Raw genomic sequence first — 53,145 nt, 5'->3', positions numbered from 1 at the left:
CAAAAGAAACAATGCGGGGATGAGGGCCGCAAGGTTGCGCATGTCACTGTCCTGTCTCAACTGTCCGTCCGATGTGCGTCAGGACCGTTTATCGTCATGATTCTGGCAGATATGTAGCACACGGACATTGCATGACCCATGCAAGCGCGGGAAATCTTGGCTCCGCTCAAGAAAAAGTTAAAGAAGTGCTGGATATCGCCGCGAACGGCATGTAACAGGGGGACCGGAAGAGACGGGTCACGCATTTGCCTCATTTAAACGACAGTTGAACGGGCAGAAGGATACCGCCATCGACGAACAGGACCTTGAGCGGTTCTGTTCTGGCAGACATTCAGGAGACGGAACTCTTATGATGCACAAGGCAAACACATTCACCCGGACGGCTCTGTCCGCTCTGGTCCTCTCTCTCGGCGCTGTGTCCGCTCCGGCCATCTCGCAGGCGCAGGATGCTGCTCCGGCTGCTCAGGGCGCTGGCGCTCCGCCGCTCGGCTGGTTCAAGACCTGCTCCAAGCAGGAAGACAACGATGTCTGCGTTGTGCAGAACGTGGTTCTCGCCCAGAACGGCCAGATGATCACGGCCGTTGGCCTCATTACCGTTGAAGGCAAGGTCAACCGCAAGCTGCTGCAGGTTTCCGTTCCGACCGCGCGTCTCATTCCTCCGGGTGTGATGATGCAGATCGATGGCGGTAAGGGTCAGAAGCTCGATTACGCCGTTTGCCTTCCCGACAAGTGCACGGCTGAAGTGCCGCTGACGGACGCCATGATCGCTTCGCTGAAGAAGGGTAGCGAGGTGGTCTTCACCTCCATCAACTTCCGCCGCGCACCGAACCCCATCAAGATCGCGCTTTCCGGTTTCACCGGCGCTTATGACGGCCCGGCAATCACCCAGTCGCAGCTGGCCGAAAGCCAGCGAAGCCTGCAGGAAGGCATGCAGAAGAAGGCGGAAGAAGCTCGCAAGAAGCTCGAAGCTGCTCAGGACGCTGCCAAGGGCGCGCCGAAGCCCTGATTGCCGCGCAAGCTCGAAAAAACAGAAAACCGGTCTGGCGACAGACCGGTTTTTTTATGCGCGTTCGATATCCCCGGGAGGAGGGAGATGCTTGGCGGGCGTCAGTGCGCCGTGGACATTTTCGGGCGCCATTCGCCGTTCGGCGCCTTGTCAAAGATGCGGCCGATATTGGGATTTCGGAGCGGCGTCTCGTTCTCGTCGTGGACGAGGTTCTGTTCGGAAACATAGGCGACATATTCCGTCTCCTCGTTTTCGGCGAGAAGATGATAGAAGGGCTGGTCGCGTTCCGGCCTGATTTCCGCGGGAATGGCGTTCCACCATTCCTCGGTATTGGCATATTCCGGGTCCACGTCGATTACCACACCGCGGAACGGAAACACCTTGTGGCGAACGATCTCGCCAAGCGTGAATTTTGCGTTTCTTTGTTTCATGGCATGTACTTCCTTTCCCAATACTAGTTGGTATCGGAACGCGAAATATCAAGACCTGGCGCTTTGACGCCGCTCTGCCATTCGTGTTCAGCGCCCTTTGCCGATCGGCGCGGTGGCGATGATGACGCCGCCGGTGACCAATACGATGCCGATGGCATGATAGGTCTCGAAGGATTCGCCGAGAAACACCGTCGCCATGAGGATCGAGACCGGTGGCATCATGTACAGCGTAATTCCCGCCGTGGCGGGACCGAAAACGCGCACCGTGTGGGTAAAGCAATAAAAGGCCAGAAGTGAGGCGAACAGGATGATGCCGCCGATCTTCGCCCATGCAACAGGCGTGGCCGGCAGCATGCCGCCCTGTGCCAGTTCCAGTGCTGCCGGCGGCAGAAGGACAAGCGCGCCGGAAAAAGCAATCAGTCCGAAGAGACTGAAGGACGCCATCTGCCGCGCCGCCGGATCGCGCAGCAGCAGGGAATAGATCGCAAAGGCAATGGCTGCGGTCAAAATTGCAAAGTCGCCGATGTTGAAATTCATGTGCCGGAGAGCGGAGATATCGCCCTTGAGCACGATGGCGGCGACGCCGGCGAAGGCGATAATCATGCCCGCCACTTCAAGCTTCCGGATCGGCCGGCCCTGAAAGATGTGCTGGAACAGGATGATGAACAGCGAGGAGGTGGTATAGATCAGCGTGCCGTTGGCGGCCGTGGTCATGGTGAGGCCCCAATAGACCACACCGCCGCAGATGCCCATGCCGAGAATGCCGAGGACGAGCCAGAGTAGCGTCTTGTGCCGCACGAAAGCAAGGCAGTTGCGCCAGTCGGCGATCATGAAGGGCGCGATGATGAGCGTCGAGCCCATCCAGCGGATGAAGGCGGCAATGAAAGGCGAGACCTCACCGACGACGCCGCGGCCGAAAATGACGTTGCTGGCGAAAAAGAAGGGAACGGCCAGAAAGATGAGCCAGTCCGTGAGGCGGGTTTGCTGCGTGGCTGGCGTGTTCGGCATTCTTCACGGTCAGGGTTGAACTTCAAAAGAAAACGGCGGCTTTCCGGGGAAAACCGCCGCGATGAATGGAGCGCCCCGGTGGAGCGCCCGCAGGGCCGATCAGGCCGAGTAGTACATGTCGAATTCGACCGGGTGAGGGGTCATTTCGAAACGCATGACTTCCTGCATCTTCAGTTCGATGAAGCTATCGATCTGGTCGTCGTCAAACACGCCGCCGGCGGTCAGGAACTTGCGGTCCTTGTCGAGGCTTTCCAGCGCTTCACGCAGCGAACCGCAGACGGTCGGGATCTTCTTCAGTTCCTTGGCAGGAAGGTCGTAAAGGTCCTTGTCCATCGGCTTGCCGGGATGGATCTTGTTCTTGATGCCGTCGAGGCCGGCCATCAGCATGGCCGCAAAACCGAGATAGGGGTTCTGGGTCGGGTCCGGGAAGCGGACTTCGACGCGCTTTGCCTTCGGGTTGGAGCCGAAGGGGATACGGCAGGAGGCGGAACGGTTGCGCGCGGAGTAGGCGAGCAGAACCGGCGCTTCATAACCCGGCACCAGACGCTTGTAGGAGTTGGTGGTAGGGTTGGTGAAGGCATTGATCGCCTTGGCGTGCTTGATGATGCCGCCGATGTAATAGAGGCAGGTCTCGGAAAGGCCTGCATATTCATCGCCTGCGAAGGTCGGCTTGCCGCCCTTCCAGATCGACTGGTGAACGTGCATGCCCGAGCCGTTGTCGCCGAAGATCGGCTTCGGCATGAAGGTTGCCGTTTTGCCATAGGCATTGGCGACCTGGTGCACAACGTACTTGTAGATCTGCATCTTGTCGGCGCTGGAGACCAGCGTGTCGAACTTCACGCCCAGCTCGTGCTGTGCGGCAGCCACTTCGTGGTGATGCTTTTCAACGACGACGCCCATTTCGGCGAGAACCGTCAGCATTTCGGAGCGCATGTCCTGCAGGCTGTCGATCGGCGGAACCGGGAAATAACCGCCCTTGACGCGCGGACGGTGGCCGAGGTTGCCGGTCTCGTAGTCGGTGTCGTCATTGGACGGCAGTTCGGACGAATCGAGCTTGAAGCCGGTGTTGTAGGGGTCTGCCTTGTATTTCACGTCGTCGAAGACGAAGAATTCAGGCTCGGGACCGACGAAAACCGTGTCGCCGATACCTGATGCCTTGAGGTAGGCTTCGGCCTTCTTGGCGGTGCCGCGCGGGTCGCGGTTATAGGCTTCGCCCGAGACCGGGTCGAGAATATCGCAAAGGACGACCAGGGTGGACTGGGCGAAGAACGGGTCGACATGGGCGGTGGCCGGATCTGGCATCAGCACCATGTCGGACTCGTTGATGGCCTTCCAGCCGGCGATCGAGGAGCCGTCGAACATGACGCCGTCGGCGAACATGTCTTCGTCGACGCATACCACGTCCATGGTGACGTGCTGCAGCTTGCCCTTGGGGTCGGTAAAGCGCAGGTCCACGAACTTGATGTCGTTATCCTTGATCTGCTTCAAGATATCGTTTGCGGTCGTCATTTAAACTTTTCCTTGAGTGTGATGATGACGAGGTGAAAACCCAAGCCTCCCCGGCTCGGGACTTTTTTAATTATATGGCGTCCACGCCTGTTTCACCGGTACGGATGCGGATGACTTCCTCGACATTGGAAACGAAAATCTTTCCGTCGCCGATGCGTCCGGTCTGCGCCGCATTGCGGATCGCCTCGATGACGGCTTCCGCATTCTCATCCGCCAATACGACTTCGACTTTCACTTTCGGCAAAAAGTCCACGACGTACTCTGCACCGCGGTAGAGTTCCGTGTGGCCTTTCTGACGACCAAAGCCTTTTGCTTCCGTGACCGTGATTCCCTGAAGTCCGACTTCCTGAAGGGCTTCCTTCACTTCGTCGAGCTTGAAAGGCTTAATGATCGCTTCGATCTTTTTCATGAGAAAATATCTCTCCGCTTCTCCCGTTAAAGCAGGTAACTCCCGCTCTGCCACAAGAATGCACGTATTGTGCCAGATCGGAAGCGGGCTTGAAGAAAAAACTTCGCCCCGCGGCCTTTCCCGCACAAAATGCATTCGCTTTTCGCGGTTCTACCGGCAATTCGTCACTAGAATCCGAAAAATCCATCAGCATTTCTGCGGTTTTCTTTAATATTAGAAATTTTTAAAATTCGATTATGCTGTGGTCGCGGGTTGAGCTATTGCACATATTATATGCATTTGAGTATTTTTTGGTCTCCGAATTTTGCTTATTTTTGTATCGATTGCCTTTCCTGCGTTTTGAAGGAATGATGTGGCATGACCTCCATTTCCGAGTTCCTCCTTCTCGACCCGGCTGTGATGGCGCGCATCGATGCGGCAGCCGGCCAATCCGGCATCCCGCTTTACGATTTGATGGAGCGTGCGGGGCAGGCGGTGGCTGCTTCGGCGCTTCGGCATTACCCGCAGGCGCTGCGCTTCGTCGTCCTGTGCGGCAGCGGGAATAACGGAGGTGACGGTTATGTTGCGGCGCGGGCGCTGGCGCAAAGCGGCGCTAAAGTCGTTGTCCATCACCTCGGCGATATCGGCCTTCTCAAGGGGATGCACGCGTGGCCTTGGAGCGGAGCGGCGTGACGCCGCTGCCGCTTGATGCCTATACACCTCTTTCCGGCGACGTGGTGATCGACGCCGTGTTCGGAGCCGGGCTGTCCCGCGATGTTCCGCCGGAGTTAGTCCGGCTGATCGAGGCGGTCATGCAGGCGAAGGTGCCGGTTCTTGCCGTGGATCTGCCCTCGGGGCTTTGCGGCCGGCGTGGCGTGGCGCTTGGCGCATCGTTCAGGGCGGAGCGCACGATCACCTTCATGGCGCGCAAGCCGGGTCATCTGCTGATGCCGGGGCGGGAGCTTTGCGGAGCGCTGGAGGTTTTCGATATCGGCATACCGTTGCGTATCCTCGATGCTCATAGGGGATCGGTGGCGGAAAATAATCCGTTTGTCTGGCGGGATGCCTTGCCGCGCGCCGGTATGGAGACCCATAAATTCCGCAGGGGGCACCTGACGGTCTTCTCGGGCCCCGCCCATACGACGGGTGCTAGCCGCATGACCGCGCTTTCAGCGCTGAAGGCGGGGGCGGGGATCGTTACTGTCGCAGCGCCGAAAGCGGCGCTCGACGTGCTGTCTGTCACATTGACGGCCGTGATGAACGTTCCGATGGACAATGCCGACGATCTGCGCGTGTGGCTTGACGATGAGCGTCACGGCGCCTTCGTTCTCGGCCCGGGCTTCGGCGATCTCGAAAAGGCGCGGCACTTCGTGTCGCTGCTTGGCGACAAGTCGGTGGTGCTGGATGCCGATGCGATCACGGCCTTCAGGGATGATACGGATGTCCTGTTCGAGCGTATCACGTCCGGTGCGGGGAAATTCGTGCTGACACCGCATGAGGGCGAGTTCGCCCGGCTGTTTGCCGATCTGGCGGCCGATGGGACGCTGAGCAAGATCGAGAAGGCGCAGGTCGCTGCGGCGCGCAGCGGCGCGGTTCTGGTCTATAAGGGTGCGGACACGGTGATCGCTTCGCCCGATGGCCGGGCGCTGGTCAATACGAACGCCCCGGCGAGCCTTGCGACGGCAGGATCGGGTGACGTTCTGGCCGGTATCATCGGCGCGCTATTGGCGCAGGGCACACCTGCCTTCGAAGCGGCTGCAGCCGGGGTCTGGCTGCATGGCGAGGCGGGCGACAGAGCGGGCGCCGGCATGACGGCGGAGGACCTCGCCCATGCGGTTCGGCCGTTTGGGTGAATTGGTCTGATTTGCTGGCTGCTCCCTGAACCTGCGATCTTACCACAGTTCCATCATCCGCGCTTCGTCACCCCGGACTGGATACGGGGGCCAGCGCGATCAGGTCCTTGATCGCGAAATACTCTTCTCACGGCGCAGACACGCCGTGAATGGATGCCGGATCTAGTCCGGCATGACGGAGGACAGGTTTTTGCTCTGAGACAAGTTCTGTCGCGCTCGGGACCTTCAACTCCGCCTTCAATGGGCGGCCTTGCCTGCCTGGCTCGCCATTGCCATGCGCGAAGCACTGATCAGCAGCTTGCGCTCGGCGCGCTCCTGCTGCGGGGTGCGATTGTAGATTTCGCGATAACACTTCGAGAAATGCGACGCTGACACGAACCCGCAGGCGACGGCGACTTCCACCACCGGCATGGCCGATTGCACCAGCAGGTGACGGGCGCGGTCAAGGCGGATTTCAAGGTAATAGCGGGCGGGCGAGCGGCCCATTTCCTGGCGGAAGAGGCGTTCCACCTGCCGGCGCGACAGATCGGCGGCGTCGGCGATATCGAGCAGCGACAGCGGCTCGGCAAGATTGCCTTCCATCAATTCGATGATCGACAGAACCTTGCTGTTCTGCACGCCAAGGCGGGCGCGCAGCGGCAGGCGCTGACGGTCGTTGGGGCTGCGCACGCGGTCGGTCAATTGCTGTTCGCAGACGCGGTTGACGAGGTTCTCGCCGAAATCCTGGCCGATCAGGCTCAGCATCATGTCGAGCGAGGCCGTGCCGCCGGCGCAGGTATAGATGTTGCTGTCGACTTCGAAGAGATCTGCGTAGACTTCCACCTGCGGGAAGGCTTCGGAAAAGCCGGGCAGGTTTTCCCAGTGGATCGCGCAACGTTTGCCGTTGAGGAGGCCAGCCTGCGCAAGGATATGGGCGGCGGTACAGAGGCTGCCGATGGCGATACCGCGATTATAGGCTTCGCGCAGCCAGGCGTTGACCGATTTGTTGATGTGTTGATCCACATCGATGCCCGAACAGATGATTGCCATTTCCGGGCGGTTTTCGCCGCTGACATAACGCCGCTCATCTGCAAGACAGGTATCGGCCTCAAGACAGATGCCGCTCGATGACATGACCTTCTGGCCATCGAGCGAGGCGATGCGCCATTCATAGGCCTGGTAGCCCAACATTCGGTTGGCGATGCGAAGCGTTTCAACCGCTGCGGCGAAGGGCAGCATGGTAAATTGCGGAATGAGAAAAAAGACGATTGAGCGCTTCTTCTGGGAGTTTCTGCTCATTTGCCCGTGCTCCGTTGCGAATACGCAATTCCTCCCTTGGAATTGGTCTTCTGGATGTCCTGTATGCGACATCTTTAACGAAAAATACGCCGTGGAATCGGGGCTGTCAAAAAATAGCTTTTGAAATATGCAAATTTTGCGACAAGCCTTTTTAAAGGGCGTCGCGTCGCATGTAAAACAGGCAGGCCAATTTACGCCCGGGGGCCGCCATTTACCCGCAGAGGGCGATGGCTCGCGGGCGTAAGAAAGGCTGGGAGCCATCGGCCGGCGGTCATTTGCGAATGACGCTTCTGCCGTAGTTGTCGGTTGTGGGCCATCCGATATCCTTCAATGTTTCAGGCGGGAGCGCTTCCAGCGCGCGGAGCATCCTCGCACGGCGCCATGACGCATAATGGGAGGCGATATTGCCTGACAGGCGCTGCAGCCAACCGGCGGATGACGGGCGATGCGGGGAGCGGTTCGCCGCGGGCAGGTAGTGTATCATGGTCATGTCTTCATCCTTTCCTGAACCACGATTGATGTGAGGATGGTGCGCCGTTGTTGACATTCAATCAAACGAAATGATATCCATCTATAAATCAAAATATTTGAAGGTGCGTGCCATGACCGTGACTTTCCGCCAACCGCTGCCGTTGCTGGATAACGACATATTGAGGACCTTCGTCGCCATTGCGGAAACGGGAAACTTCTCGACCGCCGCCGAAGTCGTGTTCAGAACACCATCGGCCGTTTCGATGCAGATCAAGAAGCTAGAAGAGCAGCTGAAAACGACGCTGTTCCTGCGCGATGCGCGTTCGGTGACATTGACGGCGCATGGGGAGACGCTTCTGACTTATGCGCGCCGCATGATTGCCTTGTCCAACGAGGCCGTGTCGCGTTTCGTGATGCCCGAATTGTCCGGTGTAGTGCGTCTCGGCGCACCGGAGGATATTGGCGAGCGCGGGCTGCTGCCGGGCATTCTCAAGCGTTTCGCCGAGGCTTTCCCCGGCATCATGATCGACGTCACAATCGATGCCAGCTCCAATCTCTATAAGCGGATGGACGAGCAGCGTCTTGATCTCGCCCTCGTCAACTGTGCTTCACATCCGCTGAGGGATACCGGCGAGGTGCTGATGCGCGAACGGCTCGTCTGGGCGGGTGCGAAATGCGGCACGGCCTATCTGCGCGATCCGCTGCCGATCTCGATATGGGAAGAGGGCTGCATCTGGCGTTCGGAGGCGATTCATTCGCTGGAAAAACGTGGGCGCAATTTCCGCGTGGCCTATCTCAGCGGCCACACGATGGCACAGCGTGCGGCGATTGCCGCAGATCTCGCCATCGCGCCGCTGCCACGATCCTATGTGCTGAACGACATGGTCATTCTGGGTGAGAAGGAAGGCCTGCCGGAACTCGGCTATTTCGATATCCGGCTGATTATGGGCGACAAGGCGTCGCGGCCGGTGCTCGCGGTGGCGGAAAGCATTCGCAATGCATTCGTCGAGGTCGCGAAGGCGGCATGAGGCGAAGGAACGCGTCACGGCCATCATGCGCCGTCGACGCGCCGCTTAGATCGCCACCGAACCCGTCGCTGCGGCGTGATCCGCGTTTTCGGTCCGCCAGCTGCCACGACTGACCAGCCAGTCTGACGACGCCTGCAGCCCGCCGAAGGGAAAGACATGGATCTGCCGGATCGGTCCTTGCGGATTGTCCCGCCAGTGCCGTTCGATCGGCCCGACGATGCTTTCCGGTGAATGGCCCCTGGCAAGCGTGGTCAGGGAAAGCGCGTTTTTCTTGAGATAGGCAATGGAATTGCCGACACCGCAGAGCGCGGCGTATTTCAGGAGCGTGGTGATCTTGGCCGGGCCGGAAACGCCGATATGCACCGGCAGATCGATACCGGATGCGGCAAGCCCTTCTGCCCAGGCGATGAAGCGGGCGGAATCAAAACCGAACTGGGTGACGATGCGCATGGCGGCGTCGGTTCTTTCGCCAAAATCGCGTTTCAGCCGCAACGCGGCCGTCGCCGTTTCGTCGTTGAAATCGGGGCTGCCTTCCGGATGACCGGCAATTGCGATATGCCTGATGCCGCAACGGTCGAAAATGCCCGTGGAAAGCATGTCGATGGTAGACGTGAACGGGCCCTCTGGCTTCTCGACGCCACCGCCGACCGCCAGCACGTCGGTCACGCCGGCGTCGCCGGCAAGCCGCTTCACCTGTTCCTCGAAATCGATGCGAGAGGCGATACGGCGCGCCGCAAGGTGCGGAACGGGCTCATAACCGAGATCACGCAGATGCTTTGCGGCATCGACCAGCTTCACCTGCGAGGCGGCTCCGGTATCTGTCAGATAAACGCGCACGCCCTGCGGAAAAAGACCGGCAAGACTTGCCGGGCCAAGCACCTGCGCGGGTGAGGCCTCGATGGAGGCGGGGATGACGGAAGTGGCGGAGATATCGGGCAATGTGTGCATGATCCTTTTGATTATCATGCACCGTTTTTGAGGCCAAGTCTGTGCCTGTTGCGGCAAGACAGCCCTGCATCTGCGACGAAGCTTGAGCCGAGCGCGGTGCCGGCGGCGCTACCAGATCCGTTTCGTCAGACCGTTCCAGAGCCACGTCCAGATCGTTGGTGGAAAGCGGAGCACCGACTTTCCGGGCGAGGGCGGCTGCGGCGCAAGGCTGCCGGACAAGGCGTCTTCGATGGCATTGATGGCGATATCGACCGAGGCTGCTGTCAAGAGAAGGGGATAGGTGGCGATGGTGTCGGACGGTAAGGGTTTCAGCCGTTTTTCGTAAAGTGTGGCGCCGGTATCCACACCCTTGTCAACGAGATGCACGGTTGCGCCGAAATTGCCCCGGTCCTTTTCCACCAGCGCCCAGTATCCACCCATCTGGCCGCGATAGGCCGGGTTGATGCCGGCGTGAAAATTGATGATGGGGCAGTGCAGGTCCCTGAGCGTCGCCGGCGTTAGCAGACGGCAGGAAATGGTGAAGATGACAGCCGGTTTCAGGAGATTGGCGGCCTTGCGACATTCTTCATCGTTCAGCGAGGCGAAATGCGTGACCGGAATGGTGCCGCCCAGATCAGGCAGGAGACCATGCTCCGCAATGATCTCTTTGCTTCTTCGTACCGTGAAGCGTTTGCCGAGCCGCGATGCGACCATCGTCGCCAGCTGGCCCACTGCGACAATCCAGCCGAGGCGTCTTGCCCGGCGCTTGAGGATGGCCGATTTGCTTTCGGGCTGTTCCATGAACACATGGATGTCGGGAAATCGCGCTGCCAGCGCATTGACCATGACGTTAGGGTTCACGCCGCCCGCCGTCATCACCAGAAGCCGATTATTGATGTCAGTCATGTCACCCATTGGATTTCTCAAGCCACGATCCACGCGCAGTTTCCCTCGCGAAGCTCAAAACCGTGTTAATTTTCATCGACAGGATTTTTTGAAACGCCGCTGGAACCGAATTTTGGGACTCACGTTATTGTGACGCATATCACATCGGCGCTTGCCTCGGACGGCAAGTCATAGGGGAGTAGTTTCAAATGATCACACGCATTCTTTCGACCGTTTTCGTGGCTCTGCTGACCGTCGTGACGCTCAGCTCTTGCGGCAACACCATTCGCGGCATGGGCCGGGATACGGCGAACGCCGTGGATGCAACCCAGGATGCCGGCCGCAGCGTCGACCGCGCCGCCCGTCGCTGACGACATCTCCCCTCCTGAAAGTCCGGCGTCTCCCTGAAGCCAGGGTGACGCCTTTTCTTTGACCGAATTTCCCTGCGAATGTTCCCCTGAAGAGAATCACGGGGTGGGCATGAACAGATCGATGAAAAGACTGGCGAAGCTGCTGTTGCCGTTGCTGCTGCCATTTGCGGCCGAAGCGGGCGGGCAGGTGGATCTCTGCAGAATCGTGGATCATGCGGGCGGCCGCTATACCGTCTGCAGTTTCGATCCGGCGAAAAGCACCATCCGGATTTACGACCGCGACCATGTCTCAGGACAGGGATATCGTTCTTTCGCCGATCTATCCTCCGCGCTCTGGCGTCAGCACATGTTCAGTGTCTTCGCCATGAATGGCGGCATGTATCATTCCGATTATTCCCCGGTCGGGCTGTTTATCGAAAACGGCGTGGAACGTTCGCCACTCAGCACCCGCGGTGGCTGGGGCAATTTCCATCTTCTTCCGAATGGCGTGTTTTACCTGAAGGATCACAGGGCGGTCGTGCTGGCGACCGAAGCCTATCTGGCGGCCGACCCGAAGCCCGATTTTGCCACCCAGTCCGGGCCGATGCTTGTTATCGACGGCGGACTGCATCCGCGTTTTCTGCCCGACAGCGACAGCTTGAAGCGCCGCAACGGCGTCGGAGTCTCTCGCGATGGCATGGTACATTTTGCCATTTCGGACAATACCGTGCGCTTTTACGATTTCGCCACGCTGTTCAGGGATGTGCTGGATTCACCGAATGCGCTCTATCTCGACGGCACCATTTCCAGCGTCGATATTCCCGCGATGAAGAGGCGAGATTCACTGTTCCCCATGGGGCCGATCATCGCCGTGGTCGACAGGGTGCCGGATTAGTCGAGCCTGTCAGATCGGCGCCTTGGGATAGGCTTTTTCAAGGCCGGCGGAAGCCGTCAGCCCCTTGCGGAAGGCGAGATAAGCAGGATGCTGGCTTGCCTTCGCAATTTCCGCGAAGCGGATTTGCAGACGGGCAGGGGCGTGGCCACCCAGCCATTCGCCAGTGGCTTCAAGCTTCAGGCTATTAAGAAAACGGGCGCCGGCCTGCTGGTCGAGATAAAGGTTAAGGCCTGCCAGCAGGTTCTCGTCCTGCAGCGCGTTCTCCATCAGCAACGACACCCAGGCCTTATCCTCACTCGCAAGCGAGGTCAGTTTCGAAGCAACAGTTTCACGGTCGGGGAAAGAGGATGTCTGCATGTGGGACTCGCATCGTTGCTGTTTGACCATGGTCGATAAAGCAGCGGTCGCAGCCATTCAAGATGGGTTTCAGCGGAAGAATTGCGACCGCAACGTGCCCGCGTCCGCCGTTTTCAACAGGTGTTTGTATGAAACCTTTAAAAAACGGTTACACTTTAGCCTAAATTGCGGCGAGGCCAGAAATGGCACTGGTTTCAGGGTCGCGCTAACGCTTTGTTTTTTAACATACCTATGCAAGGCGCGAATGGCAGCCCGTCGAAAACGCCTTCATTTAGCCGCTTTTTGCATTTGCCTTCCGCGCCGGATTTTAATAAATGCTTCCTCCACGGGCCGGGTCTTGAAGATCGCCCGGAGAGTGAATAGCTGGAGTAATCATGGAAGAAACCGCTCAGAAATCCTGCTGGGGCGTCACGTTGCGCGCACTCGCAGGCTTTGCCGCTTTTCTCGCATTGACGTACATTTTTGGCAGCCCATAAGCATCTCTCCTGATTGACGGGTTTTGAAACGGCGCGGTTTTCCTCTGGAAACCGTGCTGTTTTCGTTTCCGGGAGGCCCATGTCGCAGCTGCAAAAGCCGGTGCCGCTCTTTTGTGGCGATAAGTTCCAGCTTTGGATATGATGTGACGGAATCCATTACGCAGGAAAAACTCAATGTTTCTTTCGGTCTTTGACGTCTTCAAGATCGGTATCGGCCCTTCCAGTTCGCATACGATGGGACCGATGACGGCGGCCAACCGCTTTCTGGCGCTGATCCTCAGCGACGAGTGGCCGCGCCCCGCCGGTGCCGCCGTTGCGCGCCTGAAGGTCAGCCTGCACGGGTCTCTCGCCTTCACCGGCATTGGTCATGGCACCGGCCGGGCAGTCATTCTCGGCCTGACCGGCGAGCGGCCGGACCTTGTCGATCCCGACGCGATGGACGCCATCATAGAGGCGGTGGAGAAGGCCGGTACGGTTACGCCGCCCGGCCATCCGACCTACGAGTTCAGGACGGCCGAAGATCTCGTCTTCGACAAGAAGAACCCGCTGCCGGGCCATGCGAACGGCATGACCTTCTCCGCTTTCGATAACCAGGGCAGGCTGCTGGTCAAGCGCATCTATTATTCCGTCGGCGGTGGCTTTGTCGTCACCGACACGGAACTGGAGGCGATCAAGCAGCGCGGCAAGACCATCGATAACGGCCCGCGCGTGCCCTATCCTTTCGCCACGGCGAAGGAAATGCTGGAAATGGCCGCGCGGTCCGGCCGCACCATCGCCCAGATGAAACGGGCGAACGAGGAGACGGTTGTTTCGCGCGAAGAGCTGAATGAACGGCTGGACCAGATTTGGGACGCGATGAACGGATGTATCGAGCGCGGGCTGAAGGTGGACGGCATCATGCCCGGCGGCCTCAAGGTGCGTCGCCGTGCCCGTTCGATCTATGAAAAACTGAATGCGGAATGGCGTAGCAACCGGTTGAATCCCGTCATGGCGAATGACTGGTTGAGCGTCTATGCCATGGCCGTGAACGAAGAGAACGCGGCCGGCGGCCGTGTCGTCACCGCGCCCACCAATGGCGCTGCGGGCGTGGTGCCGGCGACGGTGCGGTATTTCCGGCATTTCCATGAGGATGCCACCGTCGACGACGTGCGGGACTTTCTCCTCACGGCGGCAGCGATTGGCGGCATCATCAAGCATAACGCGTCGATTTCCGGCGCGGAGGTGGGCTGTCAGGGGGAAGTGGGATCGGCTGCGGCCATGGCGGCGGCAGGTCTCGCGGCGGTGATGGGCGGATCGCCCGAGCAGATCGAGAATGCGGCGGAAATCGCGCTCGAACATCATCTCGGCATGACCTGCGACCCGATCGCCGGATTGGTGCAGGTGCCCTGCATCGAACGCAACGCACTGGGCGCGGTCAAGGCGGTCACGGCGGCGTCGCTGGCGCTGAAAGGCGACGGTCAGCACTTCGTGCCGCTGGATGCCTGTATCGAAACCATGCGCCAGACCGGCAACGACATGAGCGAGAAATACAAGGAAACCTCAACCGGCGGCCTTGCCGTCAACGTTGTGGAGTGTTGAGCGGGCTGGGCGCCCGGCATGTCCGGCATGCTTGACGCCCGCCGCAAAAAGGCATTGATAGAGACATGCCTCTACATCTCATCAAACTTTGCGTCGGCGCGGATTCACTCCAGGACCTGAGGGATTGGGTCGCGCAGCGATCGCTCACCGCCATGGCTGCGGGCCTGGAGCCGCACAGCGTCCACACCACCCGCATGATCCCCAAACGGGTAGAGGAACTGCTTGAAGGCGGCTCACTCTACTGGGTCATCAAGGGGCAGGTGCAGGCTCGACAGAAGCTGCTCGATATCCGTTCTTTCAAGGGAGACGACGGTATTTCGCGCTGCGATCTCGTTCTCGGACCCGAGGTGATCGAGACCTCACCTGCGCCGAAGCGGCCGTTTCAGGGCTGGCGCTACCTGAAGGATGACGAGGCGCCGCGCGATCTCGGGGGTGGAGGAGGCGGCGAGGACATGCCTTCCGATCTCAGGCGCGAACTGGCCGAACTTGGTCTGCTCTGACGCATGATGGACGAAAATGAAAAAGCCGGCACCTTTTGGTGGCCGGCTTTTTTATTTGGGGAGACGGGTTGGTCAGTTGATGCCGCCGACTGCATTGGTGGCGCGGCCATCCTGAATTTTCACCCAGCGACCCGGGTTGGCGGTGTCCTGACGCTTCAGATAGGTATATTCGGTTTCCGACCAGTTCATGACCTTGTTGCGCATATTGTCGAGAACGAAGTCGCCACGGTCGGTGCGAACGGTCAGAACGGCATGGCCTTCGCCATTCGGCTGCAGAACGACGGTGATCAGCAGGTTGGAGGCGGAGAAACCCTTGTTCATCAGCATCTTGCGCTTCAGCAATACGAAATCTTCGCAATCGCCGACGGTGGTAGGATAGGCCCAGCGTTCTTCGACGCCGTAGATTTCCATGTCGGTCATCGGCGTGATCGTGGTGTTGACGGTGTAGTTGACGTCAAGCATCGTCTTCCAGCGCTCTTCCGTCAGCTTCATCGGGCCATTGTCCAGCGAAGTCGGCTGGCACTCGCTCTGATAGGTCTGGCAGAATTCATAGTGGCCGATCGGTGGATTGGCCTTGCCGATGACGCGCATGACCGCTGCCGGCGATGCGCTGGCCTGCTGTGCGAAGGCGCCGACGATGAACGCGATCAGGATGAAAACGATACGGTTGTTGTTCATTGCTTGTCTCCCCGTGTTGAGGAGACATTCGCAGGTATTTTTTGACCCGGCGGAAATTTGCGTGGCGCAATTTGAGCTTAAATTTCAGCAAATTAGCCGATGTTTTGAACTGTATTTGAAGTGTTTTTTACACGTGTTTGAAGCAAATTTTATTAGAATTTTACGCATTCCGGCTTTAGGTTTTTGGTAGCCATTTATGCCGCTGTATCGACAGCGATTTTTCGTTCGCAGGTGTTTTCATACCCATGTTCATCGCCGTAGCGGAAGCGGGCGATGTAGGGGATTTCCCGTTTTGGGATGGGTGTTCCTTGCTGGCGCGCGTCGAAAAAGCGCCGAAAAAAACTTCAAAAAAACTGCTTTTTTCTCGAAAAAAAGTTCGGACGGCGTGTTGCAGGCTACGTCCGTGCCCCGGTCGTGCCGCAAATTACCAAGGGGAGCGTTCCTGTCGGGACGTTGTTTGGGCGACAGGTCGAAAGCGGCAAACTGCGTCCGCGGACTTGTTTTTGAACGGGGATATCCGCGTCGCGAACACACGCCGACCGGATTTTCGGGCAGGGACGAGGAGGCGAGGCTGCGGTAAAGGTGCGTTGAAAAAGCCGCCCGGTCCCGACTGCCCATCATGGTGCGATGGACTGACTGCAGCCTTGTACGCTGCCTGACTTCACGCTTTGCGGAGGAATGGCGTCGGGCCGTGCGGGGCCATTTTACAGAAACTCGATCAATGCGTCGGGTGACTGGACACGATCGAATTCAACGGCGACGCCTTCCATGAAGTGACGCACGATCTTGCCACTCATGTTTTTGCCAAGCTGGACGCGGCTTCCGAGCGGCGGCCGGTGTTCTATCTCGATTGCTGCGCCCGAGAGCGACAGGTCGATCAGGCGGCAGGCGACGAGCATGCCGTCTTCGAGAACCAGCTGCGCCCTGGCATTGCGCGGCGTCAGGCGGTCGTGGCGACGGTCTTCCGGCAGGCCCAGCAACTGACGCTTGGCGATCCATGCGAGCTGGGCGGCGAGCTTTTCGCGTTTGCGCTCGGGCGCATTGATGGCGATGAGGAAACCGGATGCAGTCAGCGACGTCACCGTGCCTTCGATCCGGCCGATATGCTGGAGATAGGCGATGACGCGATCGCCATTGCGGGCGACACCCGGGCAGGTGAATTGTGCTCTCTCGGCGGTCATCTCGGTGGCGGTGCAATCATATTCTTCGTGATCGGGCAACATGAGCCGGCCATTGAAGGACACACGCACGGCGTCGTCGAGGCGAACTTCCTCAACCGGGCGCAGAATTTGGGCGGTGTTGACCGAACGGGACGAAAACATGGGCAGCGCAAATTGTAATGAATGATGATCGTCCATTTCTACCCTGTGCGAGTTAACAGACTGTATTGCCTAATCTCTACAATTTTTCTAATCGACCAAATCGTTACGTTTCGTTGCCCCGCGCTCCGTGCGGCCATGGGCTTTCAGCATCGCTTCGTCGATCCTGGACGCCTCAGCATCTACCCGTTCGTAACGCGGCTGCTGCATTGGCCGAATATCCGGCCGGGTTGATGTCCATACGCAGCAGCCGACTGCTTTTCATCGACAGACAGTGTATCGGCACCATCAATGTGTGGTGCCGTGGCTGCTGTGGAAGCAGCGCGCCGAGGAGCCGCGGGGCGACACCTGCTTCCGTGCGCAACGGCAGCAGCAGCATTTCAAACGCCAGGGGTTCGTCGCCGTAGCCGTCGTCAGCATCGATGTCGAAGACCACGGGCAACTGATGTTGCAGGATGCCGAGCGCCACGCGACAGGGAAAGGACGCGCCGGCCGCCGGCCAGAGTTCTGAAAACGGGCGGTCCCGCAATTCGCGGCCGAACAGGTCGCAAAGGCGGGTGCCGGCAAGACGGAAGAAGGGTGTTTCCTCTCCTTTGTCTGTCAGGATGAAAAGGTCGCCGAGATGAGTCTTGAGCTTCGAGGGTTCAATGTCCTCGCGGCGTGGAGCGGCGCTCTTGCCGCGCAATTCATCCCAATAGGCATATATCTCCAGTCCGGCCATGCTCTTCATAGCATCTCTCCATGTTCGTTTTTGGGACATCATGTCCATCCGAACGTCTGTATCTGGAGGTGTAGCGATTTTCGTGCCAACTGGATTTGTTAAGGTTAACAAAGGGTTGATATTGCCTGACGGCATTTGTCGTGGCATCGGTGCGGCCCTGTCGGGGAAAGCTCCTTCAGCACGATTTAATGGCCCCGCCCGTTCTTTTACGGTGGGCCTGCAAGCCGGACCGTTTTTGGCCCGGCGCCTTTTCCGGTTACGGTTCCGGCGTCGCGCGCTTCGAAGGCGGGACGGCTTTTTTTTCTTTCAGGCTTCCTATATTGCTCGGGAAACGCAAAATTCGACCAAGACAGGGATGAACCATGTCCTACGAGGACGGCGAACAGCCGCCGGTTTCGGAAACGCCGGAGCCGAAAGACGATGCGAACAATCCCGTCTTCAATCTGCCATCGCTGCTGGTGGGCATCTTGGTCGTGCTGATCGTTGCTTATGTCGTTCCCGCCTATCTTCTGTCGGAGGAAGGCAATGGCTGGTTCATCTTCACCTTCGGCTTCATTCCGCTGCGTTATGCGGTGCCGTTTTCCCAGCAGGGGCTGGAATGGCTGTGGACGCCGGTGACCTATTCTTTCCTGCATGGCGGTATCGAGCATATCCTCTTTAACGGATTGTGGCTGATGGCCTTCGGCGCGCCGGTTCTGCGCCGGATCGGAACAGTGCGTTTCGTGCTGTTATGGTGCATTTCCGCCGCCGTTTCGGCCTTTGGCCACGCGGTTCTGAACTGGGGGGACGTGACGGTGCTGATCGGAGCGTCCGGTGTCGTTTCGGCGCTGATGGGAGCGGCCTGCCGGTTCGCCTTTCCGGCGCGGGGCGGATATAGCGCGTCTTTCGGCCATCTGATGCCGCGGCAGAGCATTCTTGCGGCGCTCTCCAACCGTACGGTGCTGATCTTCACGCTGATGTGGCTGTTCGGCAATGTGCTGATTGCGGTCGGCGTGCCGCTGTTCGGCGACGTCGGCGGTCAGATCGCCTGGGATGCCCATGTTTTCGGGTTTCTGCTCGGCTTCCTGTTCTTCGGCCTTTTCGATCGCCCGTTACGCTAGGCCGATCACGCTCCTTGTCGGGCGTGGCGCAAATTTGCTTTCGGGCGTCCCATCCGGGATTGCATTCACGCGGGCCTCAGCGCACCATACCTCATGATTTGCAACCGCCGGGGGAGACTGCGGCACTGCGGATCGCTGCAAAGAGGAGGAAGGCATGCCAACATTCGTAAAGGATCTTCTCGACCGCAAGGGCCGGGACGTCGTGACTGTCAATCCTGAGGTCAGCATCGGTGAGGCGGCGGCCACGCTGCACGCGCATAAGATCGGTTCCGTCGTCGTGACCGATGGCGATGGTGTCGTTCTCGGCATCTTCACGGAACGCGATCTCGTAAAGGCCGTGGCGGGCCAGGGTGCCGCTTCCCTCCAGCAATCCGTTTCAGTGGCCATGACCAAAAATGTCATCCGCTGTCACCACGATTCCACCACCGATGAGCTGATGGAAATCATGACGGGCGGGCGCTTCAGGCATGTGCCGGTCGAAGAGAATGGCCGCCTTGCCGGCATCATCTCCATCGGCGACGTGGTGAAGGCGCGGATCGGCGAAATCGAGGCCGAAGCGGAGCATATCAAGGCTTATATTGCCGGGTGAGTTAGTGTCCTCTTCCTCATTCCTGTGCTCGTCACAGGAATCTAGTCAGCCCAAGTCCTTGGGCTGAAAGGAGTTCCTACCGCCACGCAGACGCGCATCGGCTGGATTCCCGTGACAGGCACAGGAATGAGGGAGCTTCTCGCCTCACCGCCGGAACGCCTGCTGCATGCGCTCCAGTTCCGGAATGCGCGCGCGCGTTTCCTGATATCCCCTATCGATGGCTTCACTGGCGCGATGGAATTCCGACAGTCCGATATCGTTGATGCGGGGATGAAGCATCAGATCGGGCGGATCACCTGCCAGACGCGAGCGCGATATCCTGTCCTGGATGATGTTGAAGGCCTGCACCATGACGCCCGGCAGGCCGGGGCGCGGCGCGCTGTCGTGCGGTGCGCCGCCGGGCGGTGCAGCGGCGTGCTTGACGACGGCGGAGCGGCCGAAGAGATCGTAATTGAGGTTTACCGCCACGACCAGCGCCTGCTCATAGGCCCGGCAGACCGAAACCGGCACGGGATTGACGAGGGCGCCATCGATGAGGGTGCGGCCGTTGCATTGCACGGGTTCGAAGATGCCGGGCAGCGCATAGGATGAACGCAAGGCGGTCACGAGATCACCCTGATGAATCCAGACTTCATGACCCGTGCGCAACTCCGTCGCGACGGCGATGAAGGGATGATCGAGGCTTTCGACACGCAGCCCTTCCAGATGCTCCTGCATGCGTTTTGTGAGCCGCATTCCGCCGAAGAGCCCGCCGCCGCCGATCGTGAGATCGAGCAGGCCGGCAATGCGGCGCATCGTCAGCGAACGGGCGAATTCCTCAAGCTCATCGAGCTTGCCGGCGAGATAACATCCGCCAACCAGTGCGCCGATCGAGGTGCCGGCGATCATGCCGATCTTGACGCCCGCTTCATCGAGGGCCCGCAGGACACCGATATGGGCCCAGCCGCGGGCTGCGCCACCGCCAAGCGCGAGCGCTATCCGGTGTTTGTCGACGATCTGTGTAACGGGCGGTTCATTGCCGATGACGTCGGTATTACCCGCCGCAAGGTGGTTCTGACGATTTCCCCATCCCAACATGACCGCACTCCCTGCCAGTTCTTCGGGTTCCGCCCTTGGCCCCGGAACCCGCTATATTGGTAGCAAATTGGTGCGGCCGATGGAAGGCGGCGGTTTATGTGCCTGAATAGGTTGTCGCCGGATCGAAATGGCGCGTATCGTCGGTGATTTTCGTCACCGCCTGGCCATCAGCCAGTTCGACCGTGCGGTAGAAGCAGGAGCGGCGGCCGGTGTGGCAGGTAGCATCGTGGCCGGCGACCGAGACCTTCAGCCACACGGCGTCCTGATCGCAATCGGTGCGGAATTCCTTCACGGTCTGCAGGTTGCCCGACGTTTCGCCCTTCTTCCAGATATTGTCGCGCGAACGGCTGTAATAGTGGGCGATGCCGGTCTGAAGCGTCAGCGACAGGGCCTGTGCATTCATATGGGCGACCATCAGCAGTTCGCCATCGCGCGCGTCGGTGACTACGGCTGTGACGAGGCCGTGGGCGTCGAATTTCGGCGAAAAGAGACCTGCGTTTTCAAGCGCTTCCTTGTCCGCGGGCGCGGACGGAAAGGGAATGGACATGGCAACCTCGGAAAATCATCTGGCGGAACGATGAGAGGGGCGGATGAAACGGACGAGTGCCCGCCACTCTGAATTTTCTTGCGCATCGGATTTTCCGAAAGCCGCATTACGGCTTTCGGGCCGGTGCTTAACGGTTCCGCACCATAGTCATGAAGCGCACCTGTTCGGCCGGGTCGTTCTTGAACGTGCCGGTAAAGGAGGTGGTGAGGGTGGTCGAGCCCTGCTTGTTGACGCCGCGCATGGACATGCACATATGTTCGGCATCGATCATGACGGCCACGCCGCGCGGTTTCAGGGTTTCCTCAATCGATCTTGCGATCTGCGCGGTCATGTTTTCCTGCGTCTGCAGGCGGCGGCCGAAGATTTCGACAACGCGGGCGATCTTCGACAGGCCAAGCACGCGACCGGCCGGAAGATAGGCGACATGCGCCTTGCCGACGATCGGCACCATATGGTGTTCGCAATGGGAGAAGAACGGAATGTCGCGCACCAGCACCACATCGTCATAACCGCCGACTTCCTCGAAGGTCGTGCCGAGCACGTCCTGAACATTCAGCTCGTAACCGGCAAAAAGCTCGCGATAGGCCTTGGCGACGCGCTTCGGCGTATCCAGAAGTCCTTCGCGGGCGGGATTTTCTCCAGCCCAGCGCAAGAGAACGCGCACTGCTTCTTCCGCTTCGGCCTGGCTCGGGCGAGCTTCGGCCACGTCGGGTTTTGCGCCAGCGCCGGGGAAATTCTTCACGATCGCATCCATTCCGTCTCTCCCGATGCGGGTAAAGGCCGCACCTGAATTCGTTTTACATCGCGAACCCATGTTCGCAGTTGCTGCTATCTGGTTGTTTTATAGCATTTTGGCAAGGCCGATGCTGTTTTTTCGGTATCGGAGCCGTTAATTTGATCACGGCTTGATGTCCAGAAAGCTCGTTAGCATATAATGAGAATGAAGGGCAGGAAAGCTTCACTGCGACAAACGCTGTGTTAGAAAAATTTGACCTGTCCTGTTTTGGGCATTCTTGAGCGCGCCGGGCACCAATGATGGACGATATCTACAATACTCGCATTCTGGACTTTGCCGGGAATATCCCGCTCATCGGCGTTCTTGAGGATGCTGACGCCAGCGCCGAGAAACACTCCCGGCTGTGCGGTTCGAAGCTGAAGGTCTATCTGAAAGTCGAAGACGGTATCGTAACGGCGTTTTCGCACGAGGTTCGTGCCTGTGCGCTCGGCCAGGCCTCCGCCTCCATCATGGCGCACCACATCGTCGGGGCCTCCAGCGGCGAAGTCCGGCAGGCGCGGGAAGACATGCTTGCCATGTTGAAACAGGGTGGCGATGGCCCGACGGGCCGTTTCGAGGACATGCGTGTGCTGTCACCAGTCAGGGATTTCAAGGCCCGCCACGCCTCCACCATGCTGACCTTCGAAGCCGTGGTCGATGCGCTCGACCAGATCGAAGGGCGGCAGGCTCTCGACGCCGCGGGTTAGGCAATGTGCGGCGAACCGGGCTGCCGGCACCAGCAGACCCAGGTGAAATCCGGGCGATCACGTAACTGGACGGGCAGCTTTGCCAGGACGCCAGGACGGCTTTTCGGTGTCGGCTTTATCAGGCTTTATCAATTGACGCTTTCCGGCTTCATCGGAAACTCCTGCCGCCATATCCCCACCTGTTCGGAATATGGCTACGAGGCGATTGCCCGCCACGGGCTTTGGGCCGGCGGCTGGATGACGCTGTTTCGTGTGGCGCGCTGCGGACCGGGCGGCACAAGCGGTCTGGATCCGGTGCCGGAAGTACTTGATGGAAGCAGGCGCTGGTGGATGCCGTGGCGCTACTGGAGCCGACATCGATGAATGACTATGTGGCCCTGCTGCACAGCATCGTTCTCGGCGCGGGCAAGCGGCTTATCATGGCCGATCTCAGGGCCTTGGCGGAAGAGCTGGGATTTACCGACTGCAGGACGCTTGTCGCGACCGGAAATCTTGTTTTTCGCGCTGAAGCGGCACGTGTCCGCGAGATAGAGGACAGGCTGGAGCGCGCCTTCGAAGATCGCTTCGGCAAACATGTCGATATTCTCGTTCGTTCCGGCGGCGACTGGCTGAAGCTGGCGGCGGACAATCCCTTCGCCAAGGGCAATCCGCCGGATGTCTGCGTGCGGGTGATGCGTGAACCGCTTGGCGAAGGTATCCTTGGATTTCTCGATAAGTACCGCCGACAGGAGACGATCGCCGTGATCGGCGGTGACTTGTGGATAGATTTCAAGGGCAAACCGAGCGAGAGCAGGCTGCTGTCTGCGCTGACCACAAGAAGGCTCGGTATAGGCACGACCCGCAACGCCAACACGGTCAATGGTCTCGCGGAAATGCTTCGCTGAGCGGCCTTCACCTTTGACTGCAATGGCAAAAGCCTTTATCAGCCTGCGTGCCCGCCTGTCGCGGGTAAATCATTATTCCAACACCACCCGCATTCGTTGGCGGGACTGGACAGGAGCACTAGACGATGTCTGAAGCCGTTTCCCTTACATTTCCCGATGGTTCCGTGCGCAGCTACGCCCCCGGCACGACCGGCCGCGAGGTTGCCGAATCCATCTCCAAATCGCTCGCCAAGAAAGCCGTCGCCATAACGCTTGATGGCACCCTGCGCGATTTGTCCGACACCATCACCGATGGCAAGATCGAGATCGTCACGCGCGAAGACAAGCGTGCACTTGAGCTCATCCGCCACGATGCCGCCCACGTCATGGCCGAGGCCGTGCAGGAACTGTGGCCCGGCACGCAGGTGACGATCGGCCCTGTTATCGAGAACGGCTTTTATTACGACTTCGCCAAGAACGAGCCCTTCACGCCGGAAGATCTGCCGAAGATCGAAAAGCGCATGAAGGAAATCATTCAGCGCAACAAGCCGTTTACCCGTGAAGTCTGGTCGCGTGAAAAGGCCAAGGAAGTCTTCGCCGCCAAGGGCGAGAATTACAAGGTCGAGCTGGTCGATGCGATTCCGGAAGGTCAGGACCTGAAGATCTATTATCAGGGCGACTGGTTCGATCTTTGCCGTGGCCCGCATATGGCTTCCACCGGCCAGATCGGCACTGCCTTCAAACTGATGAAGGTGGCCGGCGCCTATTGGCGCGGCGACAGCAACAATGCAATGCTGTCACGCATCTATGGCACCGCCTGGGCGACGCAGGAGGAGCTCGATAATTACCTTCACGTTCTGGCCGAAGCCGAAAAACGCGACCACCGCCGTCTCGGTCGCGAAATGGACCTGTTCCATTTCCAGGAAGAAGGTCCGGGCGTCGTGTTCTGGCACGGCAAGGGCTGGCGCATGTTCCAGACGCTGACGGCCTATATGCGCCGGCGGCTCGCCAACACCTATCAGGAAGTCAACGCGCCGCAGGTGCTCGACAAGTCGCTGTGGGAAACCTCCGGTCACTGGGGCTGGTATCAGGAAAACATGTTCGCGGTGAAATCCGCCCATGCCTTTACCCATCCCGATGACGAGGAAGCCGATCAGCGCGTCTTTGCGCTCAAGCCGATGAACTGCCCCGGTCACGTGCAGATTTTCAAGCATGGCTTGAAGTCTTACCGCGAAATGCCGGTTCGTCTTGCTGAATTCGGCAATGTGCACCGTTATGAAGCGTCCGGCGCTTTGCACGGCCTGATGCGTGTTCGTGGCTTCACGCAGGATGATGCGCATGTCTTCTGCACGGAAGAGCAGATGGCGGCGGAATGCCTGCGGATCAACGATCTGATCCTTTCCGTCTACGAAGATTTCGGCTTCAGCGAAATTGTCGTCAAGCTCTCCACGCGCCCGGAAAAGCGCGTTGGTTCCGACGATCTGTGGGATCGCGCCGAAAGCGTGATGATGGAGGTTCTGAAGACCATCGAGGAGCAGTCGGAAGGACGCATCAAGACCGGCATCCTGCCGGGTGAGGGTGCCTTCTACGGACCGAAGTTCGAATATACCCTGAAGGACGCCATCGGCCGCGAATGGCAGTGCGGCACGACGCAGGTGGACTTCAACCTGCCTGAGCGTTTCGGCGCCTTCTATATCGACCAGAACTCGGAAAAGACGCAGCCGGTGATGATCCATCGCGCCATATGCGGCTCGATGGAGCGCTTCCTGGGTATCCTGATCGAGAACTTCGCCGGTCACATGCCGCTGTGGTTCGCACCGCTCCAGGTCGTGGTCGCGACGATCACCTCTGATGCGGATGATTATGGTCGTGAGGTTGCGGAAGCGCTGCGCGAAGCGGGCATGGCGGTCGAGACCGACTTCCGCAACGAAAAGATCAACTACAAGATCCGCGAGCACTCGGTGACCAAGGTTCCTGTCATCATCGTCTGCGGCCGCAAGGAAGCGGAAGAGCGCACCGTCAACATCCGCCGTCTCGGCTCGCAGAACCAGACATCGATGTCGCTTGAGGAGGCAATCACCAGCCTCGTGGACGAAGCGACGCCGCCGGATGTGAAGCGCAAGCTGGCGGCGAAGAAGCAGGTTGCCTAATATCAGTTACGGCCCCTTCGGGGGCCGTTTTGTTTGTGGGGATGTGCGGGTAATTTCACTGCCAAAGGCGACGCATTCACCTCCGTCATCCCGGACTAGATCCGGGGCCCAGCGCGATCAAGTCGTTGATCGCGAAAGACTCTCTTCACGACGCAGACGCGTCGTCGCTGGATACCGGATCAAGTCCGGCATGACGGATGGATGTGGGTGACGCCTACTCGAAATCCCCGGACATCTCTTCCGGCGCCTGATCCTTCATGAGCACTTCCACATCCGAATCCCGGCCTGAGGTTACCTTGAAATTGCGCTGGTAGACCTTGTCCTTGTTGCGGGCGATAGCGGTATATTCACCTTCGGCCAGCACCATGGTCGAAAAGGCGCTGACGCTTTCATTGACAACGTCACCGCCGCCGTTCAGCACCGACCAGGCTGTATCGGCAATGGCTTCGCCGCCCGCGTCGGATACCAGCTTGAGAGTGATCTGTGCCGCCCGGTGCTGAAGGGTCGCTTCTGTCAGCTTGCCGGCTTCCACCTGGATATCGGCGCGCACGGAGGCGTTGGCGTTACCGTATTGGGAAACGACGTGATATGTGCCGGCATTAAGGCGCACGATGGTGTTCGGTTTAATGTCTTCCATAACCAGCCCGCGTTCGCCATCGGGACGGGCGTCGGAGGAATAGATAGCGAATTTCAGCTGGTTGGCGGAAATCTGCTTGTCGGACCCTGCAACGGCGTTCAGCACGAAACCACCGGCATCGAGAATCAGCACCTGTTTCTGGACGCTGCCGGAGGCAGGCACGTTGAGCTTCTTGGTGACACCTGCGCGGCCGAAAGCGACGTTGACGAAATATTCGCCCGGCACCAGATGGAATTCCGCCGAGCCGCCCTCTGAGCTTGCCAGCATCGGCAATTTACCGTCGGTGCCGGGGATGGGGCTGAATACGCGCCAGGACAGGCCTTCCTTCACCGCTTCGCCTTCGCCGGTCAGCTTGGCTTCCATGACTATGTCGCGGGCGGTGCTAGTCGGCGCGTTGGGGGCGGAGGGAGCGGTGAAAGCATTGAGTTTCGGCATTTTCGGCGTGCCGCCGAGTTGCTTGAAGTCCTTGAAGGCGTCCTGCGAAAAAGCAGCTTGCGATAACAGGCCAAGCGCGGCACATGCAATGCTCAGACGCGCCGCGATTTTGATTGCCGACATTTTCGATACCGATTGACTTCTTGATTTTCCCGGATCACTTCAAAACCAATGCCGTGGCTATTTCAAGGCCCATGTTTTTGCGATGACAGCAGAATGGAAGATTATTGATCATGACAAGTGATATCAAGCTCCTCGACTACCTCAGGGTTCGCCGTTCCACGCCGGCCCTGCAACTTGCCGAGCCGGGACCTTCGAAGGCGGAAATTGAAGATATCCTGCGGCTCGCCGTGCGCGTGCCTGACCATGGTAAGCTTGCGCCGTGGCGTTTCATGGTTTTCCGCGGCGAGGAGCGCGTACGTCTCGGTGAAACGGCGCTTCGGATCGCACTCGAAAAGAACCCGGACCTCGACCTGCAGCAGCAGGAAGCCGAGCGCACCCGCTTCACCCGCGCACCCGTCGTCATTGCCGTCATCAGCACTGCAAAGCCGCATTTCAAGATTCCGGAGTGGGAACAGATCATGTCGGCCGGCGCGGTGTGCCTCAATCTCATCTTCTCAGCCAATGCCAGCGGTTTCGCAGCGAACTGGCTGACGGAATGGCTCGCTTTCGATCCGGCCTTTCTCGCGGAAATCGACGTCGATGCGGCGGAGAAGGTCGCCGGGTTCATTCATGTCGGTTCGACGACATTCCCGCCGGTGGAACGGCCTCGGCCGGAGCTTGCCGATGTCGTCACCTGGGTTGGGGACGTCTGATGTTCTACACCACGGACACCAACCAGCACGGCCTGCCGCATGATCCGTTCAAGGCCATCGTCGCGCCGCGCCCGATCGGCTGGATCGGCTCGAGGGGCAGGGAAGGTTCCCTCAACCTCTCGCCCTATTCCTTCTTCAACGCGATTTCGGACCGGCCGAAGCTCGTGATGTTCTCGTCCAGCGGCAGGAAGGACAGTCTGCGCAATGTCGAGGAGACCGGCGTCTTTACCGCCAATCTCGTCAGCCGCCATCTGGTAGACCGGATGAATGCGTCTTCTGCACCCGTCGCTTATGATGTCGATGAATTCGCCCTTGCCGGTCTTACCGCTGTCGATGGCCGCGTGGTGGATGCGCCTTTTGTGGGTGAGGCACTGGCGGTTCTCGAATGCCGGGTAACCCAGATTCAGCAGCTCAGGGACATTGACGGCGAGCCAGCGGATTCCTGGATGGTCATCGGTCAGGTCATGGCGATCCACATCGACGAAACGATCATTCGCGACGGGCGCATCGACATGGGACTTGCCCGTCCAGTGGCGCGCATGGGCTATATGGATTACTGCGATGGCGGCAGCGATGTATTCCAGCTGCAGCGCCCCTCTACTGCGCCGTAAATATAGGCCTTCTTCGGCGAGGGTTAATTTTTATGGTGAACCAAACGTAAACCATTTGCGCCTAAAGTTTTATACATGGTGGCGGCGATGATGCCGCCATCCATTGTATGAATGTGTTTCGAGGCTCAGGTGATCGTACAGGCATTTCTTCGCTGGTCTGAAAAGGCTGGATCGACCGAGCGGGCGAATGCCGCCAATGCTCTCGGCCGTGCCTATCTGCATTCCGGCATGGCGCGCGAAAACCGCGATGCTGCCTATATGGCGATGACCTATCTTCTCGACGATCCTTCGCCGCGCGTGCGGCTGGCGCTTGCCGAAGCGCTTGCGGACGCCCATGATGCGCCGCGTGCCATTATCGTTTCCCTTGCCGAAGACCAGCCGGAAATCGCCTGCACGGTAATCGCCCGTTCGCCGGTTCTGGCCGAGGCCGATCTGGTCGATCTGGCGGGGCGTGGTGAAAGCTTGACCCGCGCGCTCATTGCCGCCAGGCCCGGCCTGCCGCGCGGGGTCTGCGCCGCGCTTGCGGAAGTTGGCGACCTGCCCGAAACCACCATCCTGCTAGAAAATGACGAAGCCTTCATCACACCGTTTTCGCTCCGGCGCATCGCCGAACGTCACGGTTGCGACGCCGATATCCGTGATCTCCTGCTCCGCCGCGAGGCCTTGCCTGCCGATGCGCGTCATCTGCTCGTGGGCCGCGTGAGCGAGGCTCTTGCGGATTCCGCGCTGGTTCATGCGCTGATCACGCGCAACCGCGCCGACAGTCTTTTCCGCGAAGCGGAAGATTCCGCCACCATCCTGATCGCATCGAGCGTTTCCTCGCCGGAACTGCCGGCACTGGTGGAGCATCTGCGCCAGAGGCTGGAGCTGACGCCCGCATTGCTCATCCATGCCGTCTGTTCGGGCCGGCTTGAGTTCTTCACGGCGGCCATGGTCAATCTCTCCGGTCTTGATGACCGCAAGGTGCGCGCCATTCTGGCCACGGGCCGGCCGCATGCGCTGAAGGCGCTGTTCCAGTCCATTGGTCTGTCGGGCGACGTCGTTGACGTCTTCAGCGAAGCGACGCTGATGTGGCGCCGTGCCGCCCGCTCGCAGCTTCCTGAGGCGGCCGCCTCCGTCTCTGCCGAACTGCTGTCGCATTTCCGTGACGTGAGCGGTTCCGAAACGCTGTTCGAACTGTTGCACGCGTTGCGCAAGCTGAGCATTGCGGAAGAACGGCAGAAGGCGAGATATTATGCGCAGGCGCTGGCGGTGGAGGCGGCGTAAGGTCGGGTTAATTTCGGCTGATACAAATCACATGAGTATCATAATTTTCCCGGAGGGGGCATCCTCTCATCCTCATCCCTGTGCTCGTCACAGGGATCCTTCCAGCCCAAATCCTTGGGCTGGAAGGACTCTCTCCGCCGCGCAGACGCGCGTCGACTGGATTCCTGTGACAAGCACAGGAATGAGGGAAGATCGGTTGCCCGCAATCACTTATCGAACCGTTTGGCAATCCATGAATAGCTGTTTTCGACCATCCTCACAGGCGTTCCAAGGAAGTGCTTTATGCCTTCGGTGGAAGGAAGGACGCGGCTGACGCGGCCGATCGCCTGTTTGGTGAGACTTTCCTCTTCTTTCGACGTCACTTCCGCCGTGGCCTGCTGGGCATCGGCCGGTGGTGGAGTGCCGGGCTGCGTGCCGGCCGTTTGCGGGCTCTGTTCACCCGGTGTCTGGCACACGGCCACGACCACCGGATAGGACGCGTTCGCAAAACGCTCCAGCTCCTTTTCCGACACAGCGTCGCACAGTTCGATGCTCGTCCACCGCTGTTGCGAGGTGGCGAGGTAATGGCAATCGGTGGCGCTGTCGTCGCAACCGAGAAAGGTCATGAGAACGAGGGCTGTTTTCATGGTGTGTGTTGCCTCTGTCGGGAATTATGCTCTAGAAACTCATCTATCCCGATTGCAGTGACATTACGACGAAATACGCATTTTTTTGAGAGAAGGCAGGCATCGCATTGGCCATCGAAATCAAGCTTGAGACACCCCGTCAGGACGCGGTTCTGCGCCTCATCGACCTTTCCAATGCCTATATGGCGTCGCTTTACCCCGCAGAAAGCAATCATCTGGTCGATATCGGCGCGCTTGAGAAGGATAATGTCTCTTTTTTCGTGGTGCGGCATGGTGGCCGCGTGGTCGGCTGCGGGGCGCTGGTGGAAGCGGGCGATGGCACGGCTGAGGTCAAGCGCATGTTCGTCGATCCGGAGGCGCGGGGTCTGCGCATCGGCAAGCTGATCATGGATACGCTCATCGCGCGTGGTGAGGAGCTTGGCCTTTCTGCCATTCGTCTCGAAACCGGCATCAGCCAGCCGGAGGCGATAGGGCTTTACCGCAAGGCGGGTTTCGTGGAGATCGAGGCTTTTGCGCCCTATAAGCCTGATCCGCTCAGCCTCTTCATGGAGAAGGTGCTTTAAGTCGGCGGTAGAGGTTCGCGGCCGCTTTGCGGTGTCCAAAAACGAAGGAATTCATGCGACATGAAACGCAGCGCGAGCGACGGATCGCGCCAAAACACCCAACGTCATCCTCGGTGTGTCACGAGGAACTGCATCCGAGTGATTTATCTGACTTGATTAGAACCTTGGCACAAGGTGAGGATGGCGGCGATGGTGCATTTCCCGCTCTTCATCCGTTTCAGACCTGAATAAAACTTAGAACTAAGAATGATCGCAACGCGCCGAGGATCAGGTCCCGTACCGGAGAAGCGATAGTTGCGGATGCGCAACGAGGCCGAGCATGGGCGGATGCGAGGTTCGCGGATATCTGTCGTTACCGGAGCTGCGGCGTCTGGCGCAGGCTTCAATCAGAAAGCGGCCTTCCGAAACGCCGTCGTTTCCTCGCTATTGTCCTCGAGCACGGCGACCTCGTCCAGGGCTTCACCCTGCGCAGGAGGCGGTGTCGGAGCTTCGGCGGCCGCGGAAAGTTCGACCTCACGCACCCATTCGCGCCAGATCGCAACCAGAAGCGCCATCAGCACCGGGCCGATGAAGAGGCCGAGGAAACCCATGGTCTTGACGCCGCCGACCAGGCCGAAAAACGTTGGCAGGAATGGCAGCTTGATGGGCCCGCCGACGAGTTTCGGGCGGATGGTTTTGTCAACGATGAAGAGTTCCACCGAACCCCAGACAAACAGGGCCAACCCGTGGGCGGGCGAGCCGCTGGCGACCAGATAGATCGACACCAGCGTGAAGGACAGAGGCGCACCGCCCGGAATGAGGGCCATGACGCCTGTCAGCACGCCGAGCGTGACGGGCGAGGGGACGCCGGCGATCCAGTAGGCGATGCCGAGGATGATGCCTTCGCCGATGGCGATCAGCGTCATGCCGGTGACCGTGGAGCTGATGGTGGCGGGCACGACGCGGGAAATGCGTTCCCACCGCGTCGGCAGGATGCGCTCACCGACCAGATCGACCTGACGGGTGAAACCGGCCCCGTTACGATAGACGAAGAACAGCGCGATCAGCATGAACAGCAACGTCAGCACCAGATGGAACGCGCCATTGCCGGCGGCGAGGATCGCCCTGTAGATATTGCCGATATTGGCGCCGCTGACGAGCTGGATCACTTCACCGATGGCGCCCGGCGTGCCGATGTATTTCACCCATTGTTCGCCAAGCCATGGGCCGACGGCGGGAAGGGCGGCGATCCAGTCCGGCACGGGGGCGCCGGTCTTGTTGACATGCACTGCCCAGCCGAACCATTCGCGGATTTCGCTGGCCGTGTAGGAAGCGGCGATGAAGATCGGGACGACAAGGAAGGCGAGGATGAGAATGATGGCGATGGTGGCGCCGAGCGTGGTGTTGCCGCCCACCTGCCGAAGAAGCCGTGTATAGACCGGCCAGCTGGCGAAACCGATGACGAGGGCGGCGAGAACCGGAACCAGGAAGCCGTGGAAGAAGTAGATGCCGGCCAGGGCAACGAGAACGAGCAGCCAGCGTGCAGCCGAAATGGGCGGGATCAGGGCGATCCGCGTCGGGCTGGCCGGACCAAGCCATCTCGGTTCGCCACTCTGCTTACGGCTGTCATTCTTACTCACGGCAGGCTCTTTCTCGCATTCTCCCCGAAGGGTGCATTCACTCTGTCACACCGATACATATAAGTGCAATATAATCGGATCACATTACCGTTGTGTGTTTATTGCTGAACCTATTGAACGATTTTGGTAAAAATAGAACATCGGTCTTGGCGCGCGCATTGAAATATGACAATTGAACTCCGTTTTTCTTGCGGCGTAAGGTTGCCGCGCCCGATCTCCAGGTCACGCCATGCTCCGCCGCTTCTTCGCCTATTATCGCCCCTATCGCGGTCTGTTCATTCTCGATTTTTCCTGCGCTGTCTTGTCGGGCGTACTGGAACTCGGCTTTCCGATGGCGGTGAAGGCCTTTGTCGACGTGCTGCTGCCGGGCGGTGAATGGGCGATCATCCTTGCGGCCTCTGTCGGGCTGCTCCTCATCTATGTGCTGAATACCGGGCTGATGGCGACTGTCACCTACTGGGGACACATGCTTGGGATCAATATCGAAACCGACATGCGCCGTCTGGCCTTCGATCATCTGCAAAAGCTTTCCTTCCGGTATTTCGACAACCAGAAGACCGGCCATCTGGTGGGGCGGCTGACCAAGGATCTGGAAGAGATCGGCGAGGTGGCCCACCATGGTCCCGAAGACCTGTTCATCGCCATCATGACCTTTATCGGCGCGTTCCTGCTGATGCTGTCGGTCAATGTGCCGCTGGCGCTCATCACCGCCGCCGTCGTGCCCGTCACTGCCTGGGTCACCAGCCGGTATGGCGGCCGCATGACGCAGAATTTTCGCGCGCTATACGGCCGTGTGGGGGATTTCAACGCCCGTATCGAGGAAAATGTCGGCGGCATGCGAGTGGTGCAGGCCTTTGCCAATGAGGATCACGAGAGGGCGCTGTTCGAAAAAGACAACCAGAAATACCGCCGCACCAAGCTTGACGCCTACAAGATCATGGCGGCCAGCACCTCGCTGAGCTACATGAGCATGCGGCTGACACAGATGATCGTGATGATCTGCGGCGCCTGGTTCGTGTTGAATGGCGACCTGACGGAAGGTGGCTTCGTCGGCTTCCTGCTGCTGGTCGGCGTGTTTTTCCGCCCGGTGGAAAAAATCAATTCGGTCATCGAGACCTATCCCAAGGGCATTGCCGGTTTCCGCCGGTTCACCGAGCTTCTCGACACCGCGCCCGATATTGTCGATGCGCCCGATGCGGTGGAAGCGCCGTTGCTGCGCGGCGATATCGAATACCGCCATGTGGGCTTCGGTTACGCCGAGGGCAAGCAGGTTCTGAGCAACATCGACCTGAAGATCAGCGCCGGCGAGACCGTGGCTTTCGTTGGCCCGTCGGGTGCGGGCAAGACGACGCTCTGCTCGCTGCTGCCGCGCTTTTATGACGTCACCAGCGGTGCGATCACCATTGACGGCATCGATATCAGAAAGATGAAGCTCGCCTCGCTGCGCAATCAGATCGGCATCGTGCAGCAGGATGTCTTCCTGTTCGGCGGCACGATCCGTGAGAACATCGAATATGGACGGCTTGGCGCTTCGGATGCGGAGATCATGGAGGCGGCGCGGCGCGCCCGTCTTGATGGCGTCATCGAGGCCATGCCGCTCGGGCTCGACACCGTCATTGGCGAACGTGGCGTAAAGTTGTCCGGTGGGCAGAAGCAGCGTCTTGCGATTGCCCGCATGTTCCTGAAAAATCCGCCGATCCTCATTCTCGATGAGGCCACCTCGGCGCTCGACACGGAAACCGAGCGGGCCATCCAGCAATCGCTGACCGAGCTTGCCAAAGGCCGCACCACCCTCGTCATTGCCCACCGGCTGGCGACGATCCGCGATGCCTCGCGCATCGTGGTGGTCGACCAGAGCGGCATCGCCGAAACCGGCGCTCATGCCGAACTCCTGGCTGCCAAGGGCCATTACAGCCGTCTGCACGAGGCGCAGTTCAGCGGTCATCTCGCGGGCCTCAGCTGACCGGCCCGCACGTCGCTCAGCCTTCTGCTGCCCGTTCTTCGACGATGCCGGGGTTTGGCTCCGGCTTGCCGGGATGGCTGCTGACGAGGTAACCCATGGCGACGGCGGCCGCGACGACGAAGAGCAGCAGGACGCCGCTGATCGTCATCAGCCATTCGCGGGGCTTTCTGTGCCCCATGATATAGTTCGGCCACCGGCCTGGATGGTTCACCACGTCGTTATTCCGGTGCTGTCGCATGAACTTCCCCAGATTTAAGCGTTTTGGTGAAAGATCAACGCCAGCGCTACCGCGACCGTTCCGTGTGGGTGGCGAACAGGTGATGACAAGGACGTGAGTCAGGTCATTCTGTCTTTGCAAGGCCGATCAGGCGGATTGAATGGCGATGCGGTTTCCCTCGCTATCGGAAATCTCCGCGACGAAGAGCGCATCATTCACCGCCGTTTTGGGAAATAGGAGCTCGCTTCCACCGGCAAGAGCTCTGGCAATAACATCATCCACATCAGCGACACTGAAATAGACGATCGCTCCATCTCGCGTCGGTACATAGGCCGGGCCTTCGGCAAGCGCGGCACTGGCGCCATTGCTGTTTTCGTCAAAAGGGAAATAGGCCATTCTGCTATCGTGGATCGCGACGATTTCGGCAAAGGGCACATCAAAAACCGCGCGATAGAAGCGGATCGCCCGATCAAGATCGGTCACGGGGATTTCGACATGGGCGACAATATTCATACGCTTCTCCTCAGCTGGACTGACGCACTTTCAAATTTCTGATGGCACCGATCTTTCTAGCGACGGCTGACATGGCGAGGCAATGGCGCGCGGTATCAAGTAACCACATTGTCAATCGTCCAGCACCCGCGTGACCGGTCGCAGTGCCGGGAGAGGGCTAAGCGCCACATGCGGCGTCAAAAGTCAGCTTGCGTCCTGCGTCTCTTTATGCGAATGATTTGCAATTGCATTAATCAGATTTCCGTTCAGAAAGCGCACAGTATGGAGAAGCCAGTCTTTGGATGGCGGCGAAACGGCGACGATCTCTCGTTGTCCGACGTTCACAGCTCGATCCGCGTCAAGGCGAATGCCGGCACGTTTCGGCGGGCGATGGCGTTTTTTGGTCCCGGCTATCTCGTTGCCGTCGGTTATATGGATCCCGGAAACTGGGCGACGTCGCTCGCCGGCGGCTCCAGGTTCGGCTATACGCTGCTGACGGTTGCGCTGGTCTCGAACATCATGGCGATCGTGCTGCAATCGCTCTGCGCCCGTCTTGCGATTGCCTCCGGCCGCGATCTCGCCCAGGCCTGCCGTGACGCCTATCCGAAGCCGGTGGCCATGCTGCTGTGGCTGCTCGCCGAAATCGCCATCATCGCCACCGATATTGCCGAGGTGATCGGCACGGCCATCGGCCTCAACCTCATCTTCGGCATTCCGCTCGAACTCGGTGTTCTCATCACCGCGCTCGATGTGTTCCTGATCCTTTATCTGCAGAGGCTCGGCTTTCGCTGGGTGGAGGCGCTCGTCATCACGCTGCTTGGCGTCATTGCCGTGTGTTTCGCCATTCAGGTAGCGCTCGCCGACCCTGACTGGGGGCAGGTGATCCTTGGTTTTGCGCCGACGACTGAAATCGTCACCAATCCTGACATGCTCTATCTGGCGCTCGGCATTCTCGGCGCGACCGTCATGCCGCATAATCTCTATCTGCATTCGGGCATCGTGCAGACCCGCGAAATCGGCGAGACAATTGCCGAAAAGCGCGAGGCGCTGAAATTCGCGACCCTCGATTCCACCATCGCCCTGATGTTCGCGCTTCTCATCAACGCATCGATCCTCATTCTGGCGGCGGCGACCTTCAACAAGGCGGGGCAGACTAATGTCGCCGAACTCGGCGAGGCGCATAATCTGCTGGCGCCGCTGCTCGGCCTCGCGATTGCGCCGACGCTGTTCGGCGTGGCGCTTTTGTGCTGCGGCATCAATTCCACTGTCACGGCAACGCTCGCCGGCCAGATCGTGATGGAAGGTTTTCTCAAGATGCGGCTCGCCCCCTGGCTGCGCCGCCTCATCACCCGCGCCATCGCCATCATCCCCGCCGCCGGCGTGACCATCCTTTACGGAGACAGCGGCACGGGCGAACTGCTGATCCTGACGCAGGTGGTCTTGAGCCTGCAACTCTCCTTCGCCGTCTTCCCGCTGGTGATGTTCACCGGTGACAAGGCCAAGATGGGCGAGCTGCGCTCACCGCTCTGGCTCTCAGGCTTCGCATGGCTGATCGCGGTGGTGATTGCGGCGTTGAATGTGAAGCTGCTGGTGGATTTTATCGGGTGAGGCGGGTCAGGCCGCGCCTTTACGAAGCGCGGCGGCCGTGCCCTCCGGGTCGACGGCGATGACCTTAAGATAAGCGCGGGCCGGCTGGTCCGGCTCGCTACGTCCCTGTTCCCAATCACGCAGGGTGCCGAGCGGAATATGATAACGCGCGGAAAACTCTTCCTGCGTCAGCTTCAGGGCCCGGCGAATGATCTTGATGCGCGGCATTCTGGGAGCCGCGGCAAGTTGCTCGGCAGAAAGCGGCGGATTGTCGGGGTCGGCAAGCGCATTCGCCTCCGCCTCTTCGTCGGTCATGGCGTGAAGGCGGGCCCAGTCTGTTTGATCGATTTTACCAGCCATTGTCGTCGTATTCCTTGCGCTCCGCGCGTGTCGCCTTTCGTGCGGAGATGATGCGGATCACTTCGCTGCGTTCGGTATAGATCACAGTCAGAACCAATCCGTTGCCCAACCCCACTATACGTCGTCGGACTTCGCCGTAATTAGCCGAACGATCCTCGATATCCACGGCAAATGGATCCTCAAAAACCTTGCGGGCCGTTTCAAAGCTGACGCCATGTTTGGCGAGATTGGTTAAAGCCTTTCGGTCATTCCACTCGAAAGATAACATTGTGGACTACGGGTTTCCAGTAGTGAAAGGGATAAAATATCAAAAGAAGAAGGGCTCTTTCATATCTGAAAGAGCCCTCAAGACTAGTCGTTTTTTGGTGGTGTCTAAGCTAACGCTCAGCTGCAACCGCTCGTCGCACCGCAAGTATCGCACTTCTCACAAGTGCCGTTCCGCACCATCGTGAAGTTTTGGCATTCCGAGCACATGTTGCCCGTATACCCCTGAGCGATCGAGCGCATGCGGCGTTCGTTTTCGACCTTCTTGGCTTCCGTCTTGGCCGAAGCAGCGTCTGCGGCGGCCTTGTCGGAGAAGAGGGCGGTTGCCGTCTGCTGGGCTTCCTGGACGACCTCGTCGATCACCTCTTCGGCGATTTCTTCGGCCAGTTCCTTGGCGCGCTCTTCATAGTCCCGCTTGAAGGAGACGATTTCGGAGGTTGCGATGGCGACTGTCGGTTCCAGCTTGCGGGCAGCGGAGCCTGCAAAGGAGGTCACGTTGGCCGAGGCGCGGGCAGGGGCTGCCGTTGCCGAACCCTTGGGCTCGGAAGCGGTGCGCTCGCCGTCATTGCGGGACACGATGGTCGGCTTGTAACCGCGGGTCCAGCCGGTGGAAACGAGGTTGGTCTTGCCTTCCTGGATACCCTTGCCGAGCGCCGTGTTGGAGAAGTCGGACGTATCGACATGGGCGAGATCATGGCGGCCGAGATAGGAGACGGCGAGTTCGCGGAACACGTAGTCGAGGATCGACGTGGCGTTCTTGATCGCGTCGTTGCCCTGCACCATGCCGGCCGGTTCGAACTTGGTGAAGGTGAAGGCCTCCACATATTCTTCCAGCGGCACGCCATATTGCAGGCCAAGCGAAATGGCGATGGCGAAGTTGTTCATCATTGCGCGGAAGGCAGCGCCTTCCTTGTGCATGTCGATGAAGATTTCGCCGATGCGGCCATCACCGAATTCACCGGTGCGCAGATAGACCTTGTGACCGCCCACAGTTGCCTTCTGGGTGTAACCCTGACGGCGGTTCGGCAGCTTTTCACGCTCGCGTGAGACACGCTCGATGACGCGTTCGACAATCTTTTCGGTGATCGTCACGGCCTGCTGTGCGGCGGGCTGCTGGATCAGTTCTTCGATCAGGTCTTCTTCGTCCTCATCTTCCACCAGCGACGCGTTGAGCGGCTGGGAAAGCTTGGAACCATCACGGTAAAGGGCGTTGGCCTTCAGCGCCAGCTTCCAGGAAAGCATGTAGGCTGCGCCGCAATCCTCAACCGTCGCATCGTTCGGCATGTTGATCGTCTTGGAGATCGCGCCGGAGATGAACGGCTGAGCCGCCGCCATCATGCGGATATGCGATTCGACCGAGAGGTAACGCTTGCCGATCTTGCCGCAGGGGTTGGCGCAATCGAAGACGGGCAGGTGCTCGTTCTTCAGGAACGGTGCGCCCTCCAGCGTCATCGCGCCGCAGACGTGAACGTTGGCCGCTTCGATGTCCTTCTTGCCGAAGCCGAGGTGCTCGAGCAGGTTGAAGCTCATGTCGGAAAGCTGCTCGTCGGAAACCTTCAGCGTTTCCTTGAGGAAGTCGGCGCCGAGCGTCCACTGGTTGAAGACGAACTTGATGTCGAAGGCGCTTTTCAGCGCGCCATTGACGGCTTCGATCTTCTCATCGGTGAAGCCCTTGGCCTTCAGCGTCGAGGGGTTGATGCCGGGAGCCTGGTTGAGATTGCCATGGCCGACGGCATAGGCCTCGATCTCGGCGATCTGGCTTTCGGAGTAACCGAGCGAACGCAGCGCATCCGGAACGGCGCGGTTGATGATCTTGAAGTAACCGCCACCGGCGAGCTTCTTGAACTTCACCAGCGCGAAATCGGGCTCGATACCGGTCGTGTCGCAATCCATCACGAGGCCGATCGTGCCTGTGGGTGCGATAACGGTGGTCTGGGCGTTGCGGTAGCCGTGCTTTTCGCCAAGTTCCAGCGCCTTGTCCCAGGCGGCCGTTGCGTGGGCGATCAGGTCCTGATCCGGGCAGTCGCCATGGACGAGTGCGACCGGGTTGACCGACAGGCCCTCATAACCTTCCGACTGGCCAAGGGCGGCGCGGCGGTGGTTGCGGATGACGCGCAGCATGTTGTCGCGGTTCGGCGCAAAGCCCGGGAAGGGGCCAAGCTCGCCGGCCATTTCGGCCGAGGTGGCATAGGACACGCCGGTCATGATGGCGGTGAGGCTACCTGCAATAGCGCGGCCTTCGGCGCTGTCATAGGGAATGCCCGAGGACATCAGGAGGCCGCCGATATTCGCGTAGCCAAGGCCGAGCGTGCGGTACTCATAGGAGAGTTCGGCGATCTGGCGCGAGGGGAACTGCGCCATCATGACGGACACTTCGAGCACGACGGTCCACAGGCGAACGGCGTGTTCGTAATCTGCGATATCGATGCGCTTCGTCGCCTGATCCTTGAACTGCAGAAGGTTCAGCGAGGCGAGGTTGCAGGCTGTGTCGTCGAGGAACATGTACTCCGAGCACGGGTTGGAAGCGCGGATCGGGCCGGCCGCCGGCGAGGTGTGCCAGTCGTTCATCGTCGTGTTGAAGTGCAGACCCGGATCGGCAGACGCCCAGGCGGCGTGGGAAATCTTTTCCCAGAGGTCGCGGGCCTTCAGCGTCTTCATGACCTTGCCGTCCTTGCGGGCGGTCAGGTTCCAGTCACCGTCATTTTCGACAGCGCGCAGGAAATCGTCCTTCAGCGAGACGGAGTTGTTGGAGTTCTGGCCCGACACCGTGAGGTAGGCTTCCGAATCCCAGTCCGTGTCATAGGTCTTGAACTGGATGTCCTTGTAACCCTGCTCGGCGAACTGGATGACGCGCTTGACGTAGTTTTCCGGCACCATGTCCTTCTTGGCGGCGCGGATTTCGCGCTTCAGGGCAGGGTTCTTGGCCGGGTCGAAGCAATCGCCGTTGTCAGCTTCGCAGTTGACGCAGGCCTTCATGATCGCCTTCAGGTGCTTGGCGACGATCTTGGAACCGGTGACGAGAGCGGCAACCTTCTGCTCCTCGTTCACCTTCCAGTCGATATAGGCTTCGATATCCGGGTGGTCGGCGTCGACAACGACCATCTTCGCTGCGCGGCGGGTCGTGCCGCCGGACTTGATGGCGCCGGCTGCGCGGTCGCCGATCTTGAGGAAGCTCATCAGGCCGGACGATTTGCCGCCGCCGGAGAGTTTTTCGCCTTCGCCACGCAGATAGGAGAAGTTGGAGCCGGTGCCGGATCCGTATTTGAACAGGCGCGCTTCACGCACCCACAGGTCCATGATGCCGCCTTCATTAACGAGGTCGTCCTCAACGGACTGGATGAAGCAGGCATGCGGCTGCGGATGTTCGTAAGCCGACTTGGACTTGGTCAGCTTGCCGGTGAAGGGGTCGACATAAAAGTGGCCCTGGCCGGGACCATCAATGCCATAGGCCCAGTGCAGGCCGGTGTTGAACCATTGCGGGGAGTTGGGGGCAACACGCTGGGTGGCGAGCATATAGGCAAGCTCGTCGCGGAACGCGAGGGCATCTTCTTCGGACGAGAAATATTTGCCTTTCCAGCCCCAATAGGTCCAGGTGCCTGCCAGGCGATCGAAAACCTGGCGTGCATCGGTCTCGGAGCCGTAGCGCTCGGCTTCCGGAACATCCTTCAGAGCCTTTTCATCGGGCACGGAGCGCCAGAGGAAGGAAGGAACGTCATTTTCCTCAACCTTCTTCAGGAACTTCGGCACGCCGGCCTTGCGGAAATATTTCTGCGCCAGAACGTCGGTCGCAACCTGGCTGAACTGCGCGGGAACGTCGATGTCAGCCAGACGGAACACGATGGATCCATCCGGGTTCTTGATTTCACTGACGGCCTTGCGGAAGTCGATCTCCGCATAAGGCGATTGGCCGGGCTTCGTGAAGCGGCGTTCAATGCGCATGGTTTCTGTCCTCGTCCATTGGGCGCCCGGTGAAGGGCGCAAAAATTCGTTCCAGCCGTGCGATGCCTTCGCGCAGCCGGTTGTTGCCGATCTGATGGGATGTTCATCCTTGGATGTCATCCCTGTATCTCGTGTTTAAGATGGCTGCAAGCCTACTATATATAGTATTAACACATTCTTGCTGCCAGTCCCCGCGTAATGTTTTTGGCGGTTCCGAAGGCGCAGAAAAGCCATCGGCGAACCGCCCCCTCATGGCCGGGACGCCGTCTGGACGTGCGCGCTAAAGATGGAGAAGAACCGGCCTCGTTACTTTCCGGTTCGTTGCCGCCGCAACATATTTGTCACTTTCCTCTCGCGACACAGATTCGTCAAGCCATAGATTGAAACCCATTTTTAACCACAAGATATTGTGTGGAGTGCCTGTGGAAAACGGGGATAGGAAAAGCTCTCAGAAAAATCAGTGACTTGGCGGAAAAATTTGAAGCTTGCGCCAGGCTGGTTTCCGCAACGGAAAGGCAAAACCCCGCATTTCCGGGGTGAGGCATAATGGCGACACTGCGGTTTTTCCGTGTTTTCCGTTGTCGGCAAAAAGGCCTTTTCACACAAAAAAGCCGCCCCGGGTGGGACGGCGAAAGAGTGTATATTGCTGGGGGAAGTCTTGCGCGGTTGGTGCATCCGCAATACGTCACCCCGGACCAGATCCGGGGTCCAGCGCGATCAAGTCCTTGATCGGGAGAGACTCACGGCGCAGACGCGCCGTGGCTGGATGCCGGATCTAGTCCGGCATGACGGAAAGAAAAAGCGCCATTCTTCAGGCACTCAGCCGCGCGATCCCTTGGCGATCGGCTCCTGATAGGTGAAGCCCATGTCCCAGGGGAAATAGATCCAGGTGTCCTGGCTCACTTCGGTGACGAAAGTATCGATGGTCGGCACGCCCTTCGGTTTGGCGTAAACGCAGGCAAAATGCGCCTTCGGCAGCATTTCGCGCACTTCGAGCGCCGTCTTGCCGGTATCGGTCAGATCGTCAACAACAAGCACGCCTTCGCCGGCATCAACAGTCAGCTCGGGGGCTACGCCTTTCAAGAGGACGGTATCACCCTGGTTGACGTAGTCATGGCGGGTGGCGATGCAGACCGTATCGATCATGCGGATGTTTAGTTCGCGGGAAATGATCGCCGCCGGAACGAGGCCGCCGCGGGTGATGCAGACGATTGCCCGGAACTCTTTGTCGAGACCGGCAAGACGCCAGGCAAGCGCACGGGCGTCGCGGTGAAACTGGTCCCAGGAAACGGGAAAGGCTTTATCGGGAAGGGACATGTCGTCTACCATCTGGTCAAAATTGTCGATGGCTTTGGCTAATAGCCGCAAGACCGGCAAAAAGGCAAGCTTTGCGCTTATCCAGCGTGATTTTGGCTGAGAGAATGCCGCTTGTTTCTTCTCCCTTAGGGGGAGAAGGTGGCCCGAAGGGTCGGATGAGGGGGCTGGCTCTCGGTCTATCTCTACCCTCGCCCCCTCATCCCGCTGCCGCGGACTTCTCCCCCGGCGGGGAGAAGAAACCAGTGGCGGACGCTCCTTTCGAGCGAGATCGCGGGGGCTGGCGGCGCCATTTGCGCCGCATCCATATTCAACGCGACAGCAGCGTCATCGCCGTCATGGAATCGAGCAGCGTGCGGGTAACGCCGCCGAACAGCAGTTCCCACCAGCGGGAATGGCCGTAAGCGCCCATGACCAGAAGGTCGATGCTGTTATCGGAAAGGCGATTTTCGATAGCCGCCTGCGGCGAAAGGCCGGCAATCTTTTCCTGTGAGGTCACCGTCACGTTCACGCCGTGGCGGGCGAGCGTGGCGGCCAGTTCCGTACCGGCAAACCCGGAGGACTGCGTTTCGCTTTCTGCCTGGTCGACGGAGAATATCTCGACGCTGTCGGCGGCTTTCAGAAAGGGCAGGGCGTCGAAAGTGGCGCGCGTCGCCTCGCGAGAGCCATTCCAGGCGATCAGGACGCGTTTGATCGGTTTGGCGACGGTGAGCACATGCGGGACGAGGAGAACGGGACGGCCGCTTTCATAGAGAAAGCTGTCAATATCGGTGCGGCTGTCCGACAAAGCCGAGGAACTGCTCTGGCGGGCGACGACGAGATCGGCGCAACGGGCGCTGTCGATGGCAGAGGCGGAGGCGTAACCCACCGAGGTAACGAAGCTTCGCCATTCATGCGAGATGCCGTTGGCCGACAGCGTGCGCTCGAAAAGCGTGCCGACATCGGTGGTTTCCTTGTGTGCCACATCCTGCAGGGCCTGCACGGTGGCGGGATCGGGAATTTCCATCGGCGCGACGAGGGGAACGGCGGCCAGCGTTTCCATGTGCAGGCCGATGACATGCGAGGAAAACTGGTCTGCAAGGCTCACCACGAATTCGCCGAGCTTCTGTGTGTTCGAAACATTGTCGACCACTGCCAATATCGTTTTGTAACCCATTTATCTCTCCTCGGTGACATCTAATTTCTGTGGGGAGAGTGGCCGCCTTTGCAGGCCGCCACCTTGATTTCGGTCAAAGCCCGTTCGTCAAAGGCCCTTTCTCGCTCAAGCCGTTGCGTCGCCCTTGCCTGCCGCCAGTCTTTTCTCCTGTCCGATCGCTTCGATCATGGCCGCGACCGCATCCGCCGCGGCCTTCAGCACGCCTGCATCCCGGGCGCGCACCACGATTTCCGTCGAAAAGCGTTGCCCGTCATATTTCGGATAGGAACCGATGCTGGTTTCGGGATGGGCTTTCTGGATGGCCGTCAGCGGCGTGCCGATATCGCCTTCGCCATACGGTGAGCGTACGGCCTGCGACATCACCTTGGCGCCGGTGCGGAGCGTCGGCATGACGTTGTCGAGCATCGCCTGGAACACCTGCGGCACGCCGGCCATGACATAGACATTGCCGATGATGAAGCCGGGGGCGACGGAAACGGGGTTGGCGATGTGGGCAGCACCTTTCGGCATGCGCGCCATGCGTTTGCGCGCATCGGTGAATTCCATCTCACGGGCACGATACATGTCGCCAAGTATCCGCAAGGCTTCGGCATCGTGCTCGCAGGGAAGGCCAAACGCCACGGACACCGCATCCGCGGTGATGTCGTCATGGGTAGGGCCTATGCCGCCCGAGGTGAAGACATAATCATAGCGGCTGCGTAGCGCATTCAGCGCTTCGACGATCGCGTCCTCCTCATCGGCAACGATACGCACTTCCTTGAGGTCGATGCCGGACATGGTCAGCACGTCCGCGAGGTGGCCGATATTCTTGTCCTTGGTACGGCCCGAAAGCAACTCGTCGCCAATGGCGAGCATGGCGGCGGTCACGACGGATTGAGCGGAAGAGGGATTGGACATGGGTGTACTCGTCATCTGTTTTATCAGACGTTAGCCCCGCGCCCGATGATTGCAAAGCGGTTTTGAAAAAATGTATTTCGGCAAATAGTTGACGTCTCGCTTTTCCGTTCACTTATGGTGAACAGTGCGTATGCCGATAGGCCGCTGGCGTGGAAGGAGCCTGTGAGCTAGATTTTCATCACATGCTTGTAACGGGTCGCCGCTAATCATCATCACGTTTTTGAAAAGGCTTCTGGCCGGGACGCCGGAAACGATAAACCCAAAGGAAACAAAGAAAATGACGAAAGTTCTGGTGCTCTATTACTCTTCCTACGGTCACATCGAAACGATGGCCTATGCTGTTGCCGAGGGTGCAAAATCGGCGGGCGCAGACGTCGTCGTCAAGCGCGTTCCGGAACTGGTGCCGGAAGCGGTTGCCAAGTCTTCGCATTTCAAGCTCGACCAGGCGGCGCCGATCGCCACCGTGGACGAACTGGCTGAATACGATGCCATCATCGTCGGCGCCGGCACCCGCTTCGGCACGGTCGCTTCGCAGATGCGCAATTTCTGGGACCAGACGGGCGGCCTGTGGTTCGGCGGCAAGCTCGTCGGCAAGGTAGGTTCCGCCTTCACCTCTTCCGCCACCCAGCATGGCGGCCAGGAATCGACTATTCTCGGTTTCCTGCCGACCTTCCTGCACCACGGCATGGCCGTCGTCGGTCTGCCCTATGCCTTCCAGGGCCAGATGGGTGTCGATGAAATCAAGGGCGGCTCCCCTTACGGCGCTTCCACCATTACCGATGGCGACGGCTCCCGCCAGCCATCCGAAGTCGAACTTGAAGGTGCGCGCTTCCAGGGCGCGCATGTGGCGAAAATCGCCGCCAAGCTTTCTGCCTGATCCTGAAAGTCCTATGAAAAAGAAATGCGGCCCAAAAGGCCGCATTTTCTGTGCCGGTGGCATCATCACCAGCTTTACCGCAATGCTCTCCTGCGAAGCTCGTTCCCCGATCAGATCGGCAGGTTCACCATGAAGAGGCAGCTTGCAACCACGAAGCCGATCATCGAAATCTCAAGAAAACCGTTCAGTCCGTCACGCATTTCAATCCTCCTTGTTCGATCGAAAAGAGAACGGAAAAAGTTTAACGCGGTTCCATAACAGCAGAATGAAATTTAGGGATTCTTAACGCCTGATTTACGGCGTGTCAGCCGGTGACGACGAAAGCCACGACGAGGTGGCCGAGAAGGCCGATCGCCAGGCAGGAGAGAAGAAAGATGAACAGGGCTTTTTTCATATATCCGGACGCTTTCCTCTGTATCGATCCATCGAACCATGAACTTGACGTTAGCGCCCCTGGCGCCTCCGTCGCGACGCGTGGCTGGGCCGTTACGCCTTGATGTCGAGCCCCGCTTCGATCGCGGCGGCGATGAAGGCCTTGCGCGCGTCTTCAGGCTTTTTCCTGCCGGCATCCACGGCGGCGCAGACCAGCAGCGCCTTGTCTAGCGCCTCGCCATCCTCCACCGGCCAGTCCTCGATCAGGGCCCAGGAGGCGGCCTGGGTTGTTTCGATGCTCGTATAATCACCCGGCGTTTCGAAGGCGATCAGGACGGGTTTCTGCCAGCGCGTGTTCATCGCTCATCCATGTTGGTTTCGCGCCCGGCTCTAAACGAAGCAGGCGGGATGCGCAATCCGTTTCGGAGCCGACCGGTGCGGTCAGTCGTCGCGTCCGAACAGCCATTCGCGAAGGATGCGCCGGTCAATGAGTTCCAGTGAGCGATCCGGCGCGATGCGATAGGTTTCCACCGCCCTTGTGCTGCTGTCTATGCGGAACTCATGGGTGAAGGTGCTGCCGATCGGTGACTTCGTCAGCTTTGTGCGCGGCTGGCCTTTATAGATGATGCTCCCGGGAATGGGCTCCACATAGGGTGCCGGACCGGCGGTCGTGCATCCCGCAAGCGCGAGCGAAAGGGCTATTGCGGCCGATGATGCGAGCGTTTTCATCCTGTCCTCCGAGGTCCATCTGCAAAAACGATATGGAGGCGCGGAGGTTCCCGGAAGCGGCGGATGCGGCAGTATTATTCCTTCCGACTACTTGCGCTTTGGGTTCTGAATGTCGCGCGCGACCCAGCGAAAGAAAAAATAGACGAGGAAGCCAAAGATGAAAAGCGGGATGAGGTTCGCAAAACCGGACATATGATTCTCGTTTCTCCCTCCCGTCACGGGGGTCTATCCGGAGAGGCTGAGACGAGGCAAGGGGTAGCACGCATGGTCGTCGGTCACATGTACGTGTGCCGACCTGCCTGCGGCAGGAGTAGGACGGAGCGAGGGAGGGGGCGGGAGAGATCCGGCGCACTGCCAGCGAAGCCGGATCTCTCCGTCTCCCGCCGGTTTCAGGGTACGGGGGACTGTCTTCACTATGGCGGACAACCGAAAATAGACATAGAGCGAGAAATTACCTCGAATAAATTGCAGCGATCCAGAACTCGCGATGGATGCGACGCGCGAGACGATGCACAGTTCCTCATCTTCACTGTCCGGGACATTGATCCGCCAGGCGCGGGGGACGGCACGCCCCTTCCGGCCGGACCAGCATGTCTGTGCAAAAGCGGTGTAACCTGTTGAAACGGCACGTCTGCCGTCATTCTTTCAGCCTGCTGGAGAGGCCGGAAGAGGGAACTTTTCACGCGCTGCGTCATTGAAGCAGTCGGACACATGCCAATAGTGGAGGGTTAAACATGCTCGGCACCATCCTTGTCATCCTGCTCATTCTGTTCCTCATCGGCGCGCTGCCAAGCTGGGGTTATCATAATTACGGTTACGGCCCTTCGGGCGGTCTCGGACTGGTGCTGGTCATCGTGCTGATCCTGGTTCTGATGGGACGGATTTGATCGACCGTTCCTGAAAATGCACGGGTTGCCCGCAGTCGAAAGTCATTCGGCTGCGGGCAATTTTTCGTCCGGAGCAACGGGATGACGCCAAAAGCCACGTCATCTTAGTGACTTAGACAAGGTGGGCGGTTGAACTCCACGTACCCGGCTGAAAAAACACGACATTCGGAACGATCCCTCTTGCGCCCCAAATGGATTCGTTCTAAATGCCCGCCATCGCTCCATTGATGAGCGTGTGAGGCCTCGTGGCGGAGTGGTGACGCAGAGGACTGCAAATCCTTGTACCCCGGTTCAATTCCGGGCGAGGCCTCCAAAAATTTCACCAATAAAAACAATATGTTGCGCCTAAACTCAGGCTCTTCATTCGTTTTTGTGTGTCGCATCATGTCACACGTGATTACCCCTGATTTTCCGCCTATTCCCCTAGGGCGACGGCTACTCCATGCAACATGTATTGCGACATGCGGCATGACTTTCAGTGCCGGCGAAAAAAGAAATCGTAATGCAGTCATCTGCTGTCATTCCGCTGTAAGAGCGCGCTCGGCGTAGGCGCGCTGCATCTCCTCCATGACGGCACCGGTGAAGAGCAAAGCCTGCCTCGACACTTCGGCCTCACACATGCCGATCGCTGACAGGCGGGCGGCCAGGTGGCGCATTTCCTCCCGCCAGTATCGGCTTGCGGCCTCACCATTCAGCCGGTCGAGATTGCCGGCGCAACGCTTGATCTCGCTGCGCTGACGATGGACAGGAAAGCAGATGACATTCTTCATGATGCTCTCCAAAGTCCGCAGTCATAGCCCATGGCCTGAAGCTGCTTGCGTTCGCTGCGAATATGCACCCTCAAGCCCTCAGACTCCTCCCGGCTCATGGGTGGCTCGAAATCATCATCCGATTCGCGGTCTTCATGCCGTGGATCTGTATCGGTCAGATACGGCTCAAGGTTTTCGTCGCCATCAAGAAGGTCGAGGAGCGCGATAAGTTCCTCAATCCGCCTCTCCAGTTCGGCGCGGCGAAGTTGCAAGACAGCGGGGGATCGTTTCATTGGCGCCCCTCCTTCTTTGGCTTGTAGAGGCCGACCACAGCGCCAACGAGCTTGCTTTCCAGATGACCGAGAGTGAAAGGGCCTTCCGCCCAGCCACCGCACCACTGGGGTGTCATGCCTTTGCTGATAGCTTCGCTGGCGGCGGTAAGCCATTGTTCGAACTCGGCTGGCGTCGTGGTACGCATAGAGCCCACATGCCAGCGCGGCTCCTGCCCATCCTTCTGCCACGGTCCTGCGCTGTGGCGGGCCTGGCAGACGTTGCGCCGGCCACCGGTCCACTCGATGACGTAGATATCACCCACGCGCGGCGTCCGGTCTTCGGTGTCGACAACAACGACCTCTCCCGGCTCGATAAATGGGAGGCTGTGCCGGTCTGTCACTTCAAAGGCGATGCAGTGCGGCGGCAGGGTGCGGTAGACGTTCAGCGTGTTATGCTGTTGCGGGCGATTGAGGAGAGCGTTCATTTTGCCGCTCCTTCAAGCGCTGGCCGGCGGCGCTGAAACTTTGCAGTCAACGCCATGATCTCGGAAAGAAGTTCGATTTCTGCACCAGCACCGTCAGAAATGCCTTCGATACTGTCAGCCGTGGCCGGCGGCGCTGACCTATTGCTGGTCCGGTCCACAATGCCCTCGGACATGTCGCGCGCAATCCAGAGCAGGCTGTCAATGCGACGGTCAACGGGGCCGTCTTGCGCATCGAACTGAAGTTCGCAGATCACGTCCAGAAGGTCGTTTAGATTGCGGGCCGCGGAATCGAGGCAATCGGCCTTGTCGATGACGAACTTGCTCATGCCAGCTCCTCCCGGACTTCATCCACACGGCCCCGGATGAGCTCAATGCGTTCATCTATCTCATCCGACAAAGCCTGAAGGGCATCGACCGCATATTTCTCTTTCACGTCACCGCAGGCCATGAAGAGCGCGCGGTTAAGGTTCTTGGCCGTAATGATCATGTCGGCAATTTCATGCAGCTTGTGCTTTGCGTTGATGGTGGTGCTCATGCGGAAGCTCCTTCCCGGCGATGGGTTTCAAGGATGGTTTCCCACGTCTGATAGATGCGCTTGATCAGGTCTGCCGTCTGGTAGGTCGCAAAAAGCATGTCCTCGACCTGGTTGCTGGTGAGATAGTATTTGTTGCCCGTGTTCGGCTGACCCAGACAATCACCGATCAGTCGCGAGGCGATCGACGCCATGCGGGTGGCATCAGCGAGAGGATTTTCTAAGTCTGCGATATCAATCTTTGCGGGCATGGCTTCGCCAGCGGCCGGAATCGTGTTCGGCATCGTCAGTCTCCAAATTGTCGAGGGGGTTTTGTCACTCCCTACAAAGGGAGGCAGTCTTTATGCGAGCTCGAGAGCAGCACCGCCGGTCAACTGCGGCTCACGAGGAGCCGGGACAACCAGAGCCGCGCCATTGTCACGCTCGGCACGTTCGAAAGCGGCCTTCAAAGCCGGGTTGGTAAAGAGGCTGGAAAGGCGGACGTTAACTGTATTGTGCGTCATTGTTCGATTTCCCTTGTTATCATGTTGCATTATTGATATAAGGCTACATCAAACCTAAGTCAACACTTTTAATGCAAGGTTATATAAAATTGTCGATATCTCCTGCTCAGTGCCGTGCCGCTCGCTCCCTTATCGGCTGGTCGCAAGACAAGCTTTCGGAAGAATCGAAAGTCGCAAAAGCTACCATCGCTAACTTTGAGGCTGGCAAACGATCCCCGTATGAACGGACCCTCGAAGATATTCAGGAAGCTCTGGAAAAAGGCGGCGTGATATTCATTGCGGCAGATGAGATGAAAGCCGGCGGCGCTGGCGTGCGTCTTGATCACGGTACCCAAGGCGACTAACGAGAAGACCACTTATCACTACCAAAGGTGTGGTCATGATGACCATTCCTCGGGGGTGTTCGCATGACACGAATACCTCTCGCATGTGCATGACACACATACCCTAAGGCACCTGCATCATACAGGCGCCCCAAGAATTGCCACCATGGCAACACCTTCGACAGGAGAGCTTTGAATGTCCGCATTGACGTTGATCTCCTCGCAGCCGGGAATAGAGGCTGTCTCCGATCTCTCTGACGCTGCGCTCGACTACGGCCGCGCTGCGCTGTCCAGCAACACCATGCGGGCCTACAGAAGCGATTGGCAGGATTTTCAGGACTGGTGCGCACCTCGCGACCGATCGCATCTGCCGGCCACGCCTGCGACCGTGGCAAACTACGCATCGTCTCTGGCAGAGGCGGGCAAAAAGGTGCCCACCATCGCCCGCAAGCTGGCCGCCATTCGCTTCTTTCACCGCGGCGCTGGTCTGGACAACCCGACCGACAATGCGGGCGTGGCGGCCATCCTGAAGGGTATACGTCGCACAGTGGGCACAGCGGCCCGCCAGAAGGCACCGGCGACTGTCGATGTCATTCATGCCATGATGGCGCGGATCAACGCTGACAGCCTCCAGGGCAAGCGTGACAGGGCATTGCTCCTGCTCGGCTTTGCTGGCGCCTTCCGTCGATCGGAGCTTGTGGCGATCACTGTCGAGGATCTGACGTTCAGCGAAGAAGGCGTGGACGTGTTCCTGCCGAAGTCCAAGACCGACCAGGAGGCTAAAGGCCAATCCGTTGCCATCCTGAACGGCAAGGTGCTGAAACCCGCTGACAGGCTCAAGGAATGGCTTCAGGCGGCAGAGATAACCTCGGGCCCGATCTTCCGCCGATTCAATCGTGGTGACCGCCTGACGGCTGAAACGCTGACGGATCAAGCAGTGGCTCTGATCGTCAAGAAGTATGCCGATGCTGCCGGCCTCGATGTTGCGAGCCTATCCGGTCACTCACTGCGTGCTGGCTTCGTTACCTCGGCTGCAGAGAACCGAGCGAGCATATCCCGCATCATGGAAGTGACACGCCACCGAGACCCGCGCACGGTCGAAACCTATGTGCGCCGTGCCGACCGGTTCAAGGATCATGCCGGGGATGGGTTCCTATGATTTTCGATGAGAACTTTTTTGCTACCGACGCGGGGCAAATCGTTGCCGGAGCGCACAGGTACATTAGCGCCGCAAAAGAGCTTCGCTACAGCAAGACGTGGGAAGAGCGTCCGACATTTCTCCAAACACCGACGCTGAACCTACTGGCCCACGGTATCGAGCTGTTGCTGAAGTACCCATTGATTGCCGGAGGAATGACGACAGAGGAGGTCAAGCACGCCTTCGGGCACAGCATCATGAAGCTTTGGCGACAGGACGCGAATGCAACGTTGCGACAGCTTGTGCTTGATGAAGCGGTGATCGCTTGGAATGAAGCTCGGTCTTCAAACAAGTGGCCGCAGGATGACTTCGACAAATCTCCTGCTGACGAGATCGTGGCAGCGCTGGGAAAACTCGCAGAACTTCACAGCGTCAGCAGCGGCTTCGCCCTGAGGTACACCGTTGCGCCTGGCACGATTGCCCCGCGCCCTGCCTTCCTCATCGATGTGTTCGGGTACGTAGCTGAGCGATCCGTGGCAAATGGGAATTTTCCGCTTAGCTCGTAGACCAATGATAAGGCGCACGTTTTAGCCTTATGGTAACTGAGGGTTACCTTTTGCTGATCCTGATGGGGAACGAAGATGCCATATCATTGCACGCAGGCCCTTCTTGGTAACGGCTCGATCATCCTTCCTGGCAATTACGGGCGAATTGTCAGAGCGCTCGGCCAATCTCATGCCGCTGCTCTTCGAGAAAGCGTTCTGGAGCACGTAAGAGTCCAGTCTTTCCCGGCAATGCCATCTAGGTTTGAAGCAGCTTTTTTCTGCGATACGCTGGCACAGATACAAGCTTACATGGTCAACAATAACCTTCAGTTTCTGAACGTGTACGAGGTTGTGAAGACGGACGAGGACGCGACGGAAGCTCAAACTGATTTCAGGATGCTGTCTCCCTGGGGACCGGCAGACTTCTCTTGGGCTACGCAATACTGGAGCGGACAACCGCACCCTCAACATGCCGCGATCTGGCCAGGATTGCCGACCGAAACGTTCTTCGAGAGATTTAGTGCGTCCCCTCTGAGAGTTGTGCAGCGCATCCCGCTATAAACTCAAAACCGCTCAGCGTGAGCGATTTGGCATCCGGTCCAAATTCGAACTGAGTTCGATTTTGCCTCTGTAAAGTAGTGAGATTTGCTGGCGGATTGCTCCCGATAAGGGTGATTATCAATACCTTACGGAGCGAGCCCTTCGCGCTTCGCTACCTCGCTCTGCATGGCGCACTGAGCTACCTTCGCTGTGGCTGAAAGCTGGGAAAGCTCATTCGGTGTAAGCGTGAGGGTCGCGTAAAAATTGCTTCGTGTACCTGAATCCATCTTGGCGATTTTGTTGGACGCGAGAGCCTTTACCTTTGCATCATCCAGTTTAAAGCCGCACGCGTCGGCGCTTCCGATCACAGCCGCGATCTGTGTTGCCCATACAAAATCCTCATTCGCATCTGCCAAGGCCGGCGAAGCGCCGAGTAAAGCAACGATGGCGGCGGCAAGTGTCTGTCTCATGGGTTCCCCTCGAATTTCGACGGCGATGCTGTAGCAAAAGCGGATGAAGTGCAAGTCGGTCAAACTGCAACCGCGTCAGCCTCGCGCGCCATACGCATGTATCGCTGCACCGTGCCATAGCTGAAGCCAGCCTTCGCTCTGACCCATGGGAGCCATTCGCCGCGGGACATGCTGCTCTTGACCTCCAGAAACTCCTTGCCGATCTCGATCGCTTCTTGCCGGCCGAGTTGCTGCGTAGACAGATCGCCCTCGGCCTTCTGCACACGGCGGAGGAAGGAATAGCTGATTTCCTTGTCCGCCTTCTTGCCCTTGCTGTAGTAGACCAGCATCAGGTAGACGGCGCCGGCGAGCGCGTGCCGCATGTGGCTTTTCCCTGAGAGTTCTTGAACATGCCAAAGGATGTGGCCGAGCGGTATTGCGTCCCATGCCTCATACCACGATGAGAGGTCGCTCTCGATCCATGCGCTGCAGGACAGAACAAGGTCACTGACAGCCC

General features: G+C 59.0%; 61 protein-coding genes, 1 tRNA gene and 1 pseudogene (2 of these 63 only partly in view). 25 read left to right on the top strand and 38 right to left on the bottom strand.

Going from position 1 to position 53,145, the window contains the following annotated elements:
* Window positions 1-42, bottom strand: partial view of an extracellular solute-binding protein gene (locus tag BTN45_RS07600; protein ID WP_207587069.1) — the 5' portion only. Its footprint begins 1,806 nt before the window's first position; only the first 42 of its 1,848 coding nucleotides appear in the window; it begins with the start codon at window positions 40-42; its stop codon lies off the left edge, out of view.
* A gap of 307 nt (window positions 43-349) precedes the next feature.
* Here BTN45_RS07600 and BTN45_RS07595 point away from each other — a divergent pair, with 307 nt between their 5' ends.
* The gene (locus BTN45_RS07595; RefSeq protein ID WP_004442311.1) at window positions 350-1,006 is read left to right on the top strand and encodes an invasion associated locus B family protein; all 657 of its coding nucleotides are present in this window, start codon (window positions 350-352) and stop codon (window positions 1,004-1,006) included.
* A gap of 101 nt (window positions 1,007-1,107) precedes the next feature.
* Here BTN45_RS07595 and hspQ read toward each other — a convergent pair whose 3' ends face one another.
* The 4 genes from hspQ to BTN45_RS07575 all read right to left on the bottom strand — a co-directional run bounded on the left by hspQ (window position 1,108) and on the right by BTN45_RS07575 (window position 4,363).
* The gene (hspQ, locus tag BTN45_RS07590) at window positions 1,108-1,437 is read right to left on the bottom strand and encodes a heat shock protein HspQ (protein WP_004442310.1); all 330 of its coding nucleotides are present in this window, start codon (window positions 1,435-1,437) and stop codon (window positions 1,108-1,110) included.
* Between the two features lie 87 nt (window positions 1,438-1,524).
* The gene (locus BTN45_RS07585; protein WP_207587067.1) at window positions 1,525-2,445 is read right to left on the bottom strand and encodes a DMT family transporter; all 921 of its coding nucleotides are present in this window, start codon (window positions 2,443-2,445) and stop codon (window positions 1,525-1,527) included.
* A 99-nt stretch (window positions 2,446-2,544) separates the two neighbouring features.
* Window positions 2,545-3,954 carry a type I glutamate--ammonia ligase gene (gene glnA / locus BTN45_RS07580; protein WP_004442307.1) on the bottom strand — a complete coding sequence of 470 codons (1,410 nt, stop codon included), beginning with the start codon at window positions 3,952-3,954 and terminating at the stop codon, window positions 2,545-2,547.
* A gap of 70 nt (window positions 3,955-4,024) precedes the next feature.
* On the bottom strand, window positions 4,025-4,363 hold the full coding sequence (locus BTN45_RS07575) for a P-II family nitrogen regulator (protein WP_003515720.1): 339 nt from the start codon (window positions 4,361-4,363) through the stop codon (window positions 4,025-4,027).
* Between the two features lie 357 nt (window positions 4,364-4,720).
* Here BTN45_RS07575 and BTN45_RS26640 point away from each other — a divergent pair.
* A pseudogene (locus BTN45_RS26640) lies at window positions 4,721-6,195 on the top strand (NAD(P)H-hydrate dehydratase).
* 237 nt (window positions 6,196-6,432) lie between these two features.
* Here BTN45_RS26640 and BTN45_RS07565 read toward each other — a convergent pair.
* A complete protein-coding gene (locus tag BTN45_RS07565; protein ID WP_004442297.1) occupies window positions 6,433-7,473 on the bottom strand; it encodes a GlxA family transcriptional regulator in 1,041 nt (346 codons plus the stop codon).
* Window positions 7,474-7,744: 271 nt separating this feature from the next.
* Entirely contained in the window at window positions 7,745-7,963 is a 219-nt protein-coding gene (locus tag BTN45_RS07560; protein WP_004442294.1) for a DUF1127 domain-containing protein, read from the bottom strand.
* Window positions 7,964-8,033: 70 nt separating this feature from the next.
* Here BTN45_RS07560 and BTN45_RS07555 point away from each other — a divergent pair, with 70 nt between their 5' ends.
* A complete protein-coding gene (locus tag BTN45_RS07555) occupies window positions 8,034-8,972 on the top strand; it encodes a LysR family transcriptional regulator (RefSeq protein WP_169692031.1) in 939 nt (312 codons plus the stop codon).
* A gap of 45 nt (window positions 8,973-9,017) precedes the next feature.
* Here the strand turns inward: BTN45_RS07555 and BTN45_RS07550 are convergent, their stop codons facing one another.
* Together BTN45_RS07550 and BTN45_RS07545 are read right to left on the bottom strand one after the other, a co-directional pair.
* The gene (locus tag BTN45_RS07550) at window positions 9,018-9,938 is read right to left on the bottom strand and encodes a methylenetetrahydrofolate reductase (protein WP_034498988.1); all 921 of its coding nucleotides are present in this window, start codon (window positions 9,936-9,938) and stop codon (window positions 9,018-9,020) included.
* A gap of 90 nt (window positions 9,939-10,028) precedes the next feature.
* Window positions 10,029-10,805 (bottom strand): formyl transferase, encoded by a 777-nt coding sequence (locus tag BTN45_RS07545; protein WP_207589677.1) that lies wholly within the window; start codon window positions 10,803-10,805, stop codon window positions 10,029-10,031.
* A 188-nt stretch (window positions 10,806-10,993) separates the two neighbouring features.
* Between BTN45_RS07545 and BTN45_RS07540 the strand changes: the two genes are divergently transcribed.
* A complete protein-coding gene (locus tag BTN45_RS07540) occupies window positions 10,994-11,155 on the top strand; it encodes an entericidin A/B family lipoprotein (protein ID WP_004442283.1) in 162 nt (53 codons plus the stop codon).
* Window positions 11,156-11,264: 109 nt separating this feature from the next.
* Window positions 11,265-12,029 (top strand): phosphodiester glycosidase family protein, encoded by a 765-nt coding sequence (locus BTN45_RS07535; protein ID WP_207587065.1) that lies wholly within the window; start codon window positions 11,265-11,267, stop codon window positions 12,027-12,029.
* Window positions 12,030-12,038: 9 nt separating this feature from the next.
* Here the strand turns inward: BTN45_RS07535 and BTN45_RS07530 are convergent, their stop codons facing one another.
* Window positions 12,039-12,386 carry a hypothetical protein gene (locus BTN45_RS07530; protein ID WP_045533750.1) on the bottom strand — a complete coding sequence of 116 codons (348 nt, stop codon included), beginning with the start codon at window positions 12,384-12,386 and terminating at the stop codon, window positions 12,039-12,041.
* Window positions 12,387-13,036: 650 nt separating this feature from the next.
* Here BTN45_RS07530 and BTN45_RS07525 point away from each other — a divergent pair.
* Together BTN45_RS07525 and BTN45_RS07520 are read left to right on the top strand one after the other, a co-directional pair.
* Complete coding sequence (locus tag BTN45_RS07525) at window positions 13,037-14,440, top strand: L-serine ammonia-lyase (protein ID WP_037092522.1); 1,404 nt, start codon at window positions 13,037-13,039, stop codon at window positions 14,438-14,440.
* 65 nt (window positions 14,441-14,505) lie between these two features.
* Complete coding sequence (locus BTN45_RS07520; RefSeq protein ID WP_004442274.1) at window positions 14,506-14,940, top strand: DUF1489 family protein; 435 nt, start codon at window positions 14,506-14,508, stop codon at window positions 14,938-14,940.
* A 72-nt stretch (window positions 14,941-15,012) separates the two neighbouring features.
* On the opposite strand, the gene BTN45_RS07515 is transcribed toward BTN45_RS07520, so the two are convergent.
* The 3 genes from BTN45_RS07515 to BTN45_RS07505 all read right to left on the bottom strand — a co-directional run bounded on the left by BTN45_RS07515 (window position 15,013) and on the right by BTN45_RS07505 (window position 17,667).
* Complete coding sequence (locus tag BTN45_RS07515; protein ID WP_004442271.1) at window positions 15,013-15,618, bottom strand: transglutaminase-like cysteine peptidase; 606 nt, start codon at window positions 15,616-15,618, stop codon at window positions 15,013-15,015.
* Window positions 15,619-16,322: 704 nt separating this feature from the next.
* Window positions 16,323-16,940 carry a PilZ domain-containing protein gene (locus BTN45_RS07510; protein ID WP_022556297.1) on the bottom strand — a complete coding sequence of 206 codons (618 nt, stop codon included), beginning with the start codon at window positions 16,938-16,940 and terminating at the stop codon, window positions 16,323-16,325.
* A 172-nt stretch (window positions 16,941-17,112) separates the two neighbouring features.
* On the bottom strand, window positions 17,113-17,667 hold the full coding sequence (locus tag BTN45_RS07505; RefSeq protein WP_162719174.1) for a PAS domain-containing protein: 555 nt from the start codon (window positions 17,665-17,667) through the stop codon (window positions 17,113-17,115).
* Between the two features lie 353 nt (window positions 17,668-18,020).
* Between BTN45_RS07505 and BTN45_RS07500 the strand changes: the two genes are divergently transcribed.
* Together BTN45_RS07500 and BTN45_RS07495 are read left to right on the top strand one after the other, a co-directional pair.
* On the top strand, window positions 18,021-18,758 hold the full coding sequence (locus tag BTN45_RS07500; RefSeq protein WP_035210731.1) for a rhomboid family intramembrane serine protease: 738 nt from the start codon (window positions 18,021-18,023) through the stop codon (window positions 18,756-18,758).
* 154 nt (window positions 18,759-18,912) lie between these two features.
* Window positions 18,913-19,347, top strand: a complete 435-nt coding sequence (locus BTN45_RS07495) for a CBS domain-containing protein (RefSeq protein ID WP_006698832.1) — start codon at window positions 18,913-18,915, stop codon at window positions 19,345-19,347.
* A 144-nt stretch (window positions 19,348-19,491) separates the two neighbouring features.
* On the opposite strand, the gene BTN45_RS07490 is transcribed toward BTN45_RS07495, so the two are convergent.
* From BTN45_RS07490 to folE, 3 genes are all read right to left on the bottom strand, one after another.
* Window positions 19,492-20,424, bottom strand: a complete 933-nt coding sequence (locus BTN45_RS07490) for a patatin-like phospholipase family protein (protein WP_004442259.1) — start codon at window positions 20,422-20,424, stop codon at window positions 19,492-19,494.
* A 94-nt stretch (window positions 20,425-20,518) separates the two neighbouring features.
* Window positions 20,519-20,971 (bottom strand): phosphoribosyl-AMP cyclohydrolase, encoded by a 453-nt coding sequence (hisI, locus tag BTN45_RS07485; protein WP_207587063.1) that lies wholly within the window; start codon window positions 20,969-20,971, stop codon window positions 20,519-20,521.
* 127 nt (window positions 20,972-21,098) lie between these two features.
* Window positions 21,099-21,725 (bottom strand): GTP cyclohydrolase I FolE, encoded by a 627-nt coding sequence (gene folE, locus BTN45_RS07480; RefSeq protein ID WP_003495569.1) that lies wholly within the window; start codon window positions 21,723-21,725, stop codon window positions 21,099-21,101.
* Between the two features lie 281 nt (window positions 21,726-22,006).
* Here folE and BTN45_RS07475 point away from each other — a divergent pair, with 281 nt between their 5' ends.
* The 4 genes from BTN45_RS07475 to thrS all read left to right on the top strand — a co-directional run bounded on the left by BTN45_RS07475 (window position 22,007) and on the right by thrS (window position 25,466).
* The gene (locus tag BTN45_RS07475) at window positions 22,007-22,453 is read left to right on the top strand and encodes an iron-sulfur cluster assembly scaffold protein (protein ID WP_113380638.1); all 447 of its coding nucleotides are present in this window, start codon (window positions 22,007-22,009) and stop codon (window positions 22,451-22,453) included.
* A gap of 3 nt (window positions 22,454-22,456) precedes the next feature.
* Window positions 22,457-22,816, top strand: a complete 360-nt coding sequence (yidD, locus tag BTN45_RS07470; RefSeq protein ID WP_113380556.1) for a membrane protein insertion efficiency factor YidD — start codon at window positions 22,457-22,459, stop codon at window positions 22,814-22,816.
* The gene (locus BTN45_RS07465) at window positions 22,813-23,337 is read left to right on the top strand and encodes a DUF1697 domain-containing protein (RefSeq protein ID WP_113380557.1); all 525 of its coding nucleotides are present in this window, start codon (window positions 22,813-22,815) and stop codon (window positions 23,335-23,337) included. Before yidD ends, BTN45_RS07465 begins: the two co-directional genes overlap by 4 nt.
* Window positions 23,338-23,462: 125 nt before the next feature.
* Complete coding sequence (thrS, locus tag BTN45_RS07460) at window positions 23,463-25,466, top strand: threonine--tRNA ligase (protein WP_004442234.1); 2,004 nt, start codon at window positions 23,463-23,465, stop codon at window positions 25,464-25,466.
* Between the two features lie 214 nt (window positions 25,467-25,680).
* On the opposite strand, the gene BTN45_RS07455 is transcribed toward thrS, so the two are convergent.
* Complete coding sequence (locus BTN45_RS07455; protein WP_207589589.1) at window positions 25,681-26,661, bottom strand: hypothetical protein; 981 nt, start codon at window positions 26,659-26,661, stop codon at window positions 25,681-25,683.
* 110 nt (window positions 26,662-26,771) lie between these two features.
* On the opposite strand from BTN45_RS07455, the gene BTN45_RS07450 reads away from it, so the two are divergent.
* From BTN45_RS07450 to BTN45_RS07440, 3 genes are all read left to right on the top strand, one after another.
* On the top strand, window positions 26,772-27,353 hold the full coding sequence (locus BTN45_RS07450) for a nitroreductase (RefSeq protein WP_207589588.1): 582 nt from the start codon (window positions 26,772-26,774) through the stop codon (window positions 27,351-27,353).
* The gene (locus tag BTN45_RS07445; RefSeq protein WP_112554512.1) at window positions 27,353-27,964 is read left to right on the top strand and encodes a flavin reductase family protein; all 612 of its coding nucleotides are present in this window, start codon (window positions 27,353-27,355) and stop codon (window positions 27,962-27,964) included. Before BTN45_RS07450 ends, BTN45_RS07445 begins: the two co-directional genes overlap by 1 nt.
* A gap of 111 nt (window positions 27,965-28,075) precedes the next feature.
* A complete protein-coding gene (locus BTN45_RS07440; RefSeq protein ID WP_207589586.1) occupies window positions 28,076-29,230 on the top strand; it encodes a DUF2336 domain-containing protein in 1,155 nt (384 codons plus the stop codon).
* Window positions 29,231-29,436: 206 nt separating this feature from the next.
* Here BTN45_RS07440 and BTN45_RS07435 read toward each other — a convergent pair whose 3' ends face one another.
* On the bottom strand, window positions 29,437-29,856 hold the full coding sequence (locus BTN45_RS07435) for a hypothetical protein (protein WP_207589585.1): 420 nt from the start codon (window positions 29,854-29,856) through the stop codon (window positions 29,437-29,439).
* A 107-nt stretch (window positions 29,857-29,963) separates the two neighbouring features.
* On the opposite strand from BTN45_RS07435, the gene BTN45_RS07430 reads away from it, so the two are divergent.
* The gene (locus BTN45_RS07430) at window positions 29,964-30,419 is read left to right on the top strand and encodes a GNAT family N-acetyltransferase (RefSeq protein ID WP_004442221.1); all 456 of its coding nucleotides are present in this window, start codon (window positions 29,964-29,966) and stop codon (window positions 30,417-30,419) included.
* Window positions 30,420-30,805: 386 nt separating this feature from the next.
* On the opposite strand, the gene BTN45_RS07425 is transcribed toward BTN45_RS07430, so the two are convergent.
* Window positions 30,806-32,038 carry an AI-2E family transporter gene (locus BTN45_RS07425; RefSeq protein ID WP_037093657.1) on the bottom strand — a complete coding sequence of 411 codons (1,233 nt, stop codon included), beginning with the start codon at window positions 32,036-32,038 and terminating at the stop codon, window positions 30,806-30,808.
* A 229-nt stretch (window positions 32,039-32,267) separates the two neighbouring features.
* On the opposite strand from BTN45_RS07425, the gene BTN45_RS07420 reads away from it, so the two are divergent.
* Window positions 32,268-34,001, top strand: a complete 1,734-nt coding sequence (locus tag BTN45_RS07420; RefSeq protein WP_004442215.1) for an ABC transporter ATP-binding protein — start codon at window positions 32,268-32,270, stop codon at window positions 33,999-34,001.
* 16 nt (window positions 34,002-34,017) lie between these two features.
* Here the strand turns inward: BTN45_RS07420 and BTN45_RS07415 are convergent, their stop codons facing one another.
* Both BTN45_RS07415 and BTN45_RS07410 read right to left on the bottom strand, forming a co-directional pair.
* Window positions 34,018-34,239 carry a hypothetical protein gene (locus BTN45_RS07415; protein WP_207589584.1) on the bottom strand — a complete coding sequence of 74 codons (222 nt, stop codon included), beginning with the start codon at window positions 34,237-34,239 and terminating at the stop codon, window positions 34,018-34,020.
* A 126-nt stretch (window positions 34,240-34,365) separates the two neighbouring features.
* Window positions 34,366-34,731 (bottom strand): VOC family protein, encoded by a 366-nt coding sequence (locus tag BTN45_RS07410; RefSeq protein WP_004442206.1) that lies wholly within the window; start codon window positions 34,729-34,731, stop codon window positions 34,366-34,368.
* Between the two features lie 261 nt (window positions 34,732-34,992).
* On the opposite strand from BTN45_RS07410, the gene BTN45_RS07405 reads away from it, so the two are divergent.
* On the top strand, window positions 34,993-36,318 hold the full coding sequence (locus BTN45_RS07405; RefSeq protein WP_207589583.1) for an Nramp family divalent metal transporter: 1,326 nt from the start codon (window positions 34,993-34,995) through the stop codon (window positions 36,316-36,318).
* Between the two features lie 6 nt (window positions 36,319-36,324).
* Here BTN45_RS07405 and BTN45_RS07400 read toward each other — a convergent pair whose 3' ends face one another.
* The 6 genes from BTN45_RS07400 to BTN45_RS07375 all read right to left on the bottom strand — a co-directional run bounded on the left by BTN45_RS07400 (window position 36,325) and on the right by BTN45_RS07375 (window position 44,227).
* Window positions 36,325-36,657, bottom strand: a complete 333-nt coding sequence (locus BTN45_RS07400; RefSeq protein ID WP_006698844.1) for a helix-turn-helix domain-containing protein — start codon at window positions 36,655-36,657, stop codon at window positions 36,325-36,327.
* Complete coding sequence (locus BTN45_RS07395; RefSeq protein WP_004442197.1) at window positions 36,647-36,925, bottom strand: BrnT family toxin; 279 nt, start codon at window positions 36,923-36,925, stop codon at window positions 36,647-36,649. Before BTN45_RS07395 ends, BTN45_RS07400 begins: the two co-directional genes overlap by 11 nt.
* A 116-nt stretch (window positions 36,926-37,041) precedes the next feature.
* Window positions 37,042-40,860: a vitamin B12-dependent ribonucleotide reductase gene (locus BTN45_RS07390; RefSeq protein ID WP_207589582.1), complete on the bottom strand. Its 3,819-nt coding sequence runs from the start codon at window positions 40,858-40,860 to the stop codon at window positions 37,042-37,044.
* Between the two features lie 819 nt (window positions 40,861-41,679).
* Window positions 41,680-42,177 (bottom strand): xanthine phosphoribosyltransferase, encoded by a 498-nt coding sequence (gene gpt, locus BTN45_RS07385; RefSeq protein WP_006698845.1) that lies wholly within the window; start codon window positions 42,175-42,177, stop codon window positions 41,680-41,682.
* Window positions 42,178-42,484: 307 nt separating this feature from the next.
* On the bottom strand, window positions 42,485-43,330 hold the full coding sequence (locus BTN45_RS07380; protein ID WP_004442189.1) for a universal stress protein: 846 nt from the start codon (window positions 43,328-43,330) through the stop codon (window positions 42,485-42,487).
* A 105-nt stretch (window positions 43,331-43,435) separates the two neighbouring features.
* The gene (locus BTN45_RS07375) at window positions 43,436-44,227 is read right to left on the bottom strand and encodes a competence/damage-inducible protein A (RefSeq protein WP_006698846.1); all 792 of its coding nucleotides are present in this window, start codon (window positions 44,225-44,227) and stop codon (window positions 43,436-43,438) included.
* A 277-nt stretch (window positions 44,228-44,504) separates the two neighbouring features.
* Between BTN45_RS07375 and wrbA the strand changes: the two genes are divergently transcribed.
* Window positions 44,505-45,104 (top strand): NAD(P)H:quinone oxidoreductase type IV, encoded by a 600-nt coding sequence (wrbA, locus tag BTN45_RS07370; protein WP_004442185.1) that lies wholly within the window; start codon window positions 44,505-44,507, stop codon window positions 45,102-45,104.
* A gap of 486 nt (window positions 45,105-45,590) precedes the next feature.
* Here the strand turns inward: wrbA and BTN45_RS07365 are convergent, their stop codons facing one another.
* Window positions 45,591-45,836: a DUF982 domain-containing protein gene (locus tag BTN45_RS07365; protein WP_004442183.1), complete on the bottom strand. Its 246-nt coding sequence runs from the start codon at window positions 45,834-45,836 to the stop codon at window positions 45,591-45,593.
* Window positions 45,837-45,917: 81 nt separating this feature from the next.
* Window positions 45,918-46,205 carry a hypothetical protein gene (locus BTN45_RS07360; RefSeq protein ID WP_004442182.1) on the bottom strand — a complete coding sequence of 96 codons (288 nt, stop codon included), beginning with the start codon at window positions 46,203-46,205 and terminating at the stop codon, window positions 45,918-45,920.
* A 734-nt stretch (window positions 46,206-46,939) separates the two neighbouring features.
* Between BTN45_RS07360 and BTN45_RS07355 the strand changes: the two genes are divergently transcribed.
* Together BTN45_RS07355 and BTN45_RS07350 are read left to right on the top strand one after the other, a co-directional pair.
* Entirely contained in the window at window positions 46,940-47,092 is a 153-nt protein-coding gene (locus BTN45_RS07355; protein ID WP_004442177.1) for a DUF3309 family protein, read from the top strand.
* A 239-nt stretch (window positions 47,093-47,331) separates the two neighbouring features.
* Window positions 47,332-47,405, top strand: a tRNA-Cys gene (locus BTN45_RS07350).
* A gap of 205 nt (window positions 47,406-47,610) precedes the next feature.
* Here BTN45_RS07350 and BTN45_RS07345 read toward each other — a convergent pair.
* Genes BTN45_RS07345 through BTN45_RS07315 form a run of 7 tightly spaced genes read right to left on the bottom strand, consistent with a single transcriptional unit; the run spans window position 47,611 to window position 49,633 of the window.
* Window positions 47,611-47,862, bottom strand: coding sequence for a DUF6074 family protein (locus tag BTN45_RS07345; RefSeq protein ID WP_107339330.1), 252 nt, complete (start codon window positions 47,860-47,862; stop codon window positions 47,611-47,613).
* Window positions 47,859-48,134, bottom strand: coding sequence for a hypothetical protein (locus tag BTN45_RS07340; RefSeq protein WP_107339331.1), 276 nt, complete (start codon window positions 48,132-48,134; stop codon window positions 47,859-47,861). Before BTN45_RS07340 ends, BTN45_RS07345 begins: the two co-directional genes overlap by 4 nt.
* Window positions 48,131-48,598 carry a S24/S26 family peptidase gene (locus BTN45_RS07335; protein WP_107339332.1) on the bottom strand — a complete coding sequence of 156 codons (468 nt, stop codon included), beginning with the start codon at window positions 48,596-48,598 and terminating at the stop codon, window positions 48,131-48,133. The genes BTN45_RS07340 and BTN45_RS07335 overlap by 4 nt, the downstream gene beginning before the upstream one ends.
* On the bottom strand, window positions 48,595-48,924 hold the full coding sequence (locus tag BTN45_RS07330) for a hypothetical protein (protein ID WP_107339333.1): 330 nt from the start codon (window positions 48,922-48,924) through the stop codon (window positions 48,595-48,597). The genes BTN45_RS07335 and BTN45_RS07330 overlap by 4 nt, the downstream gene beginning before the upstream one ends.
* The gene (locus BTN45_RS07325; RefSeq protein WP_107339334.1) at window positions 48,921-49,133 is read right to left on the bottom strand and encodes a hypothetical protein; all 213 of its coding nucleotides are present in this window, start codon (window positions 49,131-49,133) and stop codon (window positions 48,921-48,923) included. The genes BTN45_RS07330 and BTN45_RS07325 overlap by 4 nt, the downstream gene beginning before the upstream one ends.
* The gene (locus BTN45_RS07320) at window positions 49,130-49,414 is read right to left on the bottom strand and encodes a hypothetical protein (RefSeq protein WP_107339335.1); all 285 of its coding nucleotides are present in this window, start codon (window positions 49,412-49,414) and stop codon (window positions 49,130-49,132) included. The genes BTN45_RS07325 and BTN45_RS07320 overlap by 4 nt, the downstream gene beginning before the upstream one ends.
* A 57-nt stretch (window positions 49,415-49,471) precedes the next feature.
* Entirely contained in the window at window positions 49,472-49,633 is a 162-nt protein-coding gene (locus BTN45_RS07315; protein ID WP_172874330.1) for a hypothetical protein, read from the bottom strand.
* 89 nt (window positions 49,634-49,722) lie between these two features.
* Here BTN45_RS07315 and BTN45_RS07310 point away from each other — a divergent pair, with 89 nt between their 5' ends.
* The 3 genes from BTN45_RS07310 (at window position 49,723) to BTN45_RS07300 (ending at window position 51,660) form a co-directional block, all read left to right on the top strand.
* A complete protein-coding gene (locus tag BTN45_RS07310; protein ID WP_107339413.1) occupies window positions 49,723-49,977 on the top strand; it encodes a helix-turn-helix transcriptional regulator in 255 nt (84 codons plus the stop codon).
* A gap of 175 nt (window positions 49,978-50,152) precedes the next feature.
* Complete coding sequence (locus BTN45_RS07305) at window positions 50,153-51,115, top strand: site-specific integrase (RefSeq protein ID WP_207589581.1); 963 nt, start codon at window positions 50,153-50,155, stop codon at window positions 51,113-51,115.
* Window positions 51,112-51,660 (top strand): hypothetical protein, encoded by a 549-nt coding sequence (locus BTN45_RS07300; protein WP_207589579.1) that lies wholly within the window; start codon window positions 51,112-51,114, stop codon window positions 51,658-51,660. The genes BTN45_RS07305 and BTN45_RS07300 overlap by 4 nt, the downstream gene beginning before the upstream one ends.
* Before the next feature lie 665 nt (window positions 51,661-52,325).
* Here BTN45_RS07300 and BTN45_RS07290 read toward each other — a convergent pair.
* Complete coding sequence (locus tag BTN45_RS07290) at window positions 52,326-52,649, bottom strand: hypothetical protein (RefSeq protein WP_207589577.1); 324 nt, start codon at window positions 52,647-52,649, stop codon at window positions 52,326-52,328.
* 59 nt (window positions 52,650-52,708) lie between these two features.
* A protein-coding gene (locus BTN45_RS07285) for a DUF3102 domain-containing protein (protein WP_246751680.1) crosses the window boundary here: on the bottom strand, window positions 52,709-53,145 show its 3' portion. It continues 217 nt past the right edge of the window; 437 of the gene's 654 nt are visible here — the last part of the coding sequence; its start codon lies beyond the right edge, outside the window — the gene reads right to left on this strand; the stop codon is at window positions 52,709-52,711.

This window comes from Rhizobium sp. ZX09, from assembly GCF_017357485.1.
GTDB classification, from domain to species: domain Bacteria; phylum Pseudomonadota; class Alphaproteobacteria; order Rhizobiales; family Rhizobiaceae; genus Agrobacterium; species Agrobacterium pusense.
This window is presented reverse-complemented; position numbering and strand designations above follow the sequence as displayed.

What these genes read in the sequence shown, in the direction of transcription:
- BTN45_RS07595 (WP_004442311.1), top strand. Translation starts at nt 350, where the DNA reads ATGATGCACAAGGCAAACACATTCACCCGGACGGCTCTGTCCGCTCTG.
- glnA (WP_004442307.1), bottom strand. Translation starts at nt 3,954, where the DNA reads ATGACGACCGCAAACGATATCTTGAAGCAGATCAAGGATAACGACATC.
- folE (WP_003495569.1), bottom strand. Translation starts at nt 21,725, where the DNA reads ATGGATGCGATCGTGAAGAATTTCCCCGGCGCTGGCGCAAAACCCGAC.
- BTN45_RS07440 (WP_207589586.1), top strand. Translation starts at nt 28,076, where the DNA reads ATGTGTTTCGAGGCTCAGGTGATCGTACAGGCATTTCTTCGCTGGTCT.
- BTN45_RS07505 (WP_162719174.1), bottom strand. Translation starts at nt 17,667, where the DNA reads ATGAAGAGCATGGCCGGACTGGAGATATATGCCTATTGGGATGAATTG.
- BTN45_RS07335 (WP_107339332.1), bottom strand. Translation starts at nt 48,598, where the DNA reads ATGAACGCTCTCCTCAATCGCCCGCAACAGCATAACACGCTGAACGTC.
- BTN45_RS07555 (WP_169692031.1), top strand. Translation starts at nt 8,034, where the DNA reads ATGATATCCATCTATAAATCAAAATATTTGAAGGTGCGTGCCATGACC.
- BTN45_RS07345 (WP_107339330.1), bottom strand. Translation starts at nt 47,862, where the DNA reads ATGAAGAATGTCATCTGCTTTCCTGTCCATCGTCAGCGCAGCGAGATC.
- BTN45_RS07305 (WP_207589581.1), top strand. Translation starts at nt 50,153, where the DNA reads ATGTCCGCATTGACGTTGATCTCCTCGCAGCCGGGAATAGAGGCTGTC.
- BTN45_RS07575 (WP_003515720.1), bottom strand. Translation starts at nt 4,363, where the DNA reads ATGAAAAAGATCGAAGCGATCATTAAGCCTTTCAAGCTCGACGAAGTG.
- BTN45_RS07490 (WP_004442259.1), bottom strand. Translation starts at nt 20,424, where the DNA reads ATGTTGGGATGGGGAAATCGTCAGAACCACCTTGCGGCGGGTAATACC.
- BTN45_RS07300 (WP_207589579.1), top strand. Translation starts at nt 51,112, where the DNA reads ATGATTTTCGATGAGAACTTTTTTGCTACCGACGCGGGGCAAATCGTT.
- BTN45_RS07535 (WP_207587065.1), top strand. Translation starts at nt 11,265, where the DNA reads ATGAACAGATCGATGAAAAGACTGGCGAAGCTGCTGTTGCCGTTGCTG.
- BTN45_RS07320 (WP_107339335.1), bottom strand. Translation starts at nt 49,414, where the DNA reads ATGCCGAACACGATTCCGGCCGCTGGCGAAGCCATGCCCGCAAAGATT.
- BTN45_RS07525 (WP_037092522.1), top strand. Translation starts at nt 13,037, where the DNA reads ATGTTTCTTTCGGTCTTTGACGTCTTCAAGATCGGTATCGGCCCTTCC.
- BTN45_RS07410 (WP_004442206.1), bottom strand. Translation starts at nt 34,731, where the DNA reads ATGAATATTGTCGCCCATGTCGAAATCCCCGTGACCGATCTTGATCGG.
- BTN45_RS07455 (WP_207589589.1), bottom strand. Translation starts at nt 26,661, where the DNA reads ATGTCGGCAATCAAAATCGCGGCGCGTCTGAGCATTGCATGTGCCGCG.
- BTN45_RS07565 (WP_004442297.1), bottom strand. Translation starts at nt 7,473, where the DNA reads ATGAGCAGAAACTCCCAGAAGAAGCGCTCAATCGTCTTTTTTCTCATT.
- BTN45_RS07315 (WP_172874330.1), bottom strand. Translation starts at nt 49,633, where the DNA reads ATGACGCACAATACAGTTAACGTCCGCCTTTCCAGCCTCTTTACCAAC.
- BTN45_RS07340 (WP_107339331.1), bottom strand. Translation starts at nt 48,134, where the DNA reads ATGAAACGATCCCCCGCTGTCTTGCAACTTCGCCGCGCCGAACTGGAG.
- BTN45_RS07445 (WP_112554512.1), top strand. Translation starts at nt 27,353, where the DNA reads ATGTTCTACACCACGGACACCAACCAGCACGGCCTGCCGCATGATCCG.
- BTN45_RS07475 (WP_113380638.1), top strand. Translation starts at nt 22,007, where the DNA reads ATGGACGATATCTACAATACTCGCATTCTGGACTTTGCCGGGAATATC.
- hisI (WP_207587063.1), bottom strand. Translation starts at nt 20,971, where the DNA reads ATGTCCATTCCCTTTCCGTCCGCGCCCGCGGACAAGGAAGCGCTTGAA.
- BTN45_RS07355 (WP_004442177.1), top strand. Translation starts at nt 46,940, where the DNA reads ATGCTCGGCACCATCCTTGTCATCCTGCTCATTCTGTTCCTCATCGGC.
- BTN45_RS07375 (WP_006698846.1), bottom strand. Translation starts at nt 44,227, where the DNA reads ATGTCCAATCCCTCTTCCGCTCAATCCGTCGTGACCGCCGCCATGCTC.
- yidD (WP_113380556.1), top strand. Translation starts at nt 22,457, where the DNA reads ATGTGCGGCGAACCGGGCTGCCGGCACCAGCAGACCCAGGTGAAATCC.
- BTN45_RS07390 (WP_207589582.1), bottom strand. Translation starts at nt 40,860, where the DNA reads ATGCGCATTGAACGCCGCTTCACGAAGCCCGGCCAATCGCCTTATGCG.
- wrbA (WP_004442185.1), top strand. Translation starts at nt 44,505, where the DNA reads ATGACGAAAGTTCTGGTGCTCTATTACTCTTCCTACGGTCACATCGAA.
- BTN45_RS07450 (WP_207589588.1), top strand. Translation starts at nt 26,772, where the DNA reads ATGACAAGTGATATCAAGCTCCTCGACTACCTCAGGGTTCGCCGTTCC.
- BTN45_RS07520 (WP_004442274.1), top strand. Translation starts at nt 14,506, where the DNA reads ATGCCTCTACATCTCATCAAACTTTGCGTCGGCGCGGATTCACTCCAG.
- BTN45_RS07545 (WP_207589677.1), bottom strand. Translation starts at nt 10,805, where the DNA reads ATGACTGACATCAATAATCGGCTTCTGGTGATGACGGCGGGCGGCGTG.
- BTN45_RS07510 (WP_022556297.1), bottom strand. Translation starts at nt 16,940, where the DNA reads ATGTTTTCGTCCCGTTCGGTCAACACCGCCCAAATTCTGCGCCCGGTT.
- BTN45_RS07465 (WP_113380557.1), top strand. Translation starts at nt 22,813, where the DNA reads ATGAATGACTATGTGGCCCTGCTGCACAGCATCGTTCTCGGCGCGGGC.
- BTN45_RS07435 (WP_207589585.1), bottom strand. Translation starts at nt 29,856, where the DNA reads ATGAAAACAGCCCTCGTTCTCATGACCTTTCTCGGTTGCGACGACAGC.
- gpt (WP_006698845.1), bottom strand. Translation starts at nt 42,177, where the DNA reads ATGTCCCTTCCCGATAAAGCCTTTCCCGTTTCCTGGGACCAGTTTCAC.
- BTN45_RS07500 (WP_035210731.1), top strand. Translation starts at nt 18,021, where the DNA reads ATGTCCTACGAGGACGGCGAACAGCCGCCGGTTTCGGAAACGCCGGAG.
- BTN45_RS07360 (WP_004442182.1), bottom strand. Translation starts at nt 46,205, where the DNA reads ATGAAAACGCTCGCATCATCGGCCGCAATAGCCCTTTCGCTCGCGCTT.
- BTN45_RS07550 (WP_034498988.1), bottom strand. Translation starts at nt 9,938, where the DNA reads ATGATAATCAAAAGGATCATGCACACATTGCCCGATATCTCCGCCACT.
- BTN45_RS07365 (WP_004442183.1), bottom strand. Translation starts at nt 45,836, where the DNA reads ATGAACACGCGCTGGCAGAAACCCGTCCTGATCGCCTTCGAAACGCCG.
- BTN45_RS07330 (WP_107339333.1), bottom strand. Translation starts at nt 48,924, where the DNA reads ATGAGCAAGTTCGTCATCGACAAGGCCGATTGCCTCGATTCCGCGGCC.
- BTN45_RS07395 (WP_004442197.1), bottom strand. Translation starts at nt 36,925, where the DNA reads ATGTTATCTTTCGAGTGGAATGACCGAAAGGCTTTAACCAATCTCGCC.
- BTN45_RS07530 (WP_045533750.1), bottom strand. Translation starts at nt 12,386, where the DNA reads ATGCAGACATCCTCTTTCCCCGACCGTGAAACTGTTGCTTCGAAACTG.
- BTN45_RS07495 (WP_006698832.1), top strand. Translation starts at nt 18,913, where the DNA reads ATGCCAACATTCGTAAAGGATCTTCTCGACCGCAAGGGCCGGGACGTC.
- BTN45_RS07585 (WP_207587067.1), bottom strand. Translation starts at nt 2,445, where the DNA reads ATGCCGAACACGCCAGCCACGCAGCAAACCCGCCTCACGGACTGGCTC.
- BTN45_RS07290 (WP_207589577.1), bottom strand. Translation starts at nt 52,649, where the DNA reads ATGAGACAGACACTTGCCGCCGCCATCGTTGCTTTACTCGGCGCTTCG.
- BTN45_RS07540 (WP_004442283.1), top strand. Translation starts at nt 10,994, where the DNA reads ATGATCACACGCATTCTTTCGACCGTTTTCGTGGCTCTGCTGACCGTC.
- thrS (WP_004442234.1), top strand. Translation starts at nt 23,463, where the DNA reads ATGTCTGAAGCCGTTTCCCTTACATTTCCCGATGGTTCCGTGCGCAGC.
- BTN45_RS07420 (WP_004442215.1), top strand. Translation starts at nt 32,268, where the DNA reads ATGCTCCGCCGCTTCTTCGCCTATTATCGCCCCTATCGCGGTCTGTTC.
- BTN45_RS07515 (WP_004442271.1), bottom strand. Translation starts at nt 15,618, where the DNA reads ATGAACAACAACCGTATCGTTTTCATCCTGATCGCGTTCATCGTCGGC.
- BTN45_RS07415 (WP_207589584.1), bottom strand. Translation starts at nt 34,239, where the DNA reads ATGCGACAGCACCGGAATAACGACGTGGTGAACCATCCAGGCCGGTGG.
- BTN45_RS07560 (WP_004442294.1), bottom strand. Translation starts at nt 7,963, where the DNA reads ATGACCATGATACACTACCTGCCCGCGGCGAACCGCTCCCCGCATCGC.
- BTN45_RS07400 (WP_006698844.1), bottom strand. Translation starts at nt 36,657, where the DNA reads ATGGCTGGTAAAATCGATCAAACAGACTGGGCCCGCCTTCACGCCATG.
- BTN45_RS07405 (WP_207589583.1), top strand. Translation starts at nt 34,993, where the DNA reads ATGGAGAAGCCAGTCTTTGGATGGCGGCGAAACGGCGACGATCTCTCG.
- hspQ (WP_004442310.1), bottom strand. Translation starts at nt 1,437, where the DNA reads ATGAAACAAAGAAACGCAAAATTCACGCTTGGCGAGATCGTTCGCCAC.
- BTN45_RS07325 (WP_107339334.1), bottom strand. Translation starts at nt 49,133, where the DNA reads ATGAGCACCACCATCAACGCAAAGCACAAGCTGCATGAAATTGCCGAC.
- BTN45_RS07380 (WP_004442189.1), bottom strand. Translation starts at nt 43,330, where the DNA reads ATGGGTTACAAAACGATATTGGCAGTGGTCGACAATGTTTCGAACACA.